General features: G+C 64.0%; 57 protein-coding genes and 1 pseudogene (1 of these 58 running past the window's edge). 25 read left to right on the top strand and 33 right to left on the bottom strand.

All coding sequences use genetic code 11. From position 1 onward, the window contains the following. The 3 genes in view from GSQ89_RS08700 to GSQ89_RS08690 are tightly spaced (at most 16 nt apart) and all read left to right on the top strand, a layout consistent with a single transcriptional unit that may run on beyond the window. Positions 1-949, top strand: partial view of an amino acid ABC transporter permease gene (locus GSQ89_RS08700; protein WP_158924051.1) — the 3' portion only. It extends 263 nt beyond the left edge of the window; the window shows 949 of its 1,212 coding nt (coding positions 264-1,212); its start codon lies beyond the left edge, outside the window; the stop codon is at positions 947-949. A 3-nt stretch (positions 950-952) separates the two neighbouring features. Continuing rightward, positions 953-2,098 (top strand): amino acid ABC transporter permease, encoded by a 1,146-nt coding sequence (locus GSQ89_RS08695; protein WP_158924049.1) that lies wholly within the window; start codon positions 953-955, stop codon positions 2,096-2,098. 16 nt (positions 2,099-2,114) lie between these two features. Continuing rightward, positions 2,115-2,879, top strand: a complete 765-nt coding sequence (locus tag GSQ89_RS08690; RefSeq protein WP_158924047.1) for an amino acid ABC transporter ATP-binding protein — start codon at positions 2,115-2,117, stop codon at positions 2,877-2,879. A 209-nt stretch (positions 2,880-3,088) separates the two neighbouring features. On the opposite strand, the gene GSQ89_RS08685 is transcribed toward GSQ89_RS08690, so the two are convergent. From GSQ89_RS08685 to GSQ89_RS08670, 4 genes are read right to left on the bottom strand one after another with little or no spacing between them, the layout of a single operon-like run. After that, on the bottom strand, positions 3,089-3,829 hold the full coding sequence (locus GSQ89_RS08685) for an SDR family oxidoreductase (protein WP_158924045.1): 741 nt from the start codon (positions 3,827-3,829) through the stop codon (positions 3,089-3,091). 20 nt (positions 3,830-3,849) lie between these two features. Further along, a complete protein-coding gene (locus GSQ89_RS08680) occupies positions 3,850-4,842 on the bottom strand; it encodes an aldo/keto reductase (protein WP_158924043.1) in 993 nt (330 codons plus the stop codon). A gap of 25 nt (positions 4,843-4,867) precedes the next feature. Beyond that, the gene (locus GSQ89_RS08675) at positions 4,868-5,236 is read right to left on the bottom strand and encodes a DUF2255 family protein (RefSeq protein ID WP_158924041.1); all 369 of its coding nucleotides are present in this window, start codon (positions 5,234-5,236) and stop codon (positions 4,868-4,870) included. A gap of 6 nt (positions 5,237-5,242) precedes the next feature. Next, on the bottom strand, positions 5,243-5,653 hold the full coding sequence (locus GSQ89_RS08670; RefSeq protein ID WP_158924039.1) for a cupin domain-containing protein: 411 nt from the start codon (positions 5,651-5,653) through the stop codon (positions 5,243-5,245). A gap of 100 nt (positions 5,654-5,753) precedes the next feature. On the opposite strand from GSQ89_RS08670, the gene GSQ89_RS08665 reads away from it, so the two are divergent. Further along, complete coding sequence (locus GSQ89_RS08665) at positions 5,754-6,653, top strand: LysR family transcriptional regulator (RefSeq protein WP_158924037.1); 900 nt, start codon at positions 5,754-5,756, stop codon at positions 6,651-6,653. 54 nt (positions 6,654-6,707) lie between these two features. Here GSQ89_RS08665 and GSQ89_RS08660 read toward each other — a convergent pair whose 3' ends face one another. The 3 genes from GSQ89_RS08660 to GSQ89_RS08650 all read right to left on the bottom strand — a co-directional run bounded on the left by GSQ89_RS08660 (position 6,708) and on the right by GSQ89_RS08650 (position 8,624). After that, entirely contained in the window at positions 6,708-7,007 is a 300-nt protein-coding gene (locus GSQ89_RS08660; RefSeq protein WP_158924035.1) for a hypothetical protein, read from the bottom strand. Positions 7,008-7,166: 159 nt separating this feature from the next. Beyond that, on the bottom strand, positions 7,167-7,934 hold the full coding sequence (locus GSQ89_RS08655) for a (Fe-S)-binding protein (RefSeq protein WP_158924033.1): 768 nt from the start codon (positions 7,932-7,934) through the stop codon (positions 7,167-7,169). An 18-nt stretch (positions 7,935-7,952) separates the two neighbouring features. After that, on the bottom strand, positions 7,953-8,624 hold the full coding sequence (locus tag GSQ89_RS08650; protein WP_158924031.1) for a Tim44/TimA family putative adaptor protein: 672 nt from the start codon (positions 8,622-8,624) through the stop codon (positions 7,953-7,955). Between the two features lie 131 nt (positions 8,625-8,755). Here GSQ89_RS08650 and GSQ89_RS08645 point away from each other — a divergent pair, with 131 nt between their 5' ends. After that, positions 8,756-9,310, top strand: a complete 555-nt coding sequence (locus tag GSQ89_RS08645; protein WP_158924559.1) for a histidine phosphatase family protein — start codon at positions 8,756-8,758, stop codon at positions 9,308-9,310. A gap of 152 nt (positions 9,311-9,462) precedes the next feature. Then, positions 9,463-9,984: a protein-export chaperone SecB gene (gene secB / locus GSQ89_RS08640; protein WP_158924029.1), complete on the top strand. Its 522-nt coding sequence runs from the start codon at positions 9,463-9,465 to the stop codon at positions 9,982-9,984. 166 nt (positions 9,985-10,150) lie between these two features. Here the strand turns inward: secB and GSQ89_RS08635 are convergent, their stop codons facing one another. Continuing rightward, entirely contained in the window at positions 10,151-11,299 is a 1,149-nt protein-coding gene (locus GSQ89_RS08635; RefSeq protein WP_158924027.1) for a J domain-containing protein, read from the bottom strand. Between the two features lie 118 nt (positions 11,300-11,417). On the opposite strand from GSQ89_RS08635, the gene GSQ89_RS08630 reads away from it, so the two are divergent. The 5 genes from GSQ89_RS08630 (at position 11,418) to GSQ89_RS08610 (ending at position 17,719) form a co-directional block, all read left to right on the top strand. Continuing rightward, positions 11,418-12,821: an MFS transporter gene (locus GSQ89_RS08630; protein WP_158924025.1), complete on the top strand. Its 1,404-nt coding sequence runs from the start codon at positions 11,418-11,420 to the stop codon at positions 12,819-12,821. Between the two features lie 215 nt (positions 12,822-13,036). Then, positions 13,037-13,615, top strand: a complete 579-nt coding sequence (locus GSQ89_RS08625) for a DUF3035 domain-containing protein (RefSeq protein ID WP_158924023.1) — start codon at positions 13,037-13,039, stop codon at positions 13,613-13,615. Positions 13,616-13,627: 12 nt separating this feature from the next. Further along, positions 13,628-14,776 (top strand): hypothetical protein, encoded by a 1,149-nt coding sequence (locus tag GSQ89_RS08620; RefSeq protein ID WP_158924021.1) that lies wholly within the window; start codon positions 13,628-13,630, stop codon positions 14,774-14,776. A 672-nt stretch (positions 14,777-15,448) separates the two neighbouring features. Continuing rightward, positions 15,449-16,480 carry a GNAT family N-acetyltransferase gene (locus GSQ89_RS08615; RefSeq protein ID WP_158924019.1) on the top strand — a complete coding sequence of 344 codons (1,032 nt, stop codon included), beginning with the start codon at positions 15,449-15,451 and terminating at the stop codon, positions 16,478-16,480. A gap of 465 nt (positions 16,481-16,945) precedes the next feature. Further along, positions 16,946-17,719: an SDR family NAD(P)-dependent oxidoreductase gene (locus tag GSQ89_RS08610; RefSeq protein WP_158924017.1), complete on the top strand. Its 774-nt coding sequence runs from the start codon at positions 16,946-16,948 to the stop codon at positions 17,717-17,719. Between the two features lie 11 nt (positions 17,720-17,730). On the opposite strand, the gene GSQ89_RS08605 is transcribed toward GSQ89_RS08610, so the two are convergent. Beyond that, on the bottom strand, positions 17,731-18,864 hold the full coding sequence (locus GSQ89_RS08605; protein WP_216856070.1) for a YbfB/YjiJ family MFS transporter: 1,134 nt from the start codon (positions 18,862-18,864) through the stop codon (positions 17,731-17,733). Between the two features lie 96 nt (positions 18,865-18,960). On the opposite strand from GSQ89_RS08605, the gene GSQ89_RS39145 reads away from it, so the two are divergent. Continuing rightward, positions 18,961-19,938: a LysR family transcriptional regulator gene (locus tag GSQ89_RS39145; RefSeq protein WP_158924015.1), complete on the top strand. Its 978-nt coding sequence runs from the start codon at positions 18,961-18,963 to the stop codon at positions 19,936-19,938. Here the strand turns inward: GSQ89_RS39145 and GSQ89_RS08595 are convergent. The 6 genes and pseudogenes from GSQ89_RS08595 to GSQ89_RS08570 form a co-directional block, all read right to left on the bottom strand. Continuing rightward, positions 19,884-20,669, bottom strand: a pseudogene (locus GSQ89_RS08595) (DMT family transporter); the annotation flags it as partial. The gene GSQ89_RS39145 and the pseudogene GSQ89_RS08595 sit on opposite strands and share 55 nt — an antisense overlap. Before the next feature lie 46 nt (positions 20,670-20,715). Continuing rightward, entirely contained in the window at positions 20,716-21,432 is a 717-nt protein-coding gene (locus GSQ89_RS08590; protein WP_216856069.1) for an ABC transporter ATP-binding protein, read from the bottom strand. Positions 21,433-21,710: 278 nt separating this feature from the next. Next, positions 21,711-22,433, bottom strand: a complete 723-nt coding sequence (locus GSQ89_RS08585) for an ABC transporter ATP-binding protein (protein WP_158924011.1) — start codon at positions 22,431-22,433, stop codon at positions 21,711-21,713. Next, positions 22,423-23,376 carry a branched-chain amino acid ABC transporter permease gene (locus GSQ89_RS08580; RefSeq protein WP_254073127.1) on the bottom strand — a complete coding sequence of 318 codons (954 nt, stop codon included), beginning with the start codon at positions 23,374-23,376 and terminating at the stop codon, positions 22,423-22,425. The genes GSQ89_RS08585 and GSQ89_RS08580 overlap by 11 nt, the downstream gene beginning before the upstream one ends. Beyond that, complete coding sequence (locus GSQ89_RS08575; protein ID WP_158924009.1) at positions 23,369-24,244, bottom strand: branched-chain amino acid ABC transporter permease; 876 nt, start codon at positions 24,242-24,244, stop codon at positions 23,369-23,371. Before GSQ89_RS08575 ends, GSQ89_RS08580 begins: the two co-directional genes overlap by 8 nt. Before the next feature lie 133 nt (positions 24,245-24,377). Next, positions 24,378-25,628 carry an amino acid ABC transporter substrate-binding protein gene (locus GSQ89_RS08570; protein ID WP_174254837.1) on the bottom strand — a complete coding sequence of 417 codons (1,251 nt, stop codon included), beginning with the start codon at positions 25,626-25,628 and terminating at the stop codon, positions 24,378-24,380. Positions 25,629-25,871: 243 nt separating this feature from the next. Here GSQ89_RS08570 and GSQ89_RS08565 point away from each other — a divergent pair, with 243 nt between their 5' ends. Next, positions 25,872-27,563: a gamma-glutamyltransferase family protein gene (locus GSQ89_RS08565; RefSeq protein ID WP_158924005.1), complete on the top strand. Its 1,692-nt coding sequence runs from the start codon at positions 25,872-25,874 to the stop codon at positions 27,561-27,563. Between the two features lie 116 nt (positions 27,564-27,679). Continuing rightward, on the top strand, positions 27,680-28,729 hold the full coding sequence (locus tag GSQ89_RS08560; protein WP_158924003.1) for an SEL1-like repeat protein: 1,050 nt from the start codon (positions 27,680-27,682) through the stop codon (positions 28,727-28,729). Between the two features lie 22 nt (positions 28,730-28,751). Here GSQ89_RS08560 and GSQ89_RS08555 read toward each other — a convergent pair whose 3' ends face one another. The 7 genes from GSQ89_RS08555 to GSQ89_RS08525 all read right to left on the bottom strand — a co-directional run bounded on the left by GSQ89_RS08555 (position 28,752) and on the right by GSQ89_RS08525 (position 36,006). Beyond that, positions 28,752-29,198 carry a hypothetical protein gene (locus tag GSQ89_RS08555; protein WP_158924001.1) on the bottom strand — a complete coding sequence of 149 codons (447 nt, stop codon included), beginning with the start codon at positions 29,196-29,198 and terminating at the stop codon, positions 28,752-28,754. A 335-nt stretch (positions 29,199-29,533) separates the two neighbouring features. After that, entirely contained in the window at positions 29,534-30,028 is a 495-nt protein-coding gene (locus GSQ89_RS08550; protein WP_158923999.1) for a hypothetical protein, read from the bottom strand. A 485-nt stretch (positions 30,029-30,513) separates the two neighbouring features. After that, on the bottom strand, positions 30,514-31,227 hold the full coding sequence (locus tag GSQ89_RS08545) for an AAA family ATPase (RefSeq protein ID WP_216856068.1): 714 nt from the start codon (positions 31,225-31,227) through the stop codon (positions 30,514-30,516). A gap of 763 nt (positions 31,228-31,990) precedes the next feature. Further along, the gene (locus GSQ89_RS08540; protein WP_158923997.1) at positions 31,991-33,076 is read right to left on the bottom strand and encodes an acyl-CoA dehydrogenase family protein; all 1,086 of its coding nucleotides are present in this window, start codon (positions 33,074-33,076) and stop codon (positions 31,991-31,993) included. 14 nt (positions 33,077-33,090) lie between these two features. Then, positions 33,091-34,239, bottom strand: a complete 1,149-nt coding sequence (locus GSQ89_RS08535; RefSeq protein WP_158923995.1) for an acyl-CoA dehydrogenase family protein — start codon at positions 34,237-34,239, stop codon at positions 33,091-33,093. A 10-nt stretch (positions 34,240-34,249) separates the two neighbouring features. Continuing rightward, positions 34,250-35,296 (bottom strand): TIGR03617 family F420-dependent LLM class oxidoreductase, encoded by a 1,047-nt coding sequence (locus tag GSQ89_RS08530; RefSeq protein ID WP_158923993.1) that lies wholly within the window; start codon positions 35,294-35,296, stop codon positions 34,250-34,252. Further along, positions 35,296-36,006: a 2-hydroxychromene-2-carboxylate isomerase gene (locus GSQ89_RS08525; protein ID WP_216856067.1), complete on the bottom strand. Its 711-nt coding sequence runs from the start codon at positions 36,004-36,006 to the stop codon at positions 35,296-35,298. Before GSQ89_RS08525 ends, GSQ89_RS08530 begins: the two co-directional genes overlap by 1 nt. Here GSQ89_RS08525 and GSQ89_RS08520 point away from each other — a divergent pair. Continuing rightward, entirely contained in the window at positions 36,005-36,856 is an 852-nt protein-coding gene (locus tag GSQ89_RS08520) for an MBL fold metallo-hydrolase (RefSeq protein ID WP_158923989.1), read from the top strand. The two genes, GSQ89_RS08525 and GSQ89_RS08520, sit on opposite strands and share 2 nt — an antisense overlap. Positions 36,857-36,934: 78 nt before the next feature. Here GSQ89_RS08520 and GSQ89_RS08515 read toward each other — a convergent pair whose 3' ends face one another. Then, positions 36,935-38,581 carry an NAD(P)/FAD-dependent oxidoreductase gene (locus GSQ89_RS08515; protein WP_305782253.1) on the bottom strand — a complete coding sequence of 549 codons (1,647 nt, stop codon included), beginning with the start codon at positions 38,579-38,581 and terminating at the stop codon, positions 36,935-36,937. 124 nt (positions 38,582-38,705) lie between these two features. On the opposite strand from GSQ89_RS08515, the gene GSQ89_RS08510 reads away from it, so the two are divergent. After that, on the top strand, positions 38,706-39,860 hold the full coding sequence (locus tag GSQ89_RS08510) for an LLM class flavin-dependent oxidoreductase (protein WP_158923987.1): 1,155 nt from the start codon (positions 38,706-38,708) through the stop codon (positions 39,858-39,860). A 174-nt stretch (positions 39,861-40,034) separates the two neighbouring features. On the opposite strand, the gene GSQ89_RS08505 is transcribed toward GSQ89_RS08510, so the two are convergent. Continuing rightward, entirely contained in the window at positions 40,035-41,408 is a 1,374-nt protein-coding gene (locus tag GSQ89_RS08505; protein ID WP_158923985.1) for an MFS transporter, read from the bottom strand. Positions 41,409-41,513: 105 nt separating this feature from the next. After that, positions 41,514-42,305: an alpha/beta fold hydrolase gene (locus GSQ89_RS08500; protein ID WP_158923983.1), complete on the bottom strand. Its 792-nt coding sequence runs from the start codon at positions 42,303-42,305 to the stop codon at positions 41,514-41,516. Between the two features lie 69 nt (positions 42,306-42,374). Here GSQ89_RS08500 and GSQ89_RS08495 point away from each other — a divergent pair, with 69 nt between their 5' ends. The 6 genes from GSQ89_RS08495 (at position 42,375) to GSQ89_RS08475 (ending at position 45,787) form a co-directional block, all read left to right on the top strand. Then, positions 42,375-43,004: a glutathione S-transferase family protein gene (locus tag GSQ89_RS08495; protein ID WP_216856066.1), complete on the top strand. Its 630-nt coding sequence runs from the start codon at positions 42,375-42,377 to the stop codon at positions 43,002-43,004. 127 nt (positions 43,005-43,131) lie between these two features. Then, a complete protein-coding gene (locus GSQ89_RS08490) occupies positions 43,132-43,341 on the top strand; it encodes a helix-turn-helix domain-containing protein (RefSeq protein WP_158923981.1) in 210 nt (69 codons plus the stop codon). Then, positions 43,338-43,976, top strand: a complete 639-nt coding sequence (locus GSQ89_RS38400; protein ID WP_216856065.1) for a HipA N-terminal domain-containing protein — start codon at positions 43,338-43,340, stop codon at positions 43,974-43,976. The genes GSQ89_RS08490 and GSQ89_RS38400 overlap by 4 nt, the downstream gene beginning before the upstream one ends. Further along, positions 43,973-44,581, top strand: coding sequence for a HipA domain-containing protein (locus tag GSQ89_RS38395; RefSeq protein ID WP_216856064.1), 609 nt, complete (start codon positions 43,973-43,975; stop codon positions 44,579-44,581). Before GSQ89_RS38400 ends, GSQ89_RS38395 begins: the two co-directional genes overlap by 4 nt. A gap of 216 nt (positions 44,582-44,797) precedes the next feature. After that, positions 44,798-45,586: a sulfite exporter TauE/SafE family protein gene (locus GSQ89_RS08480; RefSeq protein ID WP_158923979.1), complete on the top strand. Its 789-nt coding sequence runs from the start codon at positions 44,798-44,800 to the stop codon at positions 45,584-45,586. A gap of 9 nt (positions 45,587-45,595) precedes the next feature. Next, positions 45,596-45,787, top strand: a complete 192-nt coding sequence (locus GSQ89_RS08475) for a hypothetical protein (RefSeq protein ID WP_158923977.1) — start codon at positions 45,596-45,598, stop codon at positions 45,785-45,787. 5 nt (positions 45,788-45,792) lie between these two features. Here the strand turns inward: GSQ89_RS08475 and GSQ89_RS08470 are convergent, their stop codons facing one another. The 5 genes from GSQ89_RS08470 to GSQ89_RS08450 form a co-directional block, all read right to left on the bottom strand. Next, the gene (locus GSQ89_RS08470; protein WP_158923975.1) at positions 45,793-46,647 is read right to left on the bottom strand and encodes an LLM class F420-dependent oxidoreductase; all 855 of its coding nucleotides are present in this window, start codon (positions 46,645-46,647) and stop codon (positions 45,793-45,795) included. A gap of 12 nt (positions 46,648-46,659) precedes the next feature. Then, on the bottom strand, positions 46,660-47,673 hold the full coding sequence (locus tag GSQ89_RS08465) for an NADP-dependent oxidoreductase (RefSeq protein WP_158923973.1): 1,014 nt from the start codon (positions 47,671-47,673) through the stop codon (positions 46,660-46,662). Continuing rightward, positions 47,670-48,743 carry an alcohol dehydrogenase gene (locus tag GSQ89_RS08460; protein ID WP_158923971.1) on the bottom strand — a complete coding sequence of 358 codons (1,074 nt, stop codon included), beginning with the start codon at positions 48,741-48,743 and terminating at the stop codon, positions 47,670-47,672. The genes GSQ89_RS08465 and GSQ89_RS08460 overlap by 4 nt, the downstream gene beginning before the upstream one ends. A gap of 254 nt (positions 48,744-48,997) precedes the next feature. Further along, entirely contained in the window at positions 48,998-49,891 is an 894-nt protein-coding gene (locus GSQ89_RS08455) for a TauD/TfdA family dioxygenase (RefSeq protein WP_158923969.1), read from the bottom strand. A gap of 16 nt (positions 49,892-49,907) precedes the next feature. Further along, a complete protein-coding gene (locus GSQ89_RS08450; protein WP_158923967.1) occupies positions 49,908-51,521 on the bottom strand; it encodes a hypothetical protein in 1,614 nt (537 codons plus the stop codon). A gap of 93 nt (positions 51,522-51,614) precedes the next feature. Between GSQ89_RS08450 and GSQ89_RS08445 the strand changes: the two genes are divergently transcribed. Further along, positions 51,615-52,598, top strand: coding sequence for an SMP-30/gluconolactonase/LRE family protein (locus GSQ89_RS08445; protein ID WP_158923965.1), 984 nt, complete (start codon positions 51,615-51,617; stop codon positions 52,596-52,598). 51 nt (positions 52,599-52,649) lie between these two features. Here GSQ89_RS08445 and GSQ89_RS40040 read toward each other — a convergent pair whose 3' ends face one another. From GSQ89_RS40040 to GSQ89_RS08430, 3 genes are read right to left on the bottom strand one after another with little or no spacing between them, the layout of a single operon-like run. Beyond that, positions 52,650-52,955: a DUF5615 family PIN-like protein gene (locus tag GSQ89_RS40040; protein WP_371734237.1), complete on the bottom strand. Its 306-nt coding sequence runs from the start codon at positions 52,953-52,955 to the stop codon at positions 52,650-52,652. A gap of 48 nt (positions 52,956-53,003) precedes the next feature. Next, positions 53,004-53,246: a DUF433 domain-containing protein gene (locus tag GSQ89_RS08435; RefSeq protein WP_158923961.1), complete on the bottom strand. Its 243-nt coding sequence runs from the start codon at positions 53,244-53,246 to the stop codon at positions 53,004-53,006. A gap of 60 nt (positions 53,247-53,306) precedes the next feature. Then, the gene (locus tag GSQ89_RS08430; protein ID WP_158923959.1) at positions 53,307-54,371 is read right to left on the bottom strand and encodes a low specificity L-threonine aldolase; all 1,065 of its coding nucleotides are present in this window, start codon (positions 54,369-54,371) and stop codon (positions 53,307-53,309) included. Between the two features lie 101 nt (positions 54,372-54,472). Between GSQ89_RS08430 and GSQ89_RS08425 the strand changes: the two genes are divergently transcribed. Together GSQ89_RS08425 and GSQ89_RS08420 are read left to right on the top strand one after the other, a co-directional pair. Then, complete coding sequence (locus GSQ89_RS08425) at positions 54,473-55,516, top strand: LLM class flavin-dependent oxidoreductase (RefSeq protein ID WP_158923957.1); 1,044 nt, start codon at positions 54,473-54,475, stop codon at positions 55,514-55,516. Next, positions 55,513-56,600 (top strand): MFS transporter (locus GSQ89_RS08420; RefSeq protein ID WP_216856063.1); only part of this gene is annotated, 1,088 nt, incomplete at its 3' end. The genes GSQ89_RS08425 and GSQ89_RS08420, both read left to right, overlap by 4 nt.

Genomic DNA, 56,600 nt, shown 5'->3' with positions numbered 1-56,600 from the left:
CGTGAACACCTACGGCCGAGCGCTGCTGATCGGCGTGCTGAACACCCTGCAGGTGGCGGTGATCGGCGTCGTCCTGGCCACCATCCTGGGCACCCTGATCGGCATCGGCCGCCTGTCGAAAAACTGGCTGCTGGCAAGGCTGACCGGGTTCTACGTCGAAACCTTGCGCGACATCCCGCTGCTGCTGCAATTGCTGTTCTGGTACACCATCCTCCAAGGCCTGCCCGGCCCCAAACAAGCCTTCCACCTCGGCCACATCGCCTTCCTGTCCAACCGAGGCCTGAAGCTTCCCGAAATCGACTGGCAGCCCGCCCACACGGCGGCTGTGCTGGTCTTCATCGCCGGTGTCGTCGGCACGATCCAGTGGAACCGCCGAGCCCGCCGCCAACAAGACGCCACCGGCGTCCGCCCCGCCGTCTGGCCCGTCGCCCTGGCCCTGCTGATCGGCCTTCCCGTCGCCGTCTGGGCCACCCTGGGCGCACCCTTCAACCCCGAGCTCCCCGTCCTCCGAGGCTTCAACTTCCAGGGCGGCGGCACCGTCAGCCCCGAATACTTCGCCCTTCTGCTTGGTCTGGTGACCTACACCGCCTCCTACATCGCCGAGATCGTCCGCTCCGGCATCCAGGCTATCCCGCAAGGCCAATGGGAAGCCGCCGGCGCACTGGGCCTTCGCCCCGGCCACGTGCTGCGCCAAATCATCCTGCCCCAGTCGCTGCGCGTCATCATCCCGCCGATGACCAGCCAATACCTGAACCTGACCAAGAACAGTTCCCTGGCCGTCGCCATCGGCTTCCAGGACGTCGTCTCCATCGCCAACACCACGCTGAACCAGACCGGTCAGGCCATCGAGGGCATCGCCATCATCATGGCCGTCTACCTCACCATCAGCCTGTCCATCAGCCTGTTCATGAACTGGTACAACGCGCACATCGCGCTGGTGGAGCGCTAAGCCATGAGCCAAGCCAGCACCACCGCCGGCCACGTGCCAACGCCCGCCCGGGATCAGCTTAAAGTCGCCGCCCTTGGCCCCTGGGCCTGGCTGCGCACCAACCTGTTCGGCTCCACATGGTCCACGGCGGTCACCCTGGCGCTGGGCTACGTGATCGTCCGCGTCGTGTTCGGCCTGTTCGAATGGGGCATCGTCCACGCCGTCTGGCACGTCCCTTACGGCCCCACCGGCATCCCCGACACCACGGTCTGCCAGAAAGCCGCCGGCATCGGCGCCTGCTGGGCAGTCCTGGCGGACAAATACCGCCTGATCCTGTTCGGCCGGTATCCGTACGATGAGCAATGGCGCCAGGCCATCGTCGTGCTCCTGTTCATCGGCCTCTACATCGTCTCCGGCATGCGCCGCTTTTGGCGCAAGGAACTGGTGCTGATCTGGATCGCCACCCTGACCGCCGTCGGCATCCTGATGTGGGGCGGCGTGTTCGGCCTACAGTTGGTCACCGAGGACTACTGGGGCGGCCTGCCCATCACCCTGATCCTGGCGACCTTCGGGGCCGCCTTCTCCTTCCCCCTTGCGGTTCTCATCGCCCTGGGCCGCCGCTCGACAAAACTGCCCGCCGTGAAAATGCTCTGCGTGCTCTACGTGGAGATCATCCGCGGCGTCCCCCTGATCGCCGTCCTGTTCATGGCCAGCGTCATGTTTCCGCTGTTCCTGCCCGCCGGCGTCAATATCGACAAACTGCTCCGCGCCCAGGTCGCCTTCATCCTGTTCGCCGGTGCCTACCTGGCCGAGGTCGTCCGCGCCGGCCTTCAGGCCCTGCCCAAAGGCCAGGCCGAAGCCGCCGACGCACTCGGTCTGAGCTACTGGAAAAAAACCGGTTTCATCATCCTGCCGCAGGCCCTGCGCCTGGTTATCCCGCCGCTGGTCAACACCTTCATCGGCTTCTTCAAGGATACGTCGCTGGTGCTGATCATCGGCCTGTTCGACCTGCTGACCATGGGCAAGGTCGCCCTCAGCGACCCCCCCTGGCAAAGCTTCTCCACCGAGGTCTATATCGGCCTCGCCGCCATCTACATCGCCTTCTGCTTCGCCATGTCGAAATACAGCCGAAGCCTGGAGCGTGACCTCAACCGCTCTCGCACCCGCTGACGGAGACACGTTTAGAATGAGCCAAACAATGAGCCTGTCCGGCCCGCCGGCGATCGTGCTGGACAAGGTGAACAAATGGTACGGCACCATGCACGTGCTGCGCGACGTCTCCCTGACGGTGGCCGAGAAAGAACGTGTCGTCGTTTGCGGTCCGTCCGGTTCCGGCAAATCCACCATGATCCGCTGCATCAACCGCCTGGAGACGCACCAGGAGGGCAGCATCATCGTCGATGGCACCGAACTGACCGACGACCTGCGTGCGCTCGACACCATCCGGCGAGAGGTCGGGATGGTGTTCCAGTCGTTCAACCTGTTCCCCCACCTGACGATCCTGGAGAACTGCACGCTCGCCCCGATCTGGGTTCGCAAAATGCCCAAGGCCGAGGCGGAAGCCCTCGCCATGAGCTATCTCGAACGCGTCAAGATCCCCGAGCAGGCGAAAAAATACCCCGGCCAACTATCCGGCGGCCAGCAGCAGCGCGTCGCCATCGCTCGGGCGCTGTGCATGAAGCCCAAGATCATGCTGTTCGACGAACCCACCAGCGCGCTGGACCCCGAAATGATCAAGGAGGTCCTGGACACCATGATCGGCCTCGCCGACGACGGCATGACCATGGTCTGCGTCACCCACGAAATGGGTTTCGCTCGGCAGGTCGCTCACCGCGTGGTGTTCATGGACCGCGGCGAGATCGTCGAAAACGGCCCGCCGAACCAGTTGTTCGAAAACCCGCAGACGGACCGGTTGAAACTGTTCCTGAGTCAGATTCTGCGGGGACACTGATTACACGGCAGCCCCCAGACCCTGTGTCAACACCGGTTTCTGGCTCGTCATGGCCGGGCGTGTCCCCATTGGCATCAGGATAAGCGGTGGGCTGAGAATCATTTCACCAGCCATTGCGTTGCCTGACCGTCATGGCCGGGCGTGTCCCGGCCACCCGCGATTTTGTCTCGATCCCGTATAGGAAATCGCGCACCATCAATCCGACCCGCTCAGTATTCCTGGCGTGTCGGCCGGAACAGGATTTCGTTGATATCCACATCATCCGGCTGGCTCATGGCGAACACCACCGTGCGTGCAAACGAGTCAGCGGGGATCGCGGTTTCGTAGACCTTGCGGACCCGTTCGGCGATATCGGGCTCGCTTGTGCTATCCGGCAGTTCCGTCGCCACCGCGCCCGGCGAGATGATCGTCGTGCGGATGTTGTAGGGCTTCACCTCCTGCCGCAGTCCCTCGGACAGCGCCCGCACGGCATGCTTGGTCGCCGCATACACCGCGAAACCCGGCCCGACCTTATGGCCGGCCACCGATGAAACGTTGATGACGTGACCGGACTTCTGCCGCTGCATATATGGCAGCGCCGCGGCAATGCCGTACAGCACGCCCTTGATGTTCACATCGATCATCCGATCCCACTCATCGACCTTCAGCCGCTCGAGCGGTGCCTGTGGCATCACGCCGGCATTGTTGATCATGACATCGATCCGTCCATATGTCTGGACAGCAGCATCCACCAGCCGCTTCACCTGCGCTCGGTCGGTGACCTCCGTCGTCACGGCGAGCGCCTTGTCGTCGCCGCCCAAATCACGAGCCAGCGTCTGAATGCGATCCTGACGCCGAGCCCCCAGCACAACCCGAGCACCCTGTGCCGACAGCATGCGGGCGGTCGCCTCGCCCAACCCGCTGCTCGCGCCCGTAATAACGACGACTTTTCCTTCGATATTGTTACTCACTGATCCACATCCTACTTCCATTAAAGCCCGGTCATCCGTTCCAGGAATTCCGGGTAGCGCTCGCCCTGCACAGCGATCTTCGCCGCGGCACTCTCGATCTCATCCATATCGGCAGCAGTCAGCGTAACGGCCGCCGCGCCGATATTCTCTTCCAGCCTATGCTGCTTCGTGGTGCCCGGGATCGGAACAATCCACGGCTTCCGGACCAGCAGCCAAGCCAGAGCGATCTGTGCCACTGTCGCCTGCTTGCGTGCCACGATCTCGGTCAGCATCGCGACCAGGGCAAGGTTCGCCGTCCGTGTTTCGGCCGAAAACCGGGGAATCCGGCTGCGCAGATCCGAAGTGCTGAACGTCGTGCTTTCGTCGATCTTTCCGGTCAGGAAACCCTTTCCGAGTGGACTGAAGGGAACAAAACCGATGCCGAGTTCCTCGAGCGCCGGCAGCACCTCCGCTTCCGGACGCCTCCACCACAGCGAGTATTCACTCTGGACCGCCGTCACCTTCTGCACCGCATGGGCGCGGCGGATCGTCTGCACGCCCGGTTCCGAGAGCCCAAAATGCCTGACCTTGCCTTGCTGGATCAAATTCTTCACGGCACCGGCTACGTCCTCGATAGGCACATTCGGATCGACTCGGTGCTGGTAGAAAAGATCGATCACGTCGATCCGCAGGCGCTTCAGGGATGCCTCGGCGACTTGCTTGATGTGATCCGGTCGGCTGTTGACGCCACTGCGGCGCGGCTCCGCTGGATTGATGTCATGGCCGAACTTCGTTGCGATCACCACCTGGTCACGCACCGGCGCCAACGCCTCACCGACAAGTTCCTCGTTGAGGAACGGCCCGTAGACTTCGGCGGTATCGAAAAAGGTCACGCCCCGCTCGACCGCCGACCGGATGATCGGAATCATCTCGTCCCTATCAGGGTTTTGTCCGTAGGAATTGGTCATTCCCATGCAACCCAGCCCGATAGCAGAGACCTCCAGGCCACTGTCGCCAAGTTTACGCTTCTGCATTGATTTCCATCCTTCCCGATGCCGCTCAGCGCGGCACGATCCTGATCGTCGTCGACCGGGCCTCGGCATTCGTCACCGAAGCCACGTATTGGGCGCCATGCCGACGATACTTGGTACGGTAGGCAGCATCGATTGCGTCGCCGGCGGCAGGATCGGCGTCCTCAAAGAGAACGTCTTTTCCGACACCACCGGCATCGATACGACCCTCATGCCGAACCTGGACACCGCGAAACCAGCCGGCACCCCGCCCGTAGGCCGATCGCACATAAACATCGCCACCGACCCGAACCGCCCAGATGATCACCGGCTTTCGCAACGTTCCATCGCGCCGAACCGACGCGATCGCCAGTTCGTCCGCCCCGCCGATCCGGTCCAGTTCCTCAATCGTCCACATCTCGCTTCAGCCTTTCGTAGATCCGGCCTGGTATTGTTCGTCGCTGACCTTTTCCATCCAGTCCACGACTTTGCCGTTCAGCGCTTCCTGAATGGCGATATGGGTCATGCCCGTCGTCGCCGTGGCCCCGTGCCAGTGCTTTTCCGCCGGCGAGAACCACACCACATCGCCCGGCCTGATCACCTCGACCGGTCCGCCCTCCCGCTGAACCCAGCCGCAACCGGCCGTGACGATCAGCGTCTGACCCAGCGGATGCGTGTGCCATGCGGTCCGGGCGCCCGGCTCGAACGTGACGCTCGCGCCGGCAACGCGGGCCGGCTCCGGCGCACTGAACAACCGGTCGACCCGCACCCGTCCGGTGAAATAGTCGTCCGGGCCTTTGCCGGAAGGTTCGGAACCCGCTCGCCTGATTTCCATCGCCCATCTCCATGGTTTGCCGATGCTTCCCCATCTAAGAGGCGCCGCGCTCTGGGATTAGGTGCTGGAATCTGCATGAACCTATAAGCTAGACTTCTGAATGCCCCGTACCGACCTCAACGACATCGTGGCTTTCCTCGCCGTGGCGCGCGAACGCAGCTTCACCCGAGCCGCCGCGAAACTGGGGGTTTCACAGTCGGCGCTGAGCCAGACGGTCCGCGGGCTGGAAACCCGGCTCGGCCTGAGGCTGCTGACCCGCACCACCCGCAGCGTCGCACCGACCGAGGCGGGGGACCGTCTGCTCCGCGCCGCCGGACCGCGTCTGGAAGAAATCGACGCCGAACTGACCGCGCTCACTGCGCTGCGCGACAAACCCTCCGGCACCATCCGCATCACCGCGCACGACCATGCCATACGCGCCGTCCTCTGGCCCGCCCTCGAAACGCTTCTGCCGGCCTACCCGGATATCAAGGTGGAGGTCGTCATCGACTACGGACTAACGGATATCGTCGCCGAACGTTATGACGCCGGCGTCCGATCCGGTGAGATGGTTGCGAAAGACATGATTGCTGTGCGCATCGGCCCGGACATGCGTTCGGCGGTGGTCGGTGCACCATCATACTTCGCCGGACGGCCCAGACCGAAGACACCGCGCGACCTGACAGCCCACACCTGCATCAACCTGCGCCTGCCCACCCACGGTGGCCTGTACGCCTGGGAATTTCAGAAGGGAAAGCACGAACTGAAGGTCAGGGTGGAGGGCCAGCTCATCTTCAACGGCACCACCCCGATGCTGGACGCGGCACTCGCCGGCTTCGGCCTGGCCTACGTGCCGGAGGATGCCATTCAGACGCACCTAGCCACCGGCCGACTCATCCAGGTGCTTGCCGATTGGTGCCCGCCTTATCCGGGCTACCATCTCTACTACCCCAGCCGCCGCCAACCCACGCCAGCCTTTGCTCTGGTGGTCGAGGCGCTGCGATACCGCGGCGACGCTTAAGAACACAAAAAACGAAGCGGGACCCAGGCAATCCCCGGGCCCCGTTCCATGGCGTTAACGAACCTGCAGCGTCACCCCGCCGGAACTGTCGCGATCCGCCTTGTGCTCCTCATGGTGGGCCGCATGGAAATCCTGATGCGCCGCCGCCTTGTCCTGCTCCGCGGCCGAATAATTACCCACCGCCGCGTTCGCCCGCGCGGCGTCCATGTTCTGATGCCCCGCCGAACGAGCCTGATCGGACTGGTATTCATGCGCCGCGGCAGCACCATTGTTCGGTGTGGTGATCACCACCTGCGCCATCGCCGGACCAGCCGCGAGCAACCCCGCCATCGCCACGATATAACCCATTCGCATAGCAATACTCCTGTTGCCGTTGATGAAAAGCCTGGACGTCTTGTAACGAGTCCAAGCTGGTCATCGTTCCGGGCAATCAGGTGGTAAGATCGTGGCAACCCGGCGACATCGCGCGCTCGTGTTTATGTCGCACCGATAGGCCGAGGCGCTACCAGCCGCCTAACCCCGCCCCTCGCCAATCCCCGGCAGATCGCCGGTCATTCCCGCCAGCACCTCGGCCACATGTCGCACGTGCACCGTCGAACCCTCCCGCCGCAGCCGCCCGGCGATGTTCAGCAGGCACCCCAGATCACCGGCCAGCACCGTATCCGCGCCTGTGGCCACAATGTCCTTCGTCTTGTCCGACACCATTCGCACCGAGATATCCGGGTATTTCACACAAAACGTCCCGCCGAACCCGCAGCAGATCTCCGGTTCGGTCATCTCGACAACCTGTGCCCCAGCAGCAGCCAGCAGATCGCGCGGCTGCTGCTTGATCCCCAGCTCTCGCAACCCCGAGCAACTGTCGTGATACGTGACCACGCCGCCGAACGCCGTCCCGGTGTCGCGAACGCCCAGCACGTCAGTCAGAAACCCCACCAGCTCGTACACCCGGGACGCCATCGCATCCGCCACCGCCCGCAGATTGGGATCGTCGTCGAACAGATGCGGCAGATGATGCTTCAACATCCCCGCGCACGACCCCGACGGCGCAACCACGTAATCATACCCGCGGAACGCCTCGACGATTCCCACCGCCAGGTCACGCGCCGTCTTCCGGTCACCGGAATTATACGCAGGCTGCCCGCAACAGGTCTGCGCCCGAGGCACCTCCACCTGGCACCCGGCCCGCTCCAGCAGCTTGATCGCTGCGAATCCGACCGAAGGCCGGTGCAGATCGACCAGGCAGGTCACGAACAGACCCACCCGAGGCTTCGTCTCAGTCATCAAAGTATCCTGGTAAGATCAGCCGCTGCGCGCCGCGACCAGCCGCCAGGTCGGATCCTGCTGCGACAAATCACGCTCGAACGTCCACAGATCGGTGATTTCCGTCACGGCATCGGCGCCCGTCAAGGGCTTGCCGTTGGCATCGTGGGTGTAGCTGACCTGATCCGACACGATCTTCACCGTTACCGATCCGACACGCCCCTTCAGTTCCGCCGCATCGATGCTCAGATGCTGCATCGACTTGACCTCGGAGACCTGGGTCTCGCCGGCCTTCTCCCGAGCACTGATCGCCTGCTCGAACGCGCTGTAGGTGTCGTCCGACAGCAACGCCCGCAACCCGACCCGGTCGCCGGCGGCGAACGCGGCAACGATCATCCGGAACGCCTGATCCGCCCCTGCCAGGAACCGGGCGGGATCGAACGTAGGATCCAGCGTCCGCATCTGTGCCAGCGCCTGCCCGGTCGGCGACGCCGTGTCCGGCATCGGCTGCACGGCAGCCGGCTGCGGCGGTTCGGCCTTGGCCTCGATAATCGGCCCGCCCACCGGACGCAACGGCACCGGCTGAACCGGCGGCGCCTGACGCTCGAACCCCTGCCGCTTGCCCAAAATGCTTCGCAGCCGCAGGACCAGAAAGGCCGCGATCATCCCAAACAGAACCAGATCAACCGGAAATCCGCCGCTCGCACCCATACCACACGCTCCTTATCCCTCCACAGATAGGCGCGAGCAGGGGCCATGACAAACGAAACCCGGACGAATTGCCCCGAACCGCCTCATTTGCCGCACTTGCCGCCCGATCGGACCGCCTGTATGGCCGTTCCATGATCCTGCTGCGTCATGGCCAGAGCGAATTCAACCTGCATTTCGGCGCCACCCGCCGCGACCCCGGCATCATCGACCCGCGCCTCACCCCGCTCGGTCACACCCAGGCACAGGAAGCCGCCCAACAACTGGTGGGGCAGGGAATCGAACGCATCATCGTTTCCCCCTACACCCGAGCCCTGCAGACCGCCCACCCGGTCGCCGAGGCGTTGAACGTCCCCGTCACCATCGACCCGATCGTACGGGAACGCTTCGCCTACGCCTGCGACATCGGCTCCCCTCGCACCGATCTGGAACGCGATTGGCCCGGCCACGATTTCGCCCGGATCGAAAACATCTGGTGGCCCGCCGAGGAAGAACCCGAACACGCCATCGTCGATCGCGCCGCCCGCTTTCGCACTGGCCTGGCACAGCGTCACGATTGGGCGAACACCCTGGTGGTCAGCCATTGGGGCTTCATCCTCAGCCTGACCGGCCAAAGCGTGACCAACGGCCAATGGCTGCGCTGCGACCCCACCGAACCCGCGCCCGAACGCCTGACGTGGCGCGCGTGACACGTTCGCGAACCCGGAAACCCGGTGGCATTTGCGGAACAATCGTGCTACCCGGCCTGCCTTCGCCGAAGCGAAGCTGCTTCGGCTTCCCGCAAGCAGGCGTGTCCTAATCGAACGCCGAAGACGGCGTGGTTTTTGCAACGGAGCCCGTAATGTCCGAGACAACTCCCGCCCCGCAGCCCACCGGCCAGCCGGCCCAGCCGCTGGTGGTCAACATCCAATACGTGAAAGACCTGTCCTTCGAGGTGCCGGGCGCCCCGCAGATCTACACCCAACTCAAGGCGCAGCCGCAGGTCAGCATCAACCTGGATGTGCAGGCCCGCCGCGTGCAGGAAGGCCAGAGCGTCTTCGAAGTCGCCATCGTCATCCGCGCCGAAGCCCACGACAACGCGGGACAGACGAACGGCCAGTCGGCCACCCCGCCGGCCACGGTCTTCGTCGCCGAACTGACCTATGCCGGCGTCTTCACCCTGAACGGCCTGCCCGACAACGCGATCGAGCCGGTTCTGCTGGTCGAATGCCCCCGCATCTTGTTCCCGTTCGCCCGCAACATCCTGTCCGACGTGACCCGCGACGGCGGCTTCCCGCCAGTCCTGCTGCAGCCGATCGATTTCGTGGCGCTCTGGCAGTCCCGCCGCAACCAGGCCGGCGCCGCCAACCCCGCCATCGCCTGACACCAACCGCCGCGCGTTCTGGCCGGCGCTCGCTGTTGTAGCCTTCGTCGTGGCCGGCGCAGGTCTCGCAGGCGCCAGGATAAGGGGTGGAGGACTGGCCAGTTCCTCCTCGTGTCATCACCGGGCTTGGCCCGGTGACCCACGACTTTCTACCCGGAACGCCCCATCAATTCCGTTCGAACGCCTGCTCCGTGATGTCCACCGCGGGCTCGTCCGCCGTGACCGCCAGATGCGAATCGCGCGGCACCGTCAGCGCCGCATCCAGCCGCCGTGCCCGCATCCCGGCCGCGAACGTGTTGCACGCCCTGCTCCACAGCTCGCCGATCGCGAACTCGGTCTGATAGACCCCGTCGGCCAGCCCATCGAACGCCGCATGACCGCCGGGCTCCATATACACCGCCAGCGCGACCGCCCCCGTCGCATCCCGCAACTTCACCACGACCGGCTGCACCGCGCGGTTGTCGATTTCCAGCGTCGCGCCGCCAGTAACGCGGTGTTCTAGCAATTCCCCGTCGGTCGGCGGCGATCCGGCGTTGTAGCCGCAATACGCCCGCCGAGCGGCCACCACATTGCCGGGTGTCAGATGGTCGGCGCTGATGAAGCCGTTGGCATGGTCGTTCATCGTCACTTCCAGCATGCCGCTCTGGCGGATCAGCCGGATCGCGTGCACGGAACTGAACGGCGGCATCCGGCCAACCGGAATCAGCGTGCCGTGTTCGGCATCCAGTCGCCACAGGATGGCCGGCGACGCGTTCGGAGCGACATAGAAATTGGGTACTCCGGCCAGCCGCACCGGCGCCGGGCCATACAGCACCGCCTGATGCGCGGTCGGCGACAGCGGTGCAACGATTGCCGCGTTGGGCGGGATATCATCGCGCACCGTCCGTGGCGGCGCCAGCAGATGCGTCGCTGCCTGATACACACACAGGCACAGGAACACCGCCAGCCCGATCCATAGCATCGTCGAAAGATCGAAAAAACCCGGCCGTTGCAGCACCCCTGCCATTACCGGTTCGGGCTGGACCGGACGAACCGGCCGCCGCACCACGATTTCCTCCGGCTCAAAGTCATCGTCGTTCGCCGCCTCGACGGCCCCGCGATCATAGGCCGAACGCCGCTCCGCGTTCGACAGCACATCATAGGCCTGCTTCACGGCGACGAACGCAACGGCGTTCCCGGTCTTCGGCACATCCGGATGCAACAGCCGGGCCTTCACGCGAAACGCCGTCACGATCTCCGCCCGACTCGCCGCCGGACTCAGGCCAAGGCGCGCGTAGTAGTCCTCGGGGTCCGCTCTTGTTCGGGGTGGCACCATGGGCTTTAGATGCTAGGTCCGGAATGTAGCGGCAAGATAGGCCGATCCGTATGCGAGGGAAACCTCGATATCCATGGCAGAAGATGACGGCACGTGCTCAGCCGTTCAGGGAGAATGCGTGCCCACAGGACAAAAAAGCGCCCTCCGCTGGGTGGCGCTGGTCATACTGCTGGCGGGCGGCTTCATGCCGCCGCTGGACTTCTTCATCGTCAACGTTGCCCTCTCGTCGATCCATGAGAGCCTGGGCGCAACGCCGGCCGAACTGCAACTGGTCATCTCGGGCTATGCCTGCGGCTACGGCGTTTTCCTGATCACCGGCGGCCGGCTGGGTGATCTGTACGGCCGCAAGCGCTGCTTTCTGATCGGCATGGCGGGCTTCTCGCTGGCCAGCCTGGGCTGCGGCATCGCCGCCACACCCATGCACCTGGTGCTCGCCCGCATCGTCCAGGGATCGGCCGCCGCGGTGCTGCTGCCGCAGGTCTTGGGCTCCATCAGGGCGCTGTTCCCCGAGGAACGTGCGCTGGCACGCGCCATGAGCGCCTATGGCATCATGATGGGCATGGCGGCCGCGATCGGTCAGTTCAGCGGCGGCGCGCTGATCCAGTGGAACCCCGCCGACCTGGGCTGGCGGACGATCTTCCTGCTGACGCTGCCGGTCTGCGCGATAACCCTGTTCCTCGGCTGGAAAGTGGTGCCGGAAACCGGCGGCGGCGCCAATGTCCGGCTGGACCTGGGCGGCGCGGCGCTGATCTCGCTGACCCTGGCCGCCATCGTCGTCCCCCTATCAGAGGGCCAGGGCCAGGGCTGGCCCGCCTGGGTGTTCGTCACCCTGGCCTGCGCGCCGTTCCTGACCGCCGCCTTCTTCCGCTACGAAGCGCGTCTGAGCCGTCAAGGCGGCATGCCGCTGGTCGATGTCGCTCTGCTGCGCATCCCCAGTTTCCGCCGCGGCGTACTGGTCGCCACGCTGTTCTTCTTCACCACCAGCTTCTACCTGCTGTTCGGGCTGTACCAGCAGGAAGGCCGCGGCATGGCGCCATTGCAGGTCGGTCTCGCCATCGTCCCCTACGGAGTCGGCCTGTTCTTCGGCCCCCTGATCAGCGCGCCGCTGGTCAGCCTGCGACCGAAACTGCTGTCGATCGGCATGGGCATCCAGGTCACCTTTTACACCGCGGTCGGCGCACTGGTGGCGGTCGGGATCGACGGCGCGATGCTGACCGGCGCCGTGTTCCTGGCCGGCCTGGGGCAGGGCATCGCCTTCCCGCGCCTGTTCGCGACGGTGCTGGGGGACGTCCCGGCGGCGCAAGGCGGCGTGGCGGCGGGCATCACCAATTCGGCGCTGCAAATCGGCGCGGCGATCAGCGTGGCCGCCATCGGCAGCCTGTTCTTCATGGTGCTGGGCGGGGGCACCGGGGAACGCGCCTACGCCCATGCCTTCTCCATCGCCCAGTGGGCCGCGACGGCCGGCCTGTTCCTGGCCATGCTGATCGCCATCCCGCCACGCCGACGTGGCATGGCACGTTGATGGCGTGACACATTGAGCATGATCGCTCGGGGGCGCCAGCGTTTCGTCGCCGCCAGCCAGGCTGACGAAACGCGAAAGGAATGTCCGAAGCGCGCGAATCATGCGATCAGACAAATAGCGGCATGGTTTCCTATAAACCGATCATCCCGTATGATTGCCGAGTACAAGAAAGTGCCCCTTGCGGCCCGAGCACGTGAATGAGTATGGAGCGTCGCATGCGAACCATTTCCGCCAACCCGCGCCTTGTCCGCTCCCTGCTGCTCGGAAGCACCCTGATTTTGCTGAGCGGCTGTAGCGGCGACAAGATCTCGCGCACCTTCGGCCTGACCCGGGACGCACCGGACGAGTTCACAGTCACAACCCGTGCGCCGCTGTCGATGCCGCCGGACTACAACCTGCGTCCGCCCCGTCCAGGCGCCCCGCGCCCGCAGGAACAAAGCGAGCGGCAGCAAGCCGAGGAAACGCTGGCGCCACAGACCGCGCTGGACCCGCCCGCGACCGGTCAGAGCCCCGGCCAGGAAGCCCTGATCCAGCAGGCCGGCCCGGCCGCCCCCAGCAACATCCGCAGCGAGGTCGATCGGGACGCGCACAACGCCGCGGACGACGACAGCTTCATCAACAAGGTGCTGTATTGGCGCAAGCCGGACACCGCACACGCCCAGGTCGACGCGCCGGCGGAAGCCCAGCGGCTGCGCCAGGACGCCGCATTGGGCCAGCCGCCGAACGTCGGCGACACCCCGATCATCAAGCGGGACAAGCAGGGTTGGTTCCGCAGCCTGTTTTCCTGGATGTAGGCCGCCCACCGGGTGACGACTGACGTCCACTTCGTCCAGGGCGGCGACGAACCGGTCCTGGCCGGGGTCGGCGGGGGAACGCTGTCCTGCGCCTGCGGCCATACGCTGATCGCGGGCTACGACGCGGATCGCGTGCTAGGCATCGGCATCCAATGCGCACGCTGCGGCACCGTGACCACCACACCACAGATGGCTCAGGGCGCATTGTCGCCGCCCGCGGTTCTGATCGCGGCCCCCTCAACGGAACCCCGGACAGTCCCCATGACGGTGGCACAGGGGATCACCGTGATCGGCCAGGCGGAAATGGACCGGCTGAGCGCCCTGTTCCGGCCCGTGACGCCCACTGACAACACGTACCGGATATCGCCCGAACGGCTGGACGAGGTCGCCGCGGCCTACGAACGCCATGTCGGCGATAAACTGCCCGCGGTGGCGATGGACCCGAACGAACCGTTCCGCGGCCTGCGGGATCACGCCCTTGGCTGGGCGGTGGAACATCTGCGCGCCGAAACGCGGGACCCGGCCTGGGCCGGCATCCAGAACGATGTGACTGCCATGGCGGCGCTGCACGTCGCGGGATTCCTGCATTTCGTGGCCACGTGGTCGCATCACCCGCGGTTTCCGGCGATGGCGGCCACGGCGGCCGATCGAGGCTGCTCCCTGCACGGGTTGGCGACGTTCGCGGCGGCGCATTCCCTCAACATGATGGGCAACCGGCTCATCTTTCCGCCGCCGCAGGGCTATCCGGGACGGATCGAGACCTTCGCCCTGCTGACCGGTTCCGCCAACGCCCTGCCGGTTCACGTCGATACTTTCGACCGGTTCGAGTTCCCGTTCGGCCAGCGCTGGGATCATGCGAATCTGCGCACAGCGGTTTCCGCGGCGATCGAGGCCGCCCAAGGCCGCATCAATCTCCGCAACCCCGGCCTTCTCTTGTTATCCCCCGGTTCGGCCTTGGGTGGCTACGACGCGGCGCTGCATCAGGCGATCGAGGCGGCGATGCTGTCCGTGGGCCGGAAAAATCGTGGGCTGATGGCGGTGGGCTCCATTCTGCTGCGCCAGCAGCCGACCCCGGACCCGGCCGCCGTCCGGTTCGGATACGGACTGATTCCAGTGGCCAATCGCCGCTATCAGGGCCAGACCCAGATCCGGGCCAGCTAAACCGCCGCCACACCGGTTTCTACACCAGCCGATTTTGCCGTTGACCCGTCGGCACCATCGTGCGGCCGCCTTGGCGCCGATCGCCGGATTTTCGTCGGCCAGCATGACGCAACTGTCGCCGATCTCGATCTCGGCATGCCCGATCCTGTCATCAGGCATCGGCAGACGCATCCGCTCCTTGGCGCCAAAGGCTTCCCCACACCACGCGAGCGCTCGGATGGCGCCATCGACGATGAGGCAGGGCGTCAAGGTGTGATAGCCGGACGGAACAGGTGATACGGGCATCGCCATCTACTCCATTAGATGGATCACAGTGCCAACTTGCCCCAAACTCCACCCCCATCATGTCTCAGTTTGAAAGACAAGGCGCGAAAAGTTGATGTGGCAGGTGACTTCTGCGGCCATGAAAGGCGTCCTAACGACTCCGAACTTGAATCCAACCCTTTGTATCAATATGCGGGACAAAACTCGGAAGACGTGTTGTTTGTTCAATGGTTGATGCAGGTCTACTTTGAGATGACGGGAATATAGCTTCCGCCAATCCGGCTTTTCATGTGGAACACACGTCCAATTTCTACTCGCATAATCCCGAAGTGCAGTTGACCCGACACCTCAAAGATCGACTATGTTTCTTGATTGACTACGCTGAGTAAATCTAGGAAATTTATTGTCATGCATGTCGGACAGATCATTGGTCCGCAAGTCAGTGGTAAAACGCCGCAGTGCACTACCCTGGTGCCGACGATCTTCCACGAACCCTGGTGGCTGGAAATCGCCAGTAACGGCGCTTATCAGGAGGCTTTGGTATCATCCGATGGCGTGATAGTTGGACGGCTGCCTTATCTGCTTGGCAGACGAATCGGTGGTCAAACAACCCTGACCATGCCAGCGATGACACACGTTCTGGGACCCGCGCTGGCAAACATGAGCGGATCCACCCGTTCCTTGCGACGGTTCAACATCACCCGTGATCTGATCGAACAGTTGCCGCAAGCATCCCATATCTGGTTCCGGCTGCATCGCGGTATCAGCGATACACTCGCGTTTGAAGCGGCCGATTTCGCTACCGGCGTTGATTATACAACCGAGGTGGCGCCTGACTCGAAAGAAAATCTCTGGCAGCAGATGCGTGACAAGACCCGCAACGTGATTCGTCGCGCGCAGGAAAGTCTGACGGTGGAGCAATTGCTCGATCCGGAACCGTTCCTGGATTTTTACGACCGTAACCTTCACGCGCGCGGTGTGCGGAATCACTATGATCGCCGTATCTACGGCAAACTCATTACCGAATCTCTACACCGAGGTGTCGGACGCATATTGGTGACCAGGGACTCAACGGGCGTTGCCAAATCCGGTATTTTCACGATCTGGGATGATGACTCCGAGTATTACTTGATGTCTACCCGCACGCCGAATTCGCAGAATGGAGCCACGAGCCTGCTCATTTGGACAGCGATCCAGCATGCGGCCTTAAGCGGGCTGACGTTCAACACCGACGGCCTGGATAGCAAAACCAATTTATTACTTCTAACCGGGTTCGGCGGGACCATCAAACCAAGATACTTCGTCCGAACCACGTCGACGATGTTTCAAGTTGTACGATACGCCAAGAATCTGCTTGTCCCAGGCTACACCCTCCAAAATATAATTGCTCGCCGCCGTCTCGATCCGCCAGACATTGCCCCAGAAAGGAATGCGGATTGACCCGCTGCCGGATTATTCTCTGTGCTTTATCCCCATCTTAATGATTCGAACAAATATCAACAATAACCCATAGTTTATGCACCACGCCAGCCGGCATCGCCGAAGTACATTTCAGAGTCGTGTAAATTTAGCGGAAATTGCAGTGCATGGGGTGCAGCCCGATCGTATGCGCGCGATTATCGATCTTTTTTTCTGAAGGTGCTCGTCCGTCTAGTCGGTTCCGGCGACCTGCGGCGTGCGGCGTACATGTCCAACTTCGGCGTGCGTTAGGTCGATCGTCGGTAACGGCTCTAGCCGCGAGATCGACAATCACCTTGGCAAGTTGATTTGTATTGGCGGATCGCCGCGGGATCTTTCAGGCACGCCCACCACCCCCAAACCGACATCCCCGCATCACCACTTGCCATCACCGTCGCCGCCCTTGAAATGGGGGCCACCAACCGCGCGCCCGGAGCCAGCCCCACGATGTCCGACCCCTTCGCCCCATTCCGCCTGACCGGCCGCACCGCCCTGGTGACCGGTGCCCGCCGCGAGATCGGCAAAGCCATCGCCCTGGGCCTCGCCGGTGCCGGCGCACGCCTGGCCATCCATCACGCCGGCACCGAAGAGGAGACCCGCGATGCCACCGCCGTCGTCCAGGAAATCCAAGCCACGGGCGGAAAAGCCGCCGCGTTCGGCCAGGATTTCACCCATGACGACGCCGGTCACAGCCTCGCCGCCGCCGTCACCGCCTGGGCCCCGGTCGACATCCTGGTGCTGAACGCCTCCATCGAATTGCCCGAGGATTTCAACGCGATCACCCGAGAACACTTCGACCGCCAGATCGCCGTCAACCTGCGCACCACGATGGAGTTGCTGCAAACCTTGGTCTCGCCGATGGCCGAACGCGGCTGGGGCCGGGTGGTGACCATCGGCAGCATCCAGCAGGAACGGCCGCACCCCGCGATGTTCGTCTACGCCGGCACCAAGGCCGCGCAACGCAACTGGACCCTGAGCCTGGCCCGCCAATACGGTAGCCAGGGCGTGACAGTGAACAACCTCGCCCCCGGCGCCATCCTGACTGCCCGCAACCGCGCCCAGATGGCGACAGAAGGCGAGGCCCTGGCCCAACGCATCCCCGCCGGCCGCCTCGGCACCCCCGACGACCTGGTGGGCGCGGCGATGCTGCTGTGCTCCGACGCCGGTCGTTACATCAACGGGGCCAACCTGTTTGTGGATGGAGGGCGGGCGGCTGTGTAATGATTTGCCCCTCACCGCCGTGCCAACCAAGCCGCCACCACCAACCCGCCGGCCGCCGCCAGCGAAGGCACCGTAAACCCGCCCAACGCATCCGACAGCACCCCGGCCAGCAGTGGCCCAACGATCTGCCCCACCCCGAACGCCCCGGTCATCGCCGCCATCACCGGCCGAGGGTCCCCGATCGTCAAGTCCCGCCCCCGCATCAGACCCAAAGCGGTCAGCCCCATGAACGTCCCCCCGACCAGCACCGCGGCGATACAAATCCCCACGGTATTCGGCACCACCACGCTGGCCAGCACGCCCACCGCCTCGGCCAACGCGGCCACCGCGAACGCAGCCGGAATCCCGATCCGCCGGCCCACCACCGTCCACAGCCACACGGACGGCGCCGCCGCCAGTCCGACCACGATCCAGATCACCGGCTCCAACGGCCGGATCGCCGGCGTGGCCCGCACGATCGCCACCAGAAACGTCGCGGTAATCACATAGCCGAATCCGAACAACCCATAGGCCGCCGTCATCCGGCGCAACCGAGGATCATGCGCCGCGGTCACGACATCCTCCTCCACCGCCGGCCCGGCCGGTTGCCCCGACACCAAAAGCGCCACCGCAACGGCCCCCAGCAACGAAACCGCCCCACTTCCCAACCACATCGATGCCCAATCAGCGCCCTCGGCCCGTTGCACCGCGACCAAAGCGGCGGACACCGCGATCCCCACCCCCACACCACCGAAATGCAGTGCCGCCAACCCTGATCGCCGAGCCGTCGCCAACCGCCCCAGCACCAGCGCCGACGACAGGATCAGCACCAGCGCACTCGCGACACCGCCCAGAAACCGCAACACCAGGAAAGCCGCCACCGACGTGGTCAGCCCCATCGCCCCGGTCGTAATCGCGCTCAGCACCAGCGCACCCGGCAACCACAACTGTTGCGGCCCCGGCAGAGCCGCCCGCGTCGCCCCCAGCGCACCGATCAGATACCCGGCAAAATTCGCCGACGCGATCAGCCCGAACGTCGCCTTGCTGAACCCGAGCGCCGTCATCATCGGCGGCAGGATAGGGGTATAGACGAACCGGCCGATACCGATGGCGACCGCCATGGCGATCAGACCGCCCAAGGCAATGGATATGGGGCGCTGGGACATGACCGCACGAATTAGCGACACAAGGCGATATCTTCAAACGATTGCTTGTGATATAACTAATCACCAAGAACGATATCCCACCAAGGCAACCATCCCATGGAAACCGCCGAACTCAAGGTCTTCGAGGCCGTCGCCCGCACCGGCGGCATGAACCGCGCCGCCGCCGAACTGAACACCGTGCAGTCCAACGTCACCGCCCGCATTCGCGGCCTGGAGGAAGAACTGGGCTGCGCGCTGTTCGAGCGCCACAGCCGCGGCGTCGCACTGACCCCAGCCGGCGAACGCCTCCTCCCCTACGCCCGCCGCGTCGCCTGGCTCCTTGCCGACGCCGCCCGAGCCGCTCGGGATGATGGCAGGCCACGCGGCCCACTGACCATCGGGTCGCTGGAAACCGCCGCCGCGCTGCATCTGTCGCCGCTGTTCGCCAGCTACGCCGCCGCGTGCCCGGATGTCGACATGGCCATCCGCCCCGGCACCACAGCGGAGCTGATCGAGGCGGTGATGGAATCCCGCCTGGAAGGCGCCTTCGTCTGCGGACCCGTCGCCAACCAATCGCTGATAGAACAGGTCATGTTCGAGGAAGAACTGGTGATCCTCACCGCCCCCCACATCACCTCCATCGAGGCCGCCACCCAAGGCGGCATCGCCCGCATCGTTGTCCTCCGCTCGGGCTGCTCCTATCGCCAGCGCCTCGAAGCCCTCCTCGCCAAACGCGGCATCGCCGTCCCAAGACTGATGGAATTCGGCACGCTGGAGGCAATCTTCGGCTGCGTCGCCGCCGGCCTGGGGATCACCCTGCTGCCACGCGCTCTGATCGGGCCGGTATGGCGCACCGAACGCGTAGCCCTGCATCGCCTGCCGCGAGAGGAAGCCATGGTAACCACGGTCTTCATCCACCGCCGCGAAGCCCACCTGTCCAGCGCCCTACGCGCCTTCCTCGATCACGTCCGAGGCGCCGCATTGACCAGCCAGCAGCCAGCCGAGGCCACGATCAGTCCCATGATCGCGAACGGCGTCAGCCGGTCCCCCAGGATGGCCCACGCCAACACCGCCGTCGTTCCGGGCACAAGATAAAAATTGGAGGTCGTCCGCGCCGCCGTCCCCTTGGCCAGCATGGCGAAATACAGTCCCATCCCGCCCAAAGAAACCATGACCGTGTTCCACGCAATGGCCGCGATCCCGGGACCGACCCACTCCGCGCGCGGCGTTTCCAGCCACCAAGCCCCCAGCGCCGAAACCCCGGCTGCGGAGACAAACTGCACGGTCGCGCTGGGCAGCAGAGGCACCCCCCGACAGAACCGCCCAAAATACAGCGTCCCGGCGACCAACCCGATCACCCCGACAAACGCCAGCACCAGCCCCTGAAACCGGGCGGCATCCGCCAGCGCCGCCTGGCCGACGACGAGGCCGACTCCGGCCACCCCCAACGCCAGCCCGAACCATTGCCGGGTGCGCAGGCCTTCGTGCAGCAGCACAACACCGAGCACCGCGGTCAGCAGCGGCGTCAGCGATTGCACCAGCGCGATCTGCGCCGCCGGTGCCAGCAGCAGCCCGACATGCGGCGCCATCAGCCCGATCGCGTTCAACAACGCCCCGGCGATCGCGCAATGCAGCCACCGCCATCCCGACAACGGCCGCCACGACCGCCGCAACACCACCATCACGACAACCAGCACAGCGGCACACAAGGCCATCCGGATGGCAACGAACAACAACGGGCTGAAGTGCCGCAACCCCGCCTTGGCGGCTATGAACGATGAGCTCCAAAGCAGCACGAACAGGAATGGAGCGAACCGAACGAGCATTGTTTCCCCATTGGACCCGTATGCTCTGTCGGGCGCCTCTATTCCGTCAGGCCAGACCGAAATAAGTCCGGTGCAGCGAGTCATCGGCCTCGAGTTCGGCGACGCTGCCCTCGAAGCGGATCCGCCCGCCGTCCAGCGTGAACACCCGATCGGCGAGATCCAGGAACGCGATATTCTGCTCCGCGATCAGCATCGCCAGCCCCGACTCGCGGAACCGGCTTAACACCTCGATCACCTGCCCGACGAACAGCGGCGACAGGCCCGCCGAGGGCTCATCCATCACCAGCAATCGAGGCGACGACGCCAGCGCCTTGGCGATCCCCAGCATCTTGCGCTGCCCACCCGACAAGCTGCCCGCCAGGGCACCACGCCGATGCGCGATGTCGGGGAAGTAGGCGTAAAGTTCCTCCATCCGGCGCTTCAACGCGGTCTTCTCGATGAACTGGCCGCCAACCCGCAGATTCTCGTCGATGGACAGACCCGGAAAAACCCCGATCTCCGACATATAAGCCATGCCCCGCCGGACCCGCTTGTCGGTGCGCCACGCCGTGACGTCATCCGGTTCGAGCCGCACGGCCCCCTTCCAGGCCGGCAACAAACCGACAACCACCTTCAACAGCGTGGTCTTGCCGGCGCCATTGGCCCCCAGCAGCACAACGCTTTCTTTCTCCCGTACATCCAGTCCGGCGCCCCAAAGCACCTGAACCCGGCCATATCCCGCCTCGATGCCGGCGGCGCGCATGACAGAGGGGCGATCAGCCATGACGAGAACCCGACGAGGCCGTCCCTCGTGTCATGGCCGGGCTTGGCCCCATAGGCATCAGGATAGGGATGCCGGGGGCAAAAATTTGGTCAGCCGGCACGCTCTTGCCGTCATGGCCGGAACACGCCCGGCCATGACGGATGGGCCGGAGCCGGTTTGGCCACCCGCCTCTCCATCTACCGCCTATCCTGATGCCTATTGGGCTTGGCCCGGCCACCCACGACCTTACCCGCGTCGACACCACGCCAATTGCCAACTCACCCCCGACAACCAAGCGATCACCCATGATGACCACCCCCCAGGAACACCCGGATCACCTCCGGATCGCGCGTCGCATCCGCCAACGTGCCGCCGAAGAACTCTTTCCCCGCAGCCATCACCACCACCCGGTCGGTGACCTTGTCGATGAACCCCATCAGGTGCTCCACCACCAGCAGCGCCATCCCGCCATCGGCCAGCGCCCGCAGCCGGTCCGCCATGCGCGACAACTCCGCCGGGTTCAGCCCCGCCGCCAATTCGTCCACCAACAGCAGCCGAGGCTCCGTCGCCATTGCCCGAGCCAAATCCAATGTCTTCTGCTGCGCGCTGTTCAGCTCAGCCGCCGGGCGCTGCGCATACGAATCGAGTTCCAGCAACGCCAGCAACGCATCGATGTCGAACCCCGGCTTCGGATCGCCGTAATGCGCCGCGACCTCCACATTCTCCCGCACCGTCAGCGACAAAAACGGCCGAGGCGACTGGAACGTCCGGTTGATCCCCGATTTAACCAGCCGATGCGACTTCTCGCCCACGATCGACCGGCCATTATACGTCACCGACCCGCCATCCGCCGCGTACAGCCCGCAGATGACATTGATGCAGGTGGTCTTGCCGGACCCGTTCGGACCGACCAGCCCCAAAACCTCGCCCGGGTTCAGATGAAAGCTGACCCCGTCCAGCGCCCTGAATCCGCCAAACCGCTTGACCAGGCCCTCAACGTTCAACAGAGGTTCAGGGGACACGGATGCCTCGGTTGGTCAGCAGGGACACCAGGCCGTTGGGCAGGAACAGCACCAGCAGCACAATCAGCGCGCCATAGGTGAACTCGAAATACTGCGGCACGGCGATGCCGATGACGTTGTAGATGCCATACAGGATGAACACGCCCAACAGCGGTCCGCACAGCGTGGTTGCGCCGCCGAACAGCAGGAACACCGTGGCGAAGATCGAGATGTTCAGGTCGAACGCCGTATCCGGATAAAACACCGAGATGTGCCAGGCGAACACCCCGCCTACCAGCCCGGCGACCAGCGCCGACAACAGCCAGGCAATCGTGCGACCGCGGACCACGGACACGCCGGCCATCGCGGCACTGACCGAATCGTCCCGGATCGCCTGCAACGACATGCCGAAGCGCGAATTCCGCAGCCAGACCACAAGCAGCAGCGTGAAGGCCAGGATCGCCAGCGCGATGTAGTAGGAAAACGCCGGCGCGAAGACATCGGACAGCGAGACTCCGTACGGCCCCTTGGTGATGTTCTCGAGATCGGGATTGGCAACGACCTCATACACCGCCTGCGCGGCGGCCATACTGGCAATGGCGAAATACGCACCGGACAGCCGCAGCAACGGCAACAGGATCACCGCCAGCACCAACGCGGCTACGGCCGCGGCGGCCATGCCCACCAGCGCCGAAGCATGCAGGTGCATCACAACCAGCGAAAACCCATAGGCCCCAGCACCATAAAACCCGACATAGCCAAACGGCAGGTAGCCGGTGAAGCCGTAGATGATGTTCAGGCCCTGCGCCAACGCCAGGAACATGACGAAGTTGAACAGCATCAGCTCGTTGGAATAGACGCCGCGCGCGACGCCCATGCCGATGACGACCACGGCCGCGATGCTGGTGTCCAGGATAACCCGCCGGACCAGCTTGGCTCGGGCTTCCGCCCCAGTATCAGGCACGCCGCACCTTCCTTCCGAAAATGCCCTCGGGGCGGACCAGAAGCACGGCGATCAGCAGCAGGTTCGGCAACAGATTGGCCCAGGAACTCAGATAGGTCTGCATCAGCATCAGCGACACGCCATAGATGATCCCGCCCAGCAGCGTGCCCAGCGGATTGCCCAGCGTGCCGACGACGATGACGGCGAAGGCGGTGATGTTGATCGCCACCCCCATGTTCGGCGTGATGCTACCCAGGATGAACGGCGCGAACACCCCGGCGACCCCGGCCAGCGCGAGGCTGATGCCGAACGCCACGGCCGAAACGAAATTGACGTCGATCCCCGTCGCCAGCGCCTCATCCCGGCTGACCATCACCGCCCGCGTCAGCGTGCCCAGCCGGGTGCGATACAAATAGAGATACACCAGCAGCACGGCGACCGCGCTGGCAATGGCGCTGAAGATCCACGCCTTGGGCAAACGGGTGCCGAACAGGATCACCGGACCCACACCCAGCAGCCGCGGCGGCAGCGACCGTTCCGTGGACCCGAGGCCAATGGTCGTCACCGCCTCGATCATCTGCGAAACACCGAAGAACAGGATCAGCGACAGCATCTCGGAATCGCGCGACCGCAACAGCCGAGGCACCACCAGGTAATAGATCGGCAACCCGATCAGCACGAACACGACGACGACCAGCCCGGCCGAAACCAACGGATGCAGCCCGAGACTGGTGAACAGAAACCAGGCGGCAATACCGCCCAGCATCAGGAAGTCGCCATGCGCCAGGTTGACGATGCGCATGACGCCGAACACCAGGTTCAACCCCAGCCCGACCAACGTGTAGTACAACCCGAACACCACGCCAGCGATGATCGCTCCGGTCAGCATGTTCGTATCGTCATGAAGGGTGCCCTGATCGTCAAGGATGCCCTCATCGTCATGGCGGGCGAAGGCCCGCCATCCACGCCTTCGCCACATCCACGAAACGTCACGGCAATGGATGTCCGAACGACCAACCGACTCACTTGCCGATGATCGCTTTCCCGTTCGCCAGATCCGGCGGGTACACCGCGACCAGCTTCAGTTTGTCCTTCCCCTCGGGCTGCAACTGCCCCAACGGAGTCACCTCACCGATCTGCGCCCCATCATCGCGTAACTCAAACGTCCCATCCAGCGTCTTCAGCTTGCCGGACAGCCCGAACACCGCGTCATGGATCGCCATCTGGTCCAGGCTCTTGGTCGTCGCCAGCGTCTGCTGCACCACAAGCCCGGTCATATACCCATAAATCGCATTGGCACCGAACGCGACGCCCGACCCGGGCGGATACTTCTTGTCCCACGCCGCATGGAACGCTTTCTGGTCCATGCCCACGTCCGGCTTGTATTCGTAGTCCGACGCCGGAACGTAACTGTAAATCCCGTTCATCGCCGAGATGCCGACGTTCTTCTCGATCTCTTCTTTCTCCGTACCGGCATAGATCGAGAACACAAACCGGAACTTTTCGCCGCTGTCCTGCAGGTTGCGCAGGAAGGCGATGTCGTTGCCGACGTAACCCAGTTCCAGCACCGCATCGGGATTCAGCGCGGCGATGTTGTTGATCAGCACCGTATAGTTGGACGTGGTGGTCGGCACGCCCTGGTAATAGACGATCTTGACCTTGCCATCACGCTCGAAGAACCCCTTCAGCGCGGCGGCCTGGGTGCCGGTGAAGTCGTTGGTGGAATACAGGATCGCCACCGTCTTGACGCCTTCCTTGACCCCCTGGTCGGCCAGGAAGTCAGAGATATAGTGCGGCCAGATCGTCGAAACCGGATCGGACATCAGCGCGATATAGGGATTGTCCTTGGTGAAGAACGCCGCCCCGGTGCCGGACACGTCGAACAGGAACTGCTTGTGCTCCTTGGCGATCGGCACGCCCACCGAGGTCAGCACCGACCCGGAATCCGCCACCAGCAGGTCCACATGGTCCTGGGTGATCAACTGGTTGTACAGCGTCGCCGCGGTCGCGGTGCTGCTCTGGTCGTCATAGGCCACCAGCTTGATGGGGATCTTCTTGCCGAATGCCTTCACCTCGACGCCGCCGGCGGCGTTGGTCTGGTCCACCCACAGCTTGAACGCATCGAACACCGGCATCGAGATGCTGGCATAGGGGCCAGAACTGGCATACAGCGTGCCGATGGTGATCGCGGCGGGCGCGGCCGGCTGGGCGTTCGCCGAACCGGCGGCGGCAACGGCGCACAGCAATCCCAGTGCCAGGGCCTTGGACTTCATCAACGTTTCCTTCATGCGTCTTGTGGTGCGGTTTGTCATTGCGGGGAGGGCGGCGGCGGCACAAATGCCCACCTTCGGGCAACGAGATTGCTCGTCGCCGCGCTCCTCGCAATGACAGGACCGGCGGCGGCGGCATGTGATACACGGCCCCTACCTGTGTCAATCGCCTGTTCGGCGGCTCTGGACCGTGTGGTGATTTTGCCGCACGCTCCAGTTTCACCCGATCCGTGAAGGACACGGCACATGACCCATCGTCCCACCGTCTACGGCACACGGCACGCGGTTTCCGCCGGCCACTACCTCGCCGCCGCGGCCGGGTTTTCCATCCTGGAGGCCGGCGGTAACGCCATCGACGCCGGTGTGGCCGCGGGAATGGCCCTGGGCGTCCTGCAACCCGACCTGGTCAACTTCGCCGGTGTCGCGCCGATCCTGATCCGCCTCGCCGACGGCACGACCGAGAGCATCGCCGGCCTCGGCTGGTGGCCGAAGACAATCCCCGCCGACCTGTTCATGCGCGAACACGGCGGCAAGATCCCCGACGGCGTGCTGCGTACCGTCGTGCCCGCCGCCCCCGACGCCTGGATCACCGCGCTCCGCCGCCACGGCACGATGCGCTTCGCCGACGTCGCCGCCTCCGCCATCCGCTTCGCCGGTGAGGGCTTCTCCGTCTACCCGCTGCTGGAACGCTCGATCGGGTCCCACGCCGCCGAATACCGCCGCTGGGCCTCCAACACCGCCGTCTTCCTGCCGAACGGCAAGGTCCCCAAGGCCGGCGACAAATTCGTTCAGACCGACCTGTCGCGCACTATCCAGTACATGGCCGACCAGGACCGAGCCGCCGGCCCCGACCGCCTGGCCGGCCTGGATGCCGCGCACCACGCTTTCTACAAAGGCGATATCGCCCAGGCCATCGTCCGCTTCCAGCAACAGGAAGGCGGCTACCTGTCGATGGCCGACCTGGCCGAATACCACTCCCCCATCGAGCCGGTGGTGCGGCGGAACTGGCGCGGCCACGAACTGATCACCTGCGGCCCATGGTGCCAGGGACCATCCCTGCAACAGGCGCTTGCCCTGGTGCAGCACGTCGGCATCGACGGCCTGGCCCACAACTCCGCCGACTACCTGCACCGCATCGTCGAGTGCCTCAACCTCGCCCTCGCCGACCGCGAATACCATTTCGGCGACCCGGCCTTCATCGACGTCCCCGTCACCCACCTCCTCGACCCCGCCACCATCGCTCGGCGGGCCGCCGCGGTCCGCGACGACCGGGCGTTCGGACAGATGCCCGCCCCGCTGGACCTGCCGAACCGGTCCTACCTCGGCAGCGATGCCGACCTGCCGAAAGTGGAAGCCGATACCTCCTACTGCTGCGCCGTCGACCGCTGGGGCAACGCCTTCAGCGCCACGCCATCCGACGGATCAGGGAACGTGCCAGTCGTCCCCGGCCTCGGCATCACCCCATCCGGCCGAGGCTCGCAAAGCCGCCCCGATCCCAAACACCCCGCCGGCGTCACCCCCGGCAAGCGCCCACGCCTGACCCCCAATCCGGCGATGCTGGTCACCGACAAGGGCGGCGTCATGCCGTTCGGCACCCCCGGCGGCGACGTGCAGATCCAGGCGATGCTGCAGGTGCTGCTGAACGTCATGCATTTCGGCATGGACCCGCAAAGCGCCATCGAGGCCCCCCGCGTCGCCTCCTATTCCTTCCCATCATCCTTCGCGCCATTCGAATACTTCCCCGGCCGCCTGGCGGTGGAGGGACGCATCGACCAGGCCACCCGCGACGACCTGGCATCCCGCGGCCACACGATCCAGGACTGGCCGGACTGGACCTGGCTGGCCGGATCGGTGGAAGCGATCCTGACCGATCCGGAGACCGGCCTGATCGGCGGCGGCGCCGACCCCCGCCGGCCGGCCTACGCGATTGCCATTTGAGTCGGTAGGTATTGGGACTTTTGTTGACTGTGCGGAACCCGAAATTAGACTAACTCCAACGAGCGACAGCGCGGGAGCACAATGCCGGCGTTTGTGGATGGAGGATCGGGTAGCTGATGGTCGACTATGACCAGGGCGCAATGTTTGACGAACTCGGGCGAAAGTACGAGCGGGGAGATGGCGTCGTCCAATCCGACTCAGAGGCCTTACACTGGTTCCTTCAGGCCGCGCATCACGGCAACGTCCACGCTAGACACAGCAGTGGTGTCTTCTACGAGTCTGGCCGGGGTGTAAAAGCATCAGACCGGGAGGCAGCGCATTGGTATCGCCTCGCAGCCGATATGGGCGACTCCTGGTCGCAGTTGCGACTTGGCCGGCTGTACAAAAGCGGCCGTGGCGTATCGCACGATCATCAGCAAGCCGCCCAGTTGTTCCGACTCGCAGCTGATCAGGGGCTCGCCGACGCTCAGATCGAGCTTGGAGCGCTTTACGATCAAGGCCTCGGCGTACCGAAAGATGCAGAACAGGCCGTCGCGTTGTTCCGGCAAGCCGCCGAGCAACGAAATCCGACTGCAGAATACTATCTTGCACTGTGCTATGCACGTGGCACAGGCGTGAGAAAGTCCGACGTCACAGCAGCCCATTGGTATCGGTTGGCCGCGACTCAGGGTCACAGTGCCGCCCAAAACGACTATGGTTCGATGCATGCGCGGGGACGCGGGGTCATACGGTCGGATGACGAGGCGATCCGCTGGTTCAGGCTTGCCGCGGAGGCCGGCAACGCCAACGGGCAATACAATCTCGGTTTATTCTTCGCAACGGGTCGTGGTGGCGTGCGGTCGGATTCTGATGCGCTGCATTGGTATCGCTTGGCGGCCAACCAGGGTTCTAACGCGGCCCGCAACGGTTTGGCCCAATTCTTCGAGGACGGCAGGGCGGTGGAACAAAACGACGCGGAGGCGGTCAGGCTATATCAGTTCGCGGCCGACGCCGATTACGCACCGTCACAGTGCAATCTTGGCCGCATGTATGAATTGGGGCGCGGCGTCGCCACCTCACTCACCGACGCAGTGATGTGGTATGAACGCGCAGCTAAGAATGGTAGCAAGCTAGCGACTGAGGCCCTGCGCCGCCTGCGTGATGACAAATCGACGGCGGACTCATAACGGCCCGAGGAAGTCTTCGTGACTACCGAACGAAGTCGTCGGGGCGGGCGGGCGCGAGTGCTTTCTCACCAGGGTGGCTGACCAGGATGGTAATCCGCCCCGGCCCGATAACCCCCTTATCATGCCAGCATCCGAAGGCCCATGCGGTCGGATAAAGGCCCGGCTGCAGATCAAACCATGCGGTCTCGAAATGCGTGGATACGTTATTGACGACGTTGAGACTGAGGTGCGAGACGATCCGATGTGGGCCGAATCCCAGGCGTGTCACACAATTCGCGACTGGGGCCGGTGGACGCTCAAAACGCAGCGACAACGCATAGATTCCAGGTTCTCTAACCACGAAAAGCCCTGTTCCCACAGCGACATACAGCGTATCCCTTGGCCCGTCAGCCAATATTTGATCCATATCAACGTCCCGCCCCGTTATGGATAAGCCTGACAACGAGTCAGGCCTGATATCGACATCCATGGTCGGACTGACTTGGATCGGTCTCGCTACCACACGCCATCCGACTTCGTGCCCAATCAGACTTCCATCAGCACCCGTTGGCGGCAAAGGACGGACCGGTTGTACCGTCTGCGGTTGGCTCGCATCGTCGTTCCAAGGTTGTGGGTTCGGCCGAGGGGTTGCCCATGCCGGTTGTTGGTATGTTATCTGCTGCCAACCTTGAATGCTGCCCCACAGGGCACAAGCGAGTGTCGCGCCGAGGAAAGATGCCGGCCCCAAAAGTAAGGCGACACGGTAGCCTCCGTCCTGCCGCCACAATCGTCCGTGAACAAAGCTAAATTTTCGGAAGAAACGTCTCATGACATCGCCGCTATTGCTGTTTCGATATCGATCGGTGTCAATTGATTCAAATCGACCGTGCGGCCCTCAAGAAAAGGCGCGATCCGCACAGCCTGGGCCTCTCGAGCACGCTCAAGCAGCGTGCGCGCAGTCCGTGCGTTGCCGAAATCCGAACGCTGGCTAGCCCCCACAAAAAAGTCCTTCAGTAGCGAATTAGAAGCCTCGTCCAGACGAAGACCGTCTCGGCGTGCAGTGGAATGCATGATCGCGACAAGCTCATCGGCATTGTAGCTTTCGAAGCTGATGGTTTTTGTGAAGCGAGACGGCAGGCCAGGATTCGCCATAAGAAACATTTCCATCTGCTCGGGATACCCGGCAACGATCACAACCAATCGATCGCGTTGCCGAGTCGGCCCGGGGAGTCTCACCCCGAGCCGCTCACAGATCCGGACTTGATACTCTCGCATCATCCGGCTCGTGCCACCGAAACGAAGGCTGCCGCCTTCCGTCAAGAATTGGGGCTCATCCTGTTACCAGTTGGCCCGCTCCGACGTCGGTGACCTGCCCCCTTTGCTCCACGGGCATTACCCCGCTTCATCACTACTACGGAGCAGTCCGCCCCTGGCCGCCGCATCGGTATTTCGGCCTCGCGGTTTCGGCCGCTTGCGCCTTTTCCCTTGGCATCGCCGACCAGGTTCTCAAGTTCCATACGAGAGCCCGAATGAGAGTCACGCCTCCTATACACCGGACACCACATGGCCAGTAGGTAGGTTCCCGCCACGCTCTTCCTGGAACAAGGACACGGCCCCAGTTTCGATGTCACATAGAGGTTTCGATGCGTTATCAGAGGTTTGCTTGCGCTCGTCTCTCTCATTCATACCTGACGTGATAAATCTCCCGCCTTTTAACCATGACGTTCACCACCGCGGATTTTGTCCGCAGCAGCTCATGGCGGTTTGGAGCCTCCCCCTACAGGGCGGCTCCGAAGGGTCCTCCTTCATCTCTCGCACAGCATGACGCTTACGCGTCTTCTTGACACAATATCCTCCATCTCCTTCAATAAAGTATCGACGGCTTCCGAACCGAACGAGTCACTTTTTCCGGGCGTGCGGCCGACAAGAGTGTATGCTTCGTCGATAAACAAAATGCCATCGAGTGCCTGATCTATTACCTCCCTGGTCTTCAACGCGGTCTGCCCGACATAACCGGCAACAAGACCAGCGCGGTCGGTCTCGACTAGATGACCTTTTTCCAGCACGCCGAGATCGCGCAGGATCGAACCGTAGAGCCGCGCGACAACCGTCTTGCCGACACCCGGCGGGCCCGCGAAAACCATATGCAGAGAAATAGGCGCGACCACCATGCCTTGATCGCGCCGGGCGTTTTCCACCCTCAGGCGTTGGATAAGTGTGCCGATCTCCGCTTTTACCGTATCGAGACCCGTCATCCGCTTCAGTTCTTCAAGCGCTTCGATACTTGGTGCGGCATCGTTTCCGAGAGCGTCCCTGCGTGTTCGCAAGCGGTAGCTGCCCGAACGAGCGTCACGCATGACTTGTGGCCACAGTCGAAACACCTGGTTGGCCCAGTAGAAGCAGGCTGAGGCCACGATGGTGATAACGACAGCGTATCCCAGCCAGGGTGGCACCGATGGGGTGATCTTGAACGCCGTAAGGACGCCAAGGATAGTCATGACCAGCATGGAGAGGGTCATGAGCGGGCTTGGTCCCAGCTGAGCCTTCAGCCACTTGGCGACACTAGCCATTCGGTTGCTTGCAGCGTCGTATGGGTTGCCAGGTCACTTGGTGTGTGGCGCTGGATTCCTGCGCCGTAAGATGCCACGCCGGGTTTAGGGTGAGAGTCACGTTCCCGCCGCTGTGCAATACCGTTAACATGCCACGTCCCGTTTCGTACGAGGCGGGAAAAGGGATGGCGATCCGCACCGGCACACCAGACAGATTGAAATCAGGCGAGTAATAGGAGCCCGACCTCAGGCGAATCGTTCCCGTCGGCTGGCCGGAAGCGGGTGTCACGGTGACCCACGCCAACGGCGGTGGGCAACCATCTGCACGTTGCTTGAAGCGAGCCAGCGATGCCGGTAGGCCACTCATCGTTGTCAATGCGCCCGTAATGTCCTGACCATTAACGGAGGCCAGTTCGCTGGCAACGGCGGCGGCGCCACTATCCGGCGCCGGAGCAGCCTTGAGAGTCGACAGCAACCAAACTGAGCAGAGAACCGCGGACAGCGCCACGACCGAAGCGACCGGCAAAAGTCCTGGCGCCCCGCTGGGCGTTTGTACCCCCGACGCCGTCGGCGTGGCCTCTTGCGATGTCCGCGACTCCTGCATGTTCCCTCAATGGGCTACGGGGATATGCGAATATCTTGGGCTGATAGTGCCAACCATCATGGGCGTCAACCTCGTAACGAGATGGAGTCGCCGCACATACTTTATGTTACAAACAAGTTGCGGTCTACATCAAGTAACCGCCGTCAGCATCTCCCACAACCCATCCGCCCCGTTCGCGCACGCATACGACCCGACCCGAGCGGCCCATTCCGGATCGGACCCGAATTCCTCCCGCCACGACCACAGCCGTCGAGTCGACAGTTGCAGTGCGTATTCCTTGGTGAAGCCGATCGCGCCATGCACCTGGTGCGCGATCTCGCAGGCCAACGTCGCCGCCTCACCCACCCGGGTCTTCGCCACCGCGATCAAAAACGTCTCCCGTTCAGCATCGACCCGACCCAGCGCCTCGATCCCCAAATTCGCCGCCGCCACCGCCGCCGCGGTCTGCCCAGCCAGCACCGCCAAGTTCTGCTGCACCGCCTGGAACTTCGAGATCGGGCGTCCGAACTGCACGCGCTCCTGCGCATACGACACCGCGAGGTCCATCGCTCGCTCCAACGCCCCCGACATCATCGCCGCTCGAGCCAGTGCACCTCGCCGGTACAACGCCCCACGCGAGACACCGCTCCCCAGAGCCCCCACCGCATCCGCCGACAGCCGCACGCCACTAAACGCCAGCGTATCCCTGGCCTCATTGGCGATATTCTTCCCCGCGGTCAGCTCGGCACCGCCGGTGCCTTCCAGGGCCACCGCCATCTCCCCATCCGGGCCATCGGCGATCAGCACCGTCCGGTCCACATGTGACGCATAAGGCAACCGAGACGCCTTGCCGGACAACCGCCAGCCATTGCCGTCACGCACCACCGTCAGCCGATCGGCACCCCGCACCGGCCCGACCGTCATCGGCCCGTCGGACAGTTCCAGGCCGGCGCTGGCGGCAACCCAACCGGCCAACATCGTTTCGGCCAGCGGCAGCGGAACGGAATACCGCCCTGCGACCCGCAGTACGGCATAAAGGTCGGACCATTCCGCGTCCGCACCGCCGGCAGATTCCGGCAAGGCCGCCAGCGGCACCCCTGTCTCCGCCACCACCTGCCACAGATCGGCGGCGAATTCGCCGGTCTCCGCCCGATCGATCACTTGCTTGGTGGATTTGTCCTCGAACAGCCGGGTCATGCTTTCCAGCAGCATCCGGGTTTCGTCGCGCATGGCCATGATGCATTCCCCCTTCAGCGCAACCCAAGCCCACGCGCGATAATCCCGCGCAGGATCTCGCGAGTCCCACCCTGAATGGAAAACCGCGGCGCATTCATCGTGCTGCTGGCGATCATCGACACATACGTCTCGACCGCCTCCAGTTCCGGTTCCGTCGGGAACAACTGCCTGGCCACCACCGGAATATCCTGCTCATACCGAGTGCCCAGGTCCTTCACCACCGCGGACTCGTTATTGGGCGACAACCCGTCCTGCAGCATGCCCGCGATCGACAGCGACATGCTGCGCAACGTCGCCAACTGAGCGATCAGCTTCCCCAGCGCCGCCGCCGTCGCCTTGTCCGGAGATGGCCCGGCCATCCGCACCATCTCCCGCAGCATCTGGAACAACACCAGGAACCGATCGGGCGCACTGCGCTCAAACGCCAGCTCGCTGGTCAACTGGTTCCAACCGTTACCTTCTCTCCCCAGCAGCCGGTCGTCGCGGACAAAGACATCGGTCAGAAAAATCTCGTTGAAATGGTGTTCACCCAGCAGGTTGATCACCGGCCTGATCTCGATGCCCGGCAGTTTAAGGTCGAGCAGAAATTGCGTTGCGCCCGCATGGCGATCGGTTTCGTCATACCCGCCGCCGCCCATCTTGCAGAACAGGATCGCGTAGTCCGCCCGATGCGCATTCGACGTCCACAGCTTGCTGCCGTTGATCTTGTAACCGCCGTCGACCTTTACCGCCCGAGTCCGCGTGCCCGCCACATCAGACCCCGAGTTCGGCTCGCTCATCCCGATGCAAAATGTCAGCTCTCCGGCAGCGATCTTCGGACAGAAGAACATCTTCTGCTCCTCCGTGCCGAACCGCAGGATGTTCGGCCCACTCTGCCGATCGCCGGTATAGTGCGCGGACAGCGGAGCCCCCGCCGCCAGCATCTCCTCGATCAGCACGAAGCGTTCGAACGCCGAACGTTCATGCCCGCCATATTGTTTCGGCCACGTCAGGCCGATCCAGCCGCGCTTGCCCATCTTCCGGCTGAACTCGCGATTGAAATCGCCGCGCGGAAACTTCATCAGCTCCGCATTGTCCTTGATGAATTCCCGCACTTCGGCTCGCATCACCAGCGCCTCCGGCGGCAATTCGACGGGATCGAAACGGAACATCGGCGTCGCCATGGTCGTTTCCCTACCAGTTTGTGTTGAAGCCCGCGAATGTGTGCGGGATGCGGCGGATATCGCTCACCAGCTCCTTCGCCAGCCCAGGTGCGACGCCCGCCGGAAAATGCAGATCGATCGAGTCAGCCACGCCACCGAACCGGTCCTCGACCGCCTCGGCTAGACCATCATACGTGCCGCAGGCGGCGAAGATGCGCACGGTATCATCGGAAACTTCCGCCCCCATTCGATCCCACTGCCCCTCCACCGACATGCGATGCAGCTTAGCACTCAGATCTTCCAACCCGTGCAGCGCCAGGATCGGCAGATACGTCCGCGTCGACCCATAGAAACCGATACGACGCCGAGCCTTTTCCATTTCGGCGGCAACCGTCCTCTCATCCGGCCCAGTGCAGACAAATCCCCCGCCATGCACATCGAAATTCAGCCGAGACCGCCCGCTGCGCCGCATCCCCTCCATCATCTGCGGCATGCACACCTGCTCCAGATACGCCCGTGAGCACAGCGGATGCAGCCGCACCCCATCGCCCACCTGGCCAGCGACTCGCAGCATCGCCTCCCCCACCGCCGCCACGGTCACCGGCACCATCGGCAACCCTGTCGGCTCTGGCGAGAAATCCGGCGTCATCAACGTCAGCTTGTAATGCGGACTGTCGAAATTCAGCCGCCCGCGCGTCTCCCACGCCTTCCACACCGCCCGCAGCGCCAGCACATAATCGCGCATCCGAGGCGCCGGCGCCGTCCAGGCAATCCCGAACCTCCGCTCGTTATGCCCCTTCACCTGGCTGCCCAACCCCAGCACGAACCGTCCACCCGAATTGGCATGGATGTCCCAAGCCTGCTGCGCCAGCACCGTCGGGCTGCGTGGAAACGCCACCGCCACCGACGGCGTCAGTTCCACCGTCCGCGTCGCCAACCCCGCCAGCGCCAGCGGCACCAACGGATCATGCCCCAGTTCCACCGTCATCAGCGCATCGAACCCGGCCGCTTCGGCCGCTTCAGCCGCCGGAGCAACCTCCCGCCAGTGCCGCTGCGGCAGGATCGTGTAGACCCGCATCAGCCGCGCGCCAGCCGGCGTTGGACAAACTCCAACCGATCCTGTCCCCAGAAAATCTCCTCACCAATCACGTAGCTCGGTGCCCCGAATACATTCCGCTCCAGCGCCCACTTCGTATCCGCCACCCGCCGTTCGGCCCAGCGCGGCTCCGCCCCCAGCTTCATCACCTGGTCGGCGTCCAGCCCGATTTCAGTGATGAACGACGCCAGCGTGGCGGGATCGGCCGGGTTCTTTTCCTCCTGCCACAACGCCTTCAGGACCCGGTGCGCCAGCTTGATCGCCGGCTGATCGCCGACCGTCTCCCGCAGCGCGATCACACAGCCCGAGGTCAGCGCCTCACTGGACGGAAAGAACTTCGGTTCCGGATGGATCGGGATCCCCAGATGGTCGCGCCAGCGCGCCAGCTCCTGCATCCGATAGAAGCGCCGCTGCGACGACCGCTTCGGCAGCGGGAACCCACCTGAATTCGCAAAAATCTCGGTAAAATCAACCGGGTAGATGCGCAGAGACGCACCATGGGCCATCGCCATTGCCTCGATACGCGCAGCGCCCAGATGCGTCCAAGGCGAGTTCAACGACGCGTAATAGTCGATATGCAAGCCCATCCGTTTCCTCCAGATCCATTGATCGGCGATCCTGATGGACAAGGCGGATTGGCACAAGCCGAACGACCCGGCATAGGATGGCGGCAAATCGGAGGGCACCGTCATGAAATGGCAGATCGGCGACGTCACGGTCACCAAAATCGTCGAGCTGGAGATGACCGGCGGCTCGCGTTTCCTGCTGCCGCAAGCAACGCCCGAGGCAGTCCTGCCCATCACCTGGCTGCAACCGCATTTCGCCGACGAAAACGGCCGCCTGCGCATGAGCATCCACAGCTTCATCGTCGAAACGCCCGACCGCCGCATCGTCGTCGACACTTGCCTCGGCAATGACAAACAGGGCCGCCGCATCCCCCACTGGAACGACCGCGACGGCCCGTTCCTCGCCGACATTACCGCGGCCGGTTTCCCGCCGGAATCGATCGATACCGTGCTCTGCACCCATCTCCACGTTGACCATGTCGGCTGGAACACCAGGCTGGTGGACGGCAAATGGGTGCCGACCTTCCCCCGAGCGCGCTACCTGATGGGGCGCACCGAATACGACCACTGGCGCACCGTGAAGGACCGCCCGGACATGGCGAACATCCTGGCGGACTCAGTCACACCGATCATCGAGTCCGGCCTCGCCACCATGGTCGAAACCAATGAACGCATCTGCGACGAAATCACCCTGACCCCAACCCTGGGTCACACCCCCGGGCACGTCAGCGTGATGATCCAATCAAAGGGCGAGCAAGCCCTGATCACCGGCGACTTCATGCACCACCCCTGCCAGATCGCCCACCCGGAATGGAGCACGCTCGCCGACAGCGACCCCGACCAAGGCATCGAAACCCGCCGCCGCATGTTCCAACGCCTCGCCGGCACGCCGGTGCTGATCATCGGGACCCATTTCGCCGGCGCAACCGCCGGCAAACTCGTCAACGACGGCGACGGCTACCGGCTGGACGTCTAACCCGCGACCGTCGAACACCCGTCATGGCCGGGCGCAGTCCCGGCCATCTGCGCACCAGCGCCCAAACCGCCATCCGTCCTACCGGCTGAGCACAAACCCCTCATACCCATTCGCCGCAACCGAATCGCACCGCCGCTTATACCCGGCGAACCCACCGACATACGGCATGAACACCCGCGGCTTGCCCGGAATATTCGCCCCCACGTACCAGGAGTTCGCCAACGGATACAACGTGCTGTCAGCCACCTGATTGACGTGCTCGACCCACGCATCCTGAGCCGGCCGGCTCGCCTCGATCCGCTCGTAGCCATGGTCGCGCATATACGTCAGGCAATCGGCAATCCAGTCCGTATGCTGCTCGATCGCCAGGATCATCTGGGTCTTCACCGACGGGCTACCCGGCCCTGTCACAACAAACATATTGGGAAACCCAGACACCATCAGCCCCAGATAGGTCCGAGGCCCAGCCTCCCACTGCTCCGCCAGTGCCGGACCGCCCTCAACGCGAACATCGATCTCCCGCAACGCCCCGGTCATCGCATCGAAACCCGTGGCAAACACGATCGCATCGAACGGCCCAAACGTCCCATCGCGAGTCCGCAGACCCGTCGCGGCAATCTCCTGGATCGGATCGCTCTTCACATCCACCAGAGAAACGTTATTGCGGTTATACGTCTCGTAGTAGTTGGTATCCAGGCACAATCGCTTCGTCCCGATCGGATGATCCTTCGGCGCCAGGATCTCCGCCGTCGCCGGATTGCGGACGATGCTTCTGATCTTCTGCCGCACGAACTCCGACGCCGTATCGTTCGCCTCCTGGTTCACCAGCAGATCGGTATAGGAATACAGGAAACTGATGCTGCCCCCCTCGGCCCATTTCCGCTCATAGGCACTCTGCCGCTCCGCCTCGGTGACTTGCAGAGCGCCCTGGGTCGGCGCCGGATGCCCGGCAATCCCGAACGGCGTATCCAGCGCGGCCCGCCGGCGATCCTCGTATTCCTGCTTGTGGCGTCGCTCCTTCTCCGGATCCAGCGGTGCATTCCGCGCCGGCAAACTGAAATTCGCCGTGCGCTGAAACACCGTCAGATGATCTGCCTGCGCCGCGATATGCGGGATCATCTGCACGCCGGACGATCCTGTGCCGATCACCCCCACCCGCAAGCCGGAGAAATCCACACCTTCATGCGGCCACAGCCCGGTGTGGTACCATTTCCCTTGAAACGACTCCAATCCCTTGAAATCCGGCACCCGCGGCGTGGACAAATTCCCACTCGCCATCACGCAAAACCGAGCGGTAACCATCTCCCCCTGCTCGGTCCCCAACGTCCACTGCCCGGCCGCCGGATCGAACACCGCCGACACCACGCGGGTATTTAGCTGGATATCCCGACGCAAATCGAACCGATCAGCGACATGGTTAATATACCGCAGGATTTCCGGCTGCGTTCCATACCGCTCCGGCCAATGCCATTCCTGTTGCAACGGATCGGAGAACCCATAGGAATACTCCATGCTCTCGACGTCGCACCGAGCGCCAGGATAGCGGTTCCAGAACCATGTTCCGCCGACGCCGGACCCGGCCTCGAACACGCGCACCGACAGCCCCAGCCCGCGCAGCCGATGCAGGGCGTACAGGCCGCCCAGCCCGCCGCCCACGACCACCACATCGAAGTGCCGCGTATCCGCAGCCGTGGCGGTTCGCCCTTCTTCCATAACCTCAGACACGGCGCGGCCTCCCGATTGTTTCCACCCGCCCCGACGCTCCGGATTTCCCACCCTCTGTCAACCCTGGCATTGAACGCACGCCCGAATTCAACCAGATTGCCCGCGAAATCCACAGGAGCCCCCAATGACCAACCTACGCAGCGGCATCTTCCTCGCGCCGTTCCACAGCCTGGCGGAAAACCCCATTCTGGCCCTGGAACGGGACATGGAGCTACTCCAGCATCTGGACGCCCTGAACTATCACGAAGCCTGGATCGGCGAGCATCACTCCGGCGGCTTCGAGATTGTCGCCAGCCCCGAGGTCTTCATCGCCGCCGCCGCCGAACGCACGAAACACATCCGCCTCGGCACCGGCGTGGTGTCACTGCCCTACCACAACCCGTTCATCGTCGCCGACCGCATGGTCCAGCTCGACTACCAGACCCGCGGCCGAGCCATGCTCGGTGTCGGCCCTGGTTCGCTGGTGCATGACGCGAAGAAAATCGGCATCGACCCGGCCGACCAGCGCCGCATGATGAACGAATCCCTCGATGTGATCATCGAATTGCTGGCCGGCAAAAACGTCACCCGCAAAACCGATTGGTTCGACTTGCGCGACGCGCAACTGCAACTGCCCCCGTACACCCGCCCGCGCATGGAGATGGCGGTCGCCGCCGCCCGCTCCCCCGCCGGCGCGCTGGCCGCCGGACGCCACGGCCTCGGCATGCTGTCGATCGGCGGCACCAGCGACGACGCGCTGAAACACCACGCCAGCAACTGGGATCTCTACGCCACCACGGCAAAGGAAAACGGCCACACCCCGGACCGTAAGGACTGGCGCCTGGTCACCCTGATGCACATCGCCGAAACCCGCGAAAAGGCCCGTGAAAACGTCAAGCACGGCCTGGACCAGTTCTGTGACTACTTCCGCGATGTCGCGACGTTCCCGATCGTTCCAGGCGAAATCACCGACCGCTACCAATACATGGTCGACAGCGGCACCGCCTGCATCGGCACGCCGGACGATGCCATCGTATTCATAGAGCGTCTGCTGAAAGGGTCCGGCGGCTTCGGCGTCATCATGGAACTGGCACAGAACTGGGCCGACTGGGCCGAGACCAAGCGCCACTACGAGCTGATGGCCCGCTACGTCCACCCGCACTTCCAGTCGTCCCGCGAGTGGCGCACCGGCAGCTACGCCTACGCCCGCGACCACCACGACGAGTTCACCGGCCAGTCCGGCGCCGCCGTACAAGCGGAGATCGACCGGCTAGCGGCGAAGAAGCGGGCGGCCGAGTAACCCCAACTCCGCCCGTCATGCGGCGGAGTAACGCAACTCCGCTCGTCATGCCGATGCAGTTCGGCATCCACGCCTTCTGCCTCTCCAACCCAAGGCATGGATGGTGAGCCTTCGCTCACCATGACGACGAAAGGCCGGTGCCTCAATCTCTCGCCGGCCGGACATAAACACGCCCTACCGAACCGTCCGCCAAGCCGCCAGCGCGCCGAAAAGCTGCACCACGCCACCCAGCAGCATCGCGGCGCGCCACCCTTCCACACCACCGCCGCCCAGCGCGAAGGCCGCACCCAGCACCGCCACACCCATCGTGGCCCCAACCATGCGAGCGACATTGATCAGCGACGACGCGGTGCCCGACCGCTCCGGTCCCACCGCGTCAACCGCCACCGCCATCAGCGGCCCGGTGTTGATCCCCATGCCGATCCCGGTCAGCGCCAATCCCACCAATGCCGCCGGCAACGGCGCGCCAAGATGCGTCAGGCTCAGCGCTACGAGCCCCAGCCCAATAATGGCCGTTCCCCCGGCGGTCGACGCCCGCACGCCGATGCGCTGCGCCAAATGGCCGGACCGAGGCGCAATCACGAAGAACAGCACCGCGCATGGCGCCAATGCCAACCCGGCACCCCGAGCCGTCAGTAACCCGGACGACTGCCAAACCAGCGGCAGCAGAAAAATCATGCCGTAGATACCGAACGTCATCGCCGAAGTAGCCGCGACCGCCCCACGGAATGCCCCACCCCGGAACAAATCCAGCGGCACCAGCGCCCGCCCGCCCGCTCGGTGTTCCACCCTCAGGAACAACGGAATGGCGATCACCGCGACGGCTAGCGACACCACGCCGGCCCAGCCGCCTTCACGCAAGGCAATCACCCCGAACACCAGCCCGCCAAGGCTAACCGCACCCAGGACCTGCCCGGGGAAATCCAGGCTTCGGCCGGCCGGGCTCGCTGACTCCGGCACGACAACGCCCGCCAGCACCACCGCCGCGACCGCCAGCGGAACCGCGACCAGAAACACGGCCTGCCAGCCGAAATGCCCGATCAGCAGGCCGCCTAGCGTCGGCCCGATCACGAACGCCAACCCGTTGCAGCTCGCCCACACACCCAGCGCCCGCTGCCGTTCGGCCCGATCCGGCCAAACCACCCGCACGATCGCCAGCGAAGCCGGCAGCAGCATCGCCGCACCGACCCCCATCATCACACGAGCACCGACCAGCACGCCGATATCAGGCGACAGCACGCACCCCACCGAGGACACCGCGATCACCGCCGCCCCCGCCTGGAAAATCAGCCGCCGCCCGAACAGATCGGCGCACAGCCCGCCACTCAGCAGCAGCACCGCGTAGACCAGGTTGTAGGCGTCCAGCACCCATTGCAGCGAGGCGACGGACGCATGAAACGCCACCCCGATCTGCCGAGCGGCCAGGTTGACCACGGAGGTGTCAACCTGCGCGACCAGCACCCCCAGGCACAGCGTCAAAAGGATAAAACCGCGCCGGCGAGCGGTGTTCTCCACCGGCGCGACAATTTCGGCAACTTGGGAAAGCATGAATGGTCCCTTCGAACGTACTTCGAATGCCCATCATGCTAACGACCCCCTGCTGACACCGTCCTGTCAGCAGGCTCTACACGTCCCCGAGAGAACCCGTCCCAATCACTGCCCCATCCCGTGCAGGAACGAATGGATCGCCTGAGACACCAGCCCCGGCGTCTGCACCGACGCGAAATGCCCGCTGTTCAGCTCCAAAAACTGCGCCCCAGGAATTCGCCCGGCCATCGGCTCGATCACCGACCGAGGCCGCAGCCCATCGTGCCGCCCAGCCGTCACCAGCGCCGGACACCCAACCCGATCCAACTCATGCTCGATATTCTCCGCCGCCAGCATCCGATTGATTGCCGCGAAACTCTCCGGATCATTCCCCAGCCAACGCGCTCGAAATCCCTCGAACACAGCCTGGTTGTGCCGCACCACCGGTGGATATGAAGCAGCCAGGCTGGTCTCCACCACCCCACGCATCCCGCCCGCCTGCACGGCCGCCGCCCGATCCAGCGTCGCCTGCCGCCGATCCTCCCCCACGCCAACCGCCGGCCCATGCAGCACCAGCGCCGCCGCTCGGTCCGGGTAACGCACGGCGAAATGCACGGCGATCGCCGCCCCCACCGCAATGCCGGCCAGCGACACCTTGCCGGTGATCCCCAGCGCATCCAGCAGCCCGGCGAGGTCGCCGGCCATCTGGTCCCAGGTCACCGTCCCAGCGATCTTCTCCGACAACCCGGCCCCGCGCGTATCATAGCGCACCACCCGGCGGCTGGCGTTCAGCGCCGGAAGCACCTGGTCCCAGCTATCCAGCGTGCCACCCATTTCGTGCACCAGCACCAGGGTGGACGGCCCGGCGCCGCTGACCTCATACCGCAGGCTGGTGCCGTTGACTTCGATCCAGTTCATGGCAAACGTCCCCTTCCCCTCTTTGGCCCGCACGATACGGCGGACCGGATGCCTCGTGAAGGTGTGCGCATGTCCCAGACGATGACCCTGCATTGGTCCCCACGGTCGCCCTATGTCCGCAAGGTGATGATCGCGATCGCCGAGATGGGCCTGCAGGACCGCGTCCGCATCGTCCGGACCGTGACCGGCGGCACCACCCCGCATTGGGAGCTGATGAAGATCAACCCGGTCGGCAAAATTCCCACGCTGGAGCTGCCCGACGGCACCGCCATCTACGACTCCCCGGTGATCATCGAATATCTCGACACCCTGCACGACGGCCCGAAACTCTACCCAGCCGCCTGGCCCGAGCGCCTCACCGCGCTGCGTCGTCACGCCCTGGGCCAGGGGATGCTCGACAACGCCCTGCCGCTGTTGGCCGAGGGCTTCCGTCCCCCCGAACGCCAAAGCGAACCGCACAAGGCCCTGTGGCGCGCCAAGCTGGTCGCCTGCGTGGCGGCGCTGGAGGAAGAAGCAGAGGCCCTGGCGTCCAGCCGCTTCTCCGTCGGCCATCTCGCGATCGGCGTGGCGCTGGCCTACCTGGATTTCCGCTTCGCCGACCTGTCCTGGCGTGACGGCCACCCCGAACTCGCCGCCTGGCACGCGACGTTCAACGCCCGCCCGTCGGTGCAAGCGAACATGCCAGTGGACGACCGCTAAAATCATCCTGATCGGGAAGAATCATCCCCCGTTCGGGACAAATCCCCACCATTCTTACCGCTCAGGAAGTTTCTCCTTGCAAAGACCGGATTAACTTGCCATTCTTCCCGCTCGGGAAGATAACCACATGACCCCCCAACAGTTCGGCCAGACCATTCGCGCCTTCCGCCGCCGCCAGAAAATGACCCAGCGCGATCTGGCCCTAGTCATCGACACCGGCGAACGCTTCATCATCGATCTCGAGGCCGGCAAGACCACCTGCCAACTCGGCAAGGCCCTGGCCGCCGCACAGGCAGTCGGCTGGCACCTCCTGCCGCCCGATCCGCCGCCTCCATGACCATCCCGGTCTGGTACCAGGACCGCCATGTCGCCAGCATCGAGGACGGTCCGGTCCTCCGCTACGATCCCGACTGGCTGACCGCGGCCGACGCGTTCCCAGTCTCGGTCCGCATGCCCCTGGACCCGGGCGACGTTCCCGCGGAGGTGCTGATCCCATGGCTGCAGAACCTGCTGCCGGAGAGCGGGCCGCTCGACACCATAGGCCGCACCCTGGGCATCGCGCGTGGCGACGTCCTCGGGCTGCTGGAACGCATCGGCCGTGACACCGCCGGCGCGCTGACCATCGGTCCTCAGGGCCCAGACGAGACCCCCGGCTACCGCGACGTACCCGACGACAACGCGCTGGAATGCATCATCGACGCGCTGCCTGCCCGCCCTTTCCTGGCCGGCGACGAGGGTGTCTCCATGAGCCTCGCCGGCGCACAGGATAAGCTGCCCGTGGCCATCCGCAACGGGCATGTCGCCATCCCGATCCACGGCGCACCCTCCACCCACATCCTGAAGCCAGACAATCCCCGCCTGGCCGGCAGTGTCCAGAACGAGGCCCTGTGCCTGACCCTGGCCAGGCACAGCGGCCTGCCCGCAGCCGAAATCACCACCGGCAAAGCGGTGCTCGGTCCTATCTCCTGGTGACCCGCTACGACCGCGTTCCGGCGACCCCGTTGTGGTATCGCCTGCACCAGGAGGATTTTTGCCAGGCACTGGGCCGGCCACCGAGCGCGAAGTACCAGCACAATCAGAGTGGGACGCCGGGGCCGTCACTGATGGATTTCTTCGGGCTGACACGCGCATGCATGACAGGTGCCGATACACTGCGTCTGCTGGACGCGGTGATCTTCAACGTAATCATCGGCAACGTCGATTCGCATGCGAAAAACTATTCCATGCTGGTCGACCGGACCGGCTTTCGTTTCGCCCCGCTATACGACCTGATGTGCGGTGCGGCATGGGAAAGTATCACCCTGAACCATGCGCGGAGCATCGGCGGCCAACGCCGCGGCATGCACATCCAGCGCCGCGACTGGCAGCGCATGGCGGCTGACTGCGGCCTGAACGCCACCGCGACCGTCCGCCGGGTGATCCGCATGGCGGACCTGGTTTTCTCCAGGTTGGACCCTGCGATCGAGACTGTACGAAACCTGCCCGCCGCAGGCCACCATAACCTGGATGTTGCCCGCGACGAGATCCGCAAACTATGCGTCACCGTCCGCCGCAACGCAGAACGGGACACACCCTGACGGCGCCGGAAATCGAACCCAACACGGGCTACAAATCTCCCGATTCAATTATCCGAAGAGTAAATTGAACTCTCCATGTCGGTTGCGGCGGACAATAATTCTTCCCCGCGAAAGAGTGCTGACGACCCCTCGGGCTTCCTGATATGGCAACGTCCCGACCACTGCTACCGGCGAAACTGGTGTGGTAGGCTATCACGTCGGAGCGGATGATCGCGTATGCACTTGTTTTCCAGCGTTAACCCTTTCTTCATCCTTTCGGGGTTTTTCGTGGGCCTGCTGGTCGGACAGACCGGCGTCGGCGGCGGCTCTCTGATGACACCCATCCTGGTGCTGCTGTTCGGCATACATCCGTCAACGGCGGTGGGAACCGACCTGCTCTATGCATCGGCTACCAAGTCGGTCGGCACCCTGGTTCACGGCATGAACCACACGGTCGATTGGCGCATCGTCCGGCGGCTGGCGACGGGCAGCGTACCGGCGACGGTGCTAACGCTGCTGGCGATCTCCCACTATCACATCGGCGGCCCAGGCAGCGGACAGGTCATCTCGGTCGTCCTGGGAATCATGCTGCTGCTGACGGCGCTGTCGTTGATCTTCCGCCAATACTTCCTGAGCCTGATGGGACCACTGCTGGATCGCGTGACACCAAGCCAGGCCGCCAGCCTGACCGTGGTCACGGGCGTGGTCCTGGGCGCTCTGGTCACCCTATCCTCGGTGGGTGCCGGGGCGCTTGGCGTCACCGCGCTGCTGATGCTCTACCCGAGGACCCCAATGGCGGTGATCGTCGGGTCCGACATCGCCCACGCGGTGCCATTGACACTGATCGCCGGGGCCGGCCACTGGTGGCTGGGATCGGTGGACTGGCCGCTGCTGGCGACGCTGCTGAGCGGCTCGATCCCCGGCATCGTGCTGGGTAGCTACTTGTCCGCCCACATCCCCGACGCCGTCCTGCGCCCCATCCTGGCGGTGGTGTTATGCATCGTCGGCGGCCGACTGGTGTTTTAGGAGGAAGCCATGCGACGCAAGCGCCCATCATCGAGTGCTGGCACCCCCAACCGGGCTCCCCGCCGCCGCGACGTCGACCTGCCGGCCGTGCCGGTTTTTCGGATTGATTCCTTACCCGGCACGACACCGCAACCAGCGGAAACTGAAGACCACCCCGCCGACGAAGCCGTCAGGCGGATGGTCGAAGCCGCCTACACGTAACTCTGCTACCCATTCACCTGTCGCATCACCGAAACCCACTGATCCAGCATGGGTAAAATCGTATCCTCACCCTCCGACGGCAGGCTGGGATACACGATATCCACCCCCAACGCCTGATACTGCCCGATCAGCGCCGCATCGGGCAGCTGAGCGCCCATCACGATCTGCATCGCCGCCGGGTCGCGTCCCGCCTCCGCCGCCATCTCGCGGAACCGGGGAATCAATTCCGTCAGCGGCGTCTTGTTCGCCGCTGTCGCCTGCGGCATCCACCCGTCGCCATACCGTATCGCCCGCCTAGCGCTGTACGGAAACGCACCCCCGATCAGGATCGGCGGATGCGGCTTCTGCACCGGCTTCGGCCAAGCCGCCATCGGCCCGAAATCGACGAATTCCCCATGATATTCCGCCGTATCCTGCGTCCAGATTGCCTTCATCGCCTCGACCCGCTCGCGCGCCAGCTTGTGCCGGGACTCGAACACCGTGCCGTGGTTTTCCATCTCGTCCTGGTTCCAGCCATTGCCGATCCCGAACACGAAACGACCACCCGAGACCCGATCGATCGACGCCACCAGCTTCGCCGTCTGAATCGGATCCCGCTGCGCGATCAGGCAAACGCCTGTTCCCAGCTTCAACGTAGACGTCACCGCCGCCGCCGCCGTCAACGTCACAAATGGGTCCATCACGTCGTAGTAACGCTTAGGCAACTCTGCCCCGAGCACAAACGGAGTCTTCCGTGACACCGGAATATGCGAATGCTCCGGCGCCCACAAAATATCGAACCCTCGCTCCTCCAACGCTCGGCCCAACGCCACCGGCGTAATCGAGTAATCCGTGAAAAACATCGACGCGCCGAACTGCATGGGACCGTCTCCTTACTCAGCCGAAACCCTGACCAGTAGCTTGCCGAAATTCCGTCCGCTCAAGATGCCGGTCAGCGCGTCCGGCGCATTCTCCAGCCCGTCGATCACATCCTCCCGGTATTTCAGGCTGCCGTCCGCCACCCAAGGCGCCGCCAGCGAACGCCATTCGGTCATCCGCTCCGGCCGGTCCGAAACAATAAACCCCTGGATATGCACCCGCTTGCCCACGACGAAACCCAAATTCGGCCCGGCCGGAAAGGTGTGCTCATTATACTGCGAGACCATCCCGCACATCGCGACACGCGCGAACGCATTCAACTGGTCGAACACTGCCGCCTGCACCACGCCGCCGACATTCTCGAAATAGCAGTCGATGCCGTTCGGACACGCCGACCGCAGTTCCCGACCCAGATCCAACGACCGGTGATCCACGCAATCATCGAAACCCAGACTGTCCTGCACCCACAGGCACTTATCCGCACCGCCGGCAATGCCGACAACCCGAGCACCCGCCCGCTTGGCGATCTGCCCGGCAACCGATCCGACCGCGCCGGACGCCGCCGAAACAACAAACGTTTCCCCAGCCTTCGGCTTACAGATTTCCGTCACACCCGCATAAGCCGTCGCGCCCGGCATCCCCAGCACACCCAGATACGTCGACAGCGGCGCACCGCCCTTCGGGATCTTGACCAGCCGTTCTCCGGGAGTCACCGAATGCGTCTGCCACCCCCGAGCGCCCACGACGATATCACCTGGAACGAACGCAGGATCGGCCGACGCAACGACCTGCCCCACCGTCTCGCCAGTCATGACTTCACCGATCTGGATCGCCACCGCGTAAGTCTGTTCCTCCCGCAGCCGGCCCCGCATATACGGATCGATCGACAGAAACAGCGTCCGAGTCACCACCTCACCCGGGCCCGCCTTCGGGATGGCATCCTCGACAATGCCGAAATCCTCGGCCACCGGTTCGCCGCGCGGCCGGCTTTTCAGCACGACCGAACGGCGCAGCCCGCTGGCGCTCATGCCACCGCCTCGGCTTTCAGCACCAGGCGGCCGGTCACTTTGCCATCCCGCAGCCGCATCAGCGCCTCATGCGCCTGGCTTTGGGGCACCGTCGCCACCGGCAACGCCTCGAGTTCCCCGTCCTGCGCCAGCTTCACCAGCTCCCGCAGTTCCTTCGGGTTGCCCACATAGCTGCCGCGAACCGTCAGCGCCCGTATCGCCATGATCGGCAGCGGCAGCATCAGCTCGCCGCCGAACAGACCAACCTGGATCAGTTTCCCGCCTTTCGCCAACGCGCCGAAGGCAAACCTGGCCGTCGCCGTCCCGTTCACCAGGTCGATCACCGCCAGCACCGGCGCGCCCGCCGCCTCGATAATCCGCTTGGTCACCGTCGGCCCGTCACCACTGCCGTCCACCACCTTGTGTGCGCCCGCCTTCAGCGCCGCCTCACGCTTCTCGACACTGACATCCACACTGATGATGTTCTGGTGCTTCATCGCCTTCAGCACGGCGATGGCGTTCAGCCCCAGCCCACCCGCACCCACCAGCACGATCGGCTGCTCCGGCGCCAGCGGCATCGCCTTCTTGATCGCCGAAAACACCGTAATGCCCGAACACGCATAGGTCGCCGCCACTGCGGGATCCAACGAACCCGGATCAACCAGATGCCGAGGATGCGGCGCAACGACATGGGTGCCATAGCCGCCGTTCTGATACACGCCCAGGCTACGCGCCGCGACGATGCACATATTGTCTTCTTCGGCGAGGCAAGTCTCGCACTTGCCGCATCCAAGCCAAGGAAAAACAATCCGCAAGTCACCGATCTTCACGCCTTTGGCGTCCGGCCCCAGCTTCACCACCCGGCCAACAATCTCGTGCCCCATCGCCAGCGGCAAAACCACACCACGATCGACCAGCGACATCTTCTGCCCGCCGCCAACGTCGTAATAACCCTCCCAGATATGCAGGTCGGAGTGGCAAACGCCGCAATGAGTCACCTCAAGCAGAACCTCGGTGCCCGTCGGCTCCGGCGTCGGCAGCTCGATTTCCTTCAGGGGCTGCCCATTCTCAACCACGGCCCAAGCGCGCATGTCTGTCTCCTGCTTTCTGGCGTTCGACCGATGGATAGCGCGTGGGCGGGATTAAGCAAGACCGGGCTCTGCCCGGACCCGCAAAGGGCCATTGGCCCTTTGATCCCGCTTATTTTTTAGGGAAGGTGGGCAGGAGGGAGCGACGCAGACCTATCAACGGCCTCGGTCGCCCCTCCTGCCCACCTTCCCTAATAACCAGGTTCCAAGGGGCCTCGCCCCTTGGCGGGGTTCGGGGCAGAGCCCCGATCTTTGCCTTAAGCCGCCTCCGCCATCGTCGAAAGCTCGCAGCCGACGGTCGTGCGGTGCATGTCGCGCACTTCCTTTGGGTCGAACGGCCGAGCGCGGTGCATCGTGGCCCTGTTGTCCCACATCACCAGGTCCCACTGCTTCCACTCATGGGCGTAGACGAACTTCCGCTGGGTTGCGTGTTCGATCAAGTCGCGCAGCAGGGCGCGCGCTTCCGGCACCGGCCAGCCGACGATGGCACCGGCGTGGGACGCCAGATACAGCGACTTGCGGCCTGTCGACGGATGCCGCCGCACCAGCCGTTGCAGCACCGGCTTGAACCGAACGCGATCCTCCTCACTGAAATCGTCGAACCCCAACAGCGCTCGGGAGTACAGTTGGCTGTGCTCGCAAACCAGGTTCTCGATCTCCGCCTTCGTTTCGTCATCCAGCGTGTCGTAACCTGCCCGCATGTCGGCGAATTCGGTATTGCCGCCGGCCGCCGGAATCTTACGAGCCGACAACAGCGAGTATTTGGCAGGCACTTCCTTGAACGAACTGTCGGAGTGCCACAACCGGTTGCCCAGGCTGAACAGCCGCTTGCGATTGTCGCGCGCCAAGACCTGGTTGTCGTTATCCAGGTTGGAGATGTCGTTCACGAGCGCCGACTCGATACGCCGAGCCTTGCCCCAGTTCAGGTCGCCACTGGCTTCCTCCAGCATGCCGAAATTGCGGGAGTACGCCAGTTGCGTTTCGTCATCGAAGTGCTGGCCGTGAAAGACCAGCACACCGTAATGGTCCATACCCTTTTCGATCGAGGTGGCTTCCTCGCCGGTCAACTTCCGGGTGATATCGATGCCCGACACTTCGCCGCCGAAAAACGGGCGAGAAACAGCGTCGAGCGGACGGATCGAAAATGTCATGATATAAGTCCCTTACTCAGTGCAGTTCCGCCAGACCCATCGCATGGCCGAAGCGGCGGGACGGTTCTGACGGATCGCCATACTTACGGTGCATGGCGGTATGATAGGCGGCCACCAGTAACAGCTTGTCACGGTCCGGCTGCCGGTTGGTGCCGAAATCCATCAGCATGCACTGAGCGATTTCCTGGTTGTGCGGATCATTGCCCAACTTGCACGCCGCCAGAGCAATACGTTGCACAAGCCGATCCCGCTCACTCACGTTGTCGCAGTACGCCTGCGTCCAACCCACGGCCTCATCCCCGTTCAGGGCACAGATCGCGGTATCGACCCGGTCCAGCAACTGATCCGCGCTCAGCGATCCCGCACCCGAGGGAACCTGTGACGGCACCGGATGCACCTCACCCAGGCCCTGCTGGTTGTACGCAACCTTGTTGGCGAACATCGCCGCGACGTACAGCAGCCGCAGCCGCCGCGGATGGTCGAAGTTGTCGTAAAACCACGCCAGCGTGTTGTGATATTCGTAGCAGTGATGCGGCATGTTGAACGCGTTCGGATCCCGCGTTTCCAGCACCAGTTGTCCCACCGCCAACTGCAGCACATCCAGGATCCGCCGAGGGTCTTTGCCGGCCTTCAGCAGCTTGGTGACCGCTTCCAGCGTCTCGATATCCCCCTGCCGCAACACGGCGTGGGTGAATTCCGCGGCTTCCTGCTGGTTCACCGGCTGGGTGTTGCGCAGCACCGTCAGTTCGGCCTCGCTGACGCCGCCATACGGAACCGCGCGCAACGTTTCGCCTTCGATCATCATCTTGACGTAGTTGCAGGCGACTTCATACGTCGAATACCAGCGCGGCCCGACGGCGATATCCAGCGCCCCGGCATACACCACATTATGGGCATTCTCCCAGCCCAGCGCGTTGCCGATCTCAACGGTCGAACGAGCCCGATACGCCTTATGACCCGTCGTATAAGACCGGTTGTGCAGCACCCGATCCTGCACATCGATCAGGCCAGCGAACACCATCTCGGCCAGCACCTGCTTCCGTTCGGCGCTGTTTTGCATCAGCCCGAGGAACACCCGGTATGCCTCGATCACCTCGCCGCGGTGCACCAGCGTCATCCAGTTGTTCAGACGGTCCTTCAGCGGGCCGCCCAGCGCGGTCGGTTCCTGATCCGGCCAGTAGACATGCGGCGCCGGCGGCGCTTCCTCCACCTGACTATTGCCGCGATGACGGGTGTAGTGACCGGGCGCCTGATCGATCTTCTGCGCCCAGATATCCAGGCCGGTGGGGATGTACCAGATCGTCTGTGCCATCGGCAGCATCGCCAGATGCGAGGGCAGCATCCGGTTCAGATTGATGGTGGCACGTGCACTCAGCAGGCAATGGTCATTGTTGACGAAATTGGGGTACCCATCGTCGATCCGCTCGTGATAGGGCACATGCGTATAGGGCGCGTGGATACGAACGCCCTCGGCGATGATTTCCGTCAACGGCCGGCCGGCGCGCACCAGGTCGTAATAGACATCGCTGGCGCCCTTCTGGTCACGCATCAGGCAGCGGTCTTCCAACTTGTCATATAGACCGCGCACCGCGCTGTTGCCCCTGGCATCCGAAGCGATATTGGTGTCCACCTTTGTTCCCTCCGACTATTCCCTGTCGATCCTACGCTTGACATGCTGGCGGCGACAACCATCGTGAGGCTTGACAGAGGGGAAAACGGCACAATGAGCAGCACCTGGACCGTCAGCGTCGTGGCCGGAACCGGCGAACAAGGCTATTCCGGAGACGGATCAGCCGCCACCGCCGCCCGACTGAACAATCCATTCGACCTGACGTTTCTCCCGGACGGAGACTTGGTTTTTTCCGACACCTTCAACCATTGCATCCGCCGGGTCGATACCGCAACAGGAACCATATCGACGATCTGCGGCACCGGCCGGAAGGGATTTGCCGGCGACGGCGGCCCCGCGTCGCACGCAGAGCTGAACGAACCCTACGGCGTAGTCGCCGACCGTTCAGGTCGCGTGTTTTTCGCCGACCGGTTGAATCGCCGGGTACGCGTTATCGATACCAGCGGCACGATCTCCACTTTGGCGGGCGACGGCGCCGGAACCTACAGCGGTGACGGTGGACCCGCCGCCGTCGCTGGATTGGCCGAACCGAACGGCCTCGCCCTCAGCCCCGACCAAACAAGGCTGTTCATCGCCGACGTCGCCGGCCACCGGGTTCGCGTGGTGGACCTGACGACCAACACAATCCAGACATTCGCCGGGACAGGCGAGGCACGCCACGACGGCGACGGCGGCCCCGCAACCCAAGCGGCGGTGTTCGGCGCCCGAGCGGTGGCGTTTGCCCCCGATGGATCGCTGTATGTGATGGAGCGCCAAGGAAGCTGCATCCGCCGCATCCGCGACGGCATCATCGAAACCGTTGCCGGCACCGGCGCCCGTGGCTACGCCGGAGACGGCGGCGATGCGCGTCTCGCGGTGTTCGACGCACCGAAGGAAATGGCGGTCGATCTGGACGGCAACATCTTCGTTGTGGATACGGAGAGCCACGCGATCCGGCGGATCGATGCGAAGACCTGGACCGTAACGACGATCGCCTCAGGCTTGGCCCGTCCGCACGGGGCACTGGTCGCACCGGATGGCAGCGTACTGGTAGGAGATAGCGAACATCATCAGGTGGTGCGGCTGGTGAGGGGATAGGAGCTTGATTATTTCACCGCACGCCGCACCACTGGCATCAATCCCCGTTACTCAAATGGATACGAACAGGGCCCGTTCCACGATCCAAAGCGACCCGCCCGGTGATCGCACGTCGGCCAAAGCCAGGAAATCCCGCAGCCGATCCAGCAACGATCGGGGCGTCACCCGAGCTCCTGGCTCCAATACGACCAATTCCGCGCTACGTTCGGGCGGAAACCGCAAAACCTGACCGAAGTCGTGATCCAAGGTAATCAGGATCCGATCTTCGCCAGCACACACATCGAACAACGCTTCGTCGCTTGCACCCTGAAGGTTCTGATCCCGCACCGTCATCACGTCATGACCGGCCGACCTCAGCTATTCCAGGCCGCGGCGCCCAATGTTCTCATCCAGCTTGATCTTCATTCACGCCACACGCTCCAACGGTACCGGCAGGATTCGCTCGCGCGACATCTCAGCGCCATAGGCGATCGCCGCCATGACATCCAGATGCGCCAACTGAGGATATTCCGAGAGCAATTCCACCTCGGTCATACCATCCGCGAGAAAATCCAGGATCAGCGCGACCCAAAGGCGAGTGCCTTTGATGCACGGCTTTCCACCACAGATCGCGGGATCGATGGAGATCCGGTCAAGCAGCGCGTTCACGGACGATCATCCTTGCCGACAGATCGAGCGATCCTATCATCCAATCCCGGCCCCAGCCACCTACCCCCCAACAACCCTCCGCATAATCGCCACCGCCTCCTCGATCTGCCCCGCATCCACATCCAGATGCGTGCAAGCCCGCCCCCGATACGCCTCCGACACCGACACAGTCACCCCCAGCGGCCGCAACCGGCTCGCGAACTCCGCCGCCGTCAGCCCCGTCCCCGTGGTGTCGAAGAACACCAGGTTCGTCTCCGGCGTCTCCACCGTAATCCCCGGTATCTGCGCCATACCTTGAGCCAACGCCGCCGCGTTCCGGTGATCGTCCGCCAGCCGGTCGATATTATGCTCCAACGCGTAGATACAGGCCGCCGCGTTCATCCCCCCCTGCCGCATCGACCCGCCCAGACGCTGCTTCCACCGCCACGCCTCACCAATAAAGTCCCGAGGCCCCGCCAGCACCGCCCCCAACGGCGCCCCCAGCCCCTTGGTGAAATCCACCCATACCGTATCGCACGAAGCCGTCACGTCACTCGCCGCCACCCGCAACGCCACCGCCGCGTTCAGCACCCGAGCGCCATCCATATGCACCTTCATGCCGTGCGCATGCGCCACATCCGCCACCGCCCGCAGCTCATCCACCGTCCAGCACGCCCCGCCACCCTTGTTGGCGGTCTGCTCCACCTCCACCAGCCGCTGCGGCGGCGAGTAGCGCGACACCGGCCGCACCGCCCCAAGCAGCGTCTTGGCGCTGAAAATACCCCGCTCGCCGGCCAACCCGCGGATCATCACCCCGCTGATCGCACCGGGACCACCGGCCTCGCTGGACTGGATATGCGCATCCTCATGCGCCAGGATCTCGTCACCCGGCCGGCAATGCGTGGCGATCGCCACCTGGTTGCACATCGTGCCGGACGGCATGAACATCGCCGCCTCCTTGCCCAGCAGAGCCGCCGTCCGATCGCATAGCTCCCATACCGTGGGATCGGAGCCACCCTGCTCATCCCCCATCTCCGCCTCCAGCATCGCCTCCTTCATGGCCCGCGAAGGCCGCGTATGCGTGTCGGAGTAAAGGTCGATACGGACAGGCAAACCAAAATCGGCCCGCGCAGGTTCGTAGCTCATGGCGATACACTCCATCGACTGGGACGCTGGTCGTACCAGAAGGGGCATTGCCTGCAAAGCCGCCACGTCGGATGCTAACGGTTCGTTCACAAAGGTGCCGGATGAAATTCTCCAACTTCCTGTTTCCCGCCGCCATGTCGGCCGCCGATGACGGACGCATCATCGACGAGACCCTCCAGGAAGCCCAACTGACCGATGCGCTCGGGTACGACACGATCTGGCTGGCGGAGCATCATTTCGACGGCATCGTCGCCTACGTCGATCCGGTCAGCTTCGCCGCCGCCCTCGCCGTCGCCACGACACGCGCCCGCATCGGCTTCGCGGTGGCGCAGATGGCGCTGCACCACCCCATCCGCTTCGCCGAACAGATCGCCCTGCTCGACCATCTCAGCAAAGGTCGGATGATCGTCGGCCTGGGCCGCGGCACCGCCTACAACATCTACGACTACCAAGGCTACGGCATCGACCACACCGAGGCCCAGGCCCGCTTCGAGGAAGCCGAAGCCATCATGTTCGAGGCCTGGAAAGGCCAACCGCTGGACCACCACGGCCAGTTCTTCAACCTGAAACTGCCCGAACTACGCCCCGCCGTGTTCACCAAGCCGCATCCCTACGTGATCCGCGCCGCCGCCACCGAACACGGCATGCTGGACATCGCCCGCCGCGGCAACCCGTTCATGATGAATGTCCAGAGCAACGCCATCACCACACAGCGCATGGACCTGTATCGACAGACCCTGCGCGAGACCGGCCTGGACGACGCCGCCATCGCGACGAAATCCGACGAATGCTGGGCCTGGCGCAACGTCTTCGTCGCCGAAACCGACGCCGAGGCCGAACGCATCGCCGTCCCCGCCTTCATCGCCATGCACGAACACCGCGTCGCCATGCGCAACCGTATCTACGCGGAGCAGAAAGCCTCCATCCTGCCGATGCCACCGCCAGGCTCCGCGCCGCCCGCCCACGCCGCCATCGAGCACGCGCTGGTCTGCGGCTCCCCCGCGACGGTGGCCGAGAAACTCGGCCCCCTGAAGGCCGCCGGCGTCGGCGGCCTGATCATGCAGTTCCGCCTCGGCCCGATAAGCTACGAACAGGCCGCCGCCAGCCTCACCCTGTTCAATCAGAAGGTGGCGCCTGAACTGTGACCGAGGACGAGGGTACCGCCCACTGGCAGCGCAACCTGTGGGTCTGCGTGTTCGGGTCGCTGACCACGATCATCGCGATGACGCTGCTGCTGCCATTCCTGCCGCTCTACGTTGAGCAACTCGGCGTCACCGATCACGCCGCGATCGTGCAATGGTCCGGCGTGGCCTATGGCGCGACCTTCCTCACCGCCGCATTGACCGCGCCGCTATGGGGCCGACTAGGCGACCAATACGGCCGCAAACTGATGCTGATCCGCGCCAGCCTGGGCATGGCGGTCGCGATGTCACTGATCGGCCTGTCGCAGAACGTCTATCAACTTGTCGGACTGAGGCTGCTGACCGGTCTGTTGGGCGGCTACTCCTCCGGCTCAATGACCCTGGTCGCCACACAAACCCCCCGCGCCAAAACCGCCTGGGCGCTCGGGATGATGTCATCCGGGATCATGGCCGGAAACCTGATCGGCCCACTGATCGGCGGCGCCCTGCCGCCGTTGATCGGCATCCGCATGACCTTTCTGGCCGCGGGCGGCATCATCTTCGTCGCGTTCCTGGCCACCACCTTCCTGATCAAGGAGGCACCGCGCCCACGCCGATCCCGAGCCTCGAAGCAGAAGACCGGATTTGCCTCGATCCCCGACAAAGGCCCGGTGATGGCCATGCTGGCGACCGGCATGCTGCTGATGTTCGCCAACATGTCGATCGAGCCGATCATCACGGTCTACGTCGCGCAAATCGTTCCCAACCCGGCGCACGTCACCCTCACCGCCGGCTTCGTGATGGCAGCGGCGGCCCTGGGCAGCATCATTTCGGCATCGAGGCTCGGGAAACTGGCCGACCGGATCGGCCACTGGACGGTCATCGTCGGCTGCCTGCTGGTCTGCGCCGCCCTGCTGATCCCCCAGGCCTTCGTCACCGCCGGCTGGCAACTGATCGGGTTGCGCTTCCTGATGGGCCTGTCGCTGGGCGGCCTGCTGCCCTGCATCGCGACAGTGATCCGCCACAACGTCCCCGAACGCAGCGCCGGCAGCATCCTGGGCTATTCGACCTCCTCACAATACGTCGGCCAGGTCGCCGGCCCATTGGC

The organism is Acidisphaera sp. S103 (assembly GCF_009765975.1).
In the GTDB taxonomy this organism is placed as follows: Bacteria; Pseudomonadota; Alphaproteobacteria; order Acetobacterales; family Acetobacteraceae; genus Rhodopila.
Note: the sequence above shows the minus strand (reverse complement) of the source record. Positions and strands in the feature narration are given on the sequence as shown.

Coding starts and splice junctions, on each gene's coding strand:
- GSQ89_RS08695 (WP_158924049.1), top strand. CDS start 953: ATGAGCCAAGCCAGCACCACCGCCGGCCACGTGCCAACGCCCGCCCGG.
- GSQ89_RS08690 (WP_158924047.1), top strand. CDS start 2,115: ATGAGCCAAACAATGAGCCTGTCCGGCCCGCCGGCGATCGTGCTGGAC.
- GSQ89_RS08680 (WP_158924043.1), bottom strand. CDS start 4,842: ATGCAGAAGCGTAAACTTGGCGACAGTGGCCTGGAGGTCTCTGCTATC.
- GSQ89_RS08675 (WP_158924041.1), bottom strand. CDS start 5,236: ATGTGGACGATTGAGGAACTGGACCGGATCGGCGGGGCGGACGAACTG.
- GSQ89_RS08670 (WP_158924039.1), bottom strand. CDS start 5,653: ATGGAAATCAGGCGAGCGGGTTCCGAACCTTCCGGCAAAGGCCCGGAC.
- GSQ89_RS08665 (WP_158924037.1), top strand. CDS start 5,754: ATGCCCCGTACCGACCTCAACGACATCGTGGCTTTCCTCGCCGTGGCG.
- GSQ89_RS08660 (WP_158924035.1), bottom strand. CDS start 7,007: ATGCGAATGGGTTATATCGTGGCGATGGCGGGGTTGCTCGCGGCTGGT.
- GSQ89_RS08655 (WP_158924033.1), bottom strand. CDS start 7,934: ATGACTGAGACGAAGCCTCGGGTGGGTCTGTTCGTGACCTGCCTGGTC.
- GSQ89_RS08650 (WP_158924031.1), bottom strand. CDS start 8,624: ATGGGTGCGAGCGGCGGATTTCCGGTTGATCTGGTTCTGTTTGGGATG.
- GSQ89_RS08645 (WP_158924559.1), top strand. CDS start 8,756: ATGATCCTGCTGCGTCATGGCCAGAGCGAATTCAACCTGCATTTCGGC.
- secB (WP_158924029.1), top strand. CDS start 9,463: ATGTCCGAGACAACTCCCGCCCCGCAGCCCACCGGCCAGCCGGCCCAG.
- GSQ89_RS08635 (WP_158924027.1), bottom strand. CDS start 11,299: ATGGTGCCACCCCGAACAAGAGCGGACCCCGAGGACTACTACGCGCGC.
- GSQ89_RS08625 (WP_158924023.1), top strand. CDS start 13,037: ATGCGAACCATTTCCGCCAACCCGCGCCTTGTCCGCTCCCTGCTGCTC.
- GSQ89_RS08615 (WP_158924019.1), top strand. CDS start 15,449: ATGCATGTCGGACAGATCATTGGTCCGCAAGTCAGTGGTAAAACGCCG.
- GSQ89_RS08610 (WP_158924017.1), top strand. CDS start 16,946: ATGTCCGACCCCTTCGCCCCATTCCGCCTGACCGGCCGCACCGCCCTG.
- GSQ89_RS08605 (WP_216856070.1), bottom strand. CDS start 18,864: ATGTCCCAGCGCCCCATATCCATTGCCTTGGGCGGTCTGATCGCCATG.
- GSQ89_RS39145 (WP_158924015.1), top strand. CDS start 18,961: ATGGAAACCGCCGAACTCAAGGTCTTCGAGGCCGTCGCCCGCACCGGC.
- GSQ89_RS08590 (WP_216856069.1), bottom strand. CDS start 21,432: ATGGCTGATCGCCCCTCTGTCATGCGCGCCGCCGGCATCGAGGCGGGA.
- GSQ89_RS08575 (WP_158924009.1), bottom strand. CDS start 24,244: ATGCTGACCGGAGCGATCATCGCTGGCGTGGTGTTCGGGTTGTACTAC.
- GSQ89_RS08570 (WP_174254837.1), bottom strand. CDS start 25,628: ATGAAGTCCAAGGCCCTGGCACTGGGATTGCTGTGCGCCGTTGCCGCC.
- GSQ89_RS08565 (WP_158924005.1), top strand. CDS start 25,872: ATGACCCATCGTCCCACCGTCTACGGCACACGGCACGCGGTTTCCGCC.
- GSQ89_RS08560 (WP_158924003.1), top strand. CDS start 27,680: ATGGTCGACTATGACCAGGGCGCAATGTTTGACGAACTCGGGCGAAAG.
- GSQ89_RS08555 (WP_158924001.1), bottom strand. CDS start 29,198: ATGGATGTCGATATCAGGCCTGACTCGTTGTCAGGCTTATCCATAACG.
- GSQ89_RS08545 (WP_216856068.1), bottom strand. CDS start 31,227: ATGACCCTCTCCATGCTGGTCATGACTATCCTTGGCGTCCTTACGGCG.
- GSQ89_RS08540 (WP_158923997.1), bottom strand. CDS start 33,076: ATGGCCATGCGCGACGAAACCCGGATGCTGCTGGAAAGCATGACCCGG.
- GSQ89_RS08535 (WP_158923995.1), bottom strand. CDS start 34,239: ATGGCGACGCCGATGTTCCGTTTCGATCCCGTCGAATTGCCGCCGGAG.
- GSQ89_RS08530 (WP_158923993.1), bottom strand. CDS start 35,296: ATGCGGGTCTACACGATCCTGCCGCAGCGGCACTGGCGGGAGGTTGCT.
- GSQ89_RS08520 (WP_158923989.1), top strand. CDS start 36,005: ATGAAATGGCAGATCGGCGACGTCACGGTCACCAAAATCGTCGAGCTG.
- GSQ89_RS08525 (WP_216856067.1), bottom strand. CDS start 36,006: ATGACGGTGCCCTCCGATTTGCCGCCATCCTATGCCGGGTCGTTCGGC.
- GSQ89_RS08510 (WP_158923987.1), top strand. CDS start 38,706: ATGACCAACCTACGCAGCGGCATCTTCCTCGCGCCGTTCCACAGCCTG.
- GSQ89_RS08505 (WP_158923985.1), bottom strand. CDS start 41,408: ATGCTTTCCCAAGTTGCCGAAATTGTCGCGCCGGTGGAGAACACCGCT.
- GSQ89_RS08500 (WP_158923983.1), bottom strand. CDS start 42,305: ATGAACTGGATCGAAGTCAACGGCACCAGCCTGCGGTATGAGGTCAGC.
- GSQ89_RS08495 (WP_216856066.1), top strand. CDS start 42,375: ATGTCCCAGACGATGACCCTGCATTGGTCCCCACGGTCGCCCTATGTC.
- GSQ89_RS08490 (WP_158923981.1), top strand. CDS start 43,132: ATGACCCCCCAACAGTTCGGCCAGACCATTCGCGCCTTCCGCCGCCGC.
- GSQ89_RS38400 (WP_216856065.1), top strand. CDS start 43,338: ATGACCATCCCGGTCTGGTACCAGGACCGCCATGTCGCCAGCATCGAG.
- GSQ89_RS08480 (WP_158923979.1), top strand. CDS start 44,798: ATGCACTTGTTTTCCAGCGTTAACCCTTTCTTCATCCTTTCGGGGTTT.
- GSQ89_RS08475 (WP_158923977.1), top strand. CDS start 45,596: ATGCGACGCAAGCGCCCATCATCGAGTGCTGGCACCCCCAACCGGGCT.
- GSQ89_RS08470 (WP_158923975.1), bottom strand. CDS start 46,647: ATGCAGTTCGGCGCGTCGATGTTTTTCACGGATTACTCGATTACGCCG.
- GSQ89_RS08465 (WP_158923973.1), bottom strand. CDS start 47,673: ATGAGCGCCAGCGGGCTGCGCCGTTCGGTCGTGCTGAAAAGCCGGCCG.
- GSQ89_RS08460 (WP_158923971.1), bottom strand. CDS start 48,743: ATGCGCGCTTGGGCCGTGGTTGAGAATGGGCAGCCCCTGAAGGAAATC.
- GSQ89_RS08455 (WP_158923969.1), bottom strand. CDS start 49,891: ATGACATTTTCGATCCGTCCGCTCGACGCTGTTTCTCGCCCGTTTTTC.
- GSQ89_RS08445 (WP_158923965.1), top strand. CDS start 51,615: ATGAGCAGCACCTGGACCGTCAGCGTCGTGGCCGGAACCGGCGAACAA.
- GSQ89_RS08430 (WP_158923959.1), bottom strand. CDS start 54,371: ATGAGCTACGAACCTGCGCGGGCCGATTTTGGTTTGCCTGTCCGTATC.
- GSQ89_RS08425 (WP_158923957.1), top strand. CDS start 54,473: ATGAAATTCTCCAACTTCCTGTTTCCCGCCGCCATGTCGGCCGCCGAT.